Origin of the sequence: Paenibacillus cellulosilyticus (assembly GCF_003182255.1) — a bacterium.
Taxonomy (GTDB): Bacteria; Bacillota; Bacilli; order Paenibacillales; family Paenibacillaceae; genus Paenibacillus_T; species Paenibacillus_T cellulosilyticus.
This window is the reverse complement of the sequence record NZ_QGTQ01000010.1, coordinates 145,597-188,463: the sequence shown is the minus strand read 5'-3', so window position 1 is coordinate 188,463 and position 42,867 is coordinate 145,597. Positions and strand designations below refer to the sequence as shown.

Sequence of the window (42,867 nt, the reverse complement as noted above, 5' to 3'; positions counted from 1 at the left end):
CTGACGAAATTAATGTGGCAGCCTTATGCCGAGTGGCTTCAACGGATGAAGCAGAAACCAAGTCGGGTATCTCTAGGAAGACGACGAAAAACGACTGTCGACTGATCGACAAGTGCAACCGTCATTTTACTCATGTGAACATATTTACATAATTAAACCAAATGAATAGAGCTACCTCTAAGAGGCGCTCGACCTTTTGGGTTTCGGACCAAAAAGAAATCGTCATAATTTTCAGACAGAAAGTAAATCAGTTGTTTATGCAACGCTAGTGATTGAATATGTCTGATGCATCCTGTCTGCAGATCGGGATATTGGCTGATAATCCATATACAGGGATATGAGTACAGAAAGATACAATCAAATCTATCGAACTGAACTATTCTCTGATTCTGTAAAATAAAATTAAGGAAGCATCTGGCGTCCAAAAGAGCCTGTTTAAATATAGGAGAGTGCAATGTGTTAGAAACAACATCCGATAACTTTATCTCACTTGACTATTGGAAGGAGCAGATAGCAAAATTTCCTCTTAACAAATATGAATTTGTAGTTTATCACACCGAGTTAATGTTAGAACTACACGGAAGTTCCGCTTGGAAACTAAAAGCAATTCGAGCGCTTATTGATGCATCAAAATGATTTCCAAATTAGACACTCAATGAAAAGATTCCGCTGATCGCATGGCTTATCAAAGAAAAAAAACGCAATTGGACCAGGTCTTTTACGGAGATACCGTAATAGACCTGGTCCAATTGCATATACCTAGTGCGAGTGAAATCACCAACTATGATGAGATTTATTATAATCCATTGCAATAGTCCATAATGATGAAACAAAAAACAACCCGCAATTTCTATGGTTGCCGTGAACTCCAATCTTAACCGTTGCTTTCATATTCCCGCAGCTACTTGTTTCAACTGGTCCTACATTGCAAGGTCGCAGAATTCATCATCATTTTACTATTCCTCAATTGCTTTGCATTCCAGAATGCTGTGAGCTTATCCTTTGAAAATGTGTGAACTCCCCCCTATGATTCGCCTCGTCCGTCAGTTGTCGTGAATCATATCCTTAAATAGATATCGCAAGTGATATCGCGTAGTTCATTATGAAAGGGAGTGTTTCTTGATTATGGCAGCATTAACTATAAAAAGTTGCAGCAGGAAGCCTGCTCACAGAAAAGTGAAATGTCGGGCAAGAACAACTACCTCTAATACGATTGCATTGCAATTGCTTGCTCAATTACAATCCCAACAACAGTTTCAAGCACAATTGCAACAGCAGATAAATTCCCAACTACAAACGCAACAGCAATTCCAAGCACAATTGCAACAGCAGGTTAATTCCCAGGTTCAAGCTCAACAGCAATTCCAAACACAGTTAATGTCCCAAATGCAAGAAATAGATGATACACAGCAACAATTACAGCTACAATTGTTCACTCAACTACAGGCTCATATTCAAGCTCAGTTGCTAGCGCAACAGGAATTTCAAAAACAAATGCAAACACAGATAGAAAAAACGATCGTCAACATTAACGGATGGCAACCACCGCCACCGCCACCAGAGACCTGATTAAGCTGAAAGTAAAGGTGGGACTTATAGTTTTGGCGAATTGACTTCGGTTTTTCCTATGATATTGGTATCCGCTGGAGGAGAGGTTAAGGAAATCAATCTGTATGATACAACCTATTTACAAGCTTACTCCGTAAAGTTATTAGCACGGTACTTACAGCTACTAGGAGTGAGTAATCAACAGATGAGAAGTTCACATCCCTTTTCCTCTGCCGAGTTTATGCCATGATCAATACATCTTAATTACCTAAGCATCGGACGATCTGCAGTTTAGGAAACTGTAGATCTATCCTTGCTGGACAAAAAACTACAATTTTGCTACCTTCATTCGATTTATGTTCTTGACCTCCAAAGCTTATACATGAGGACTATATATCCATTTCTTCATTTCGAATTATCGTCTTTTAAAGAATCATCTTTGAATTCCTCCGCTCCTTCATCGTTACTGTTTCCTTTATCCTTGAGCACTTCAATCAACTGTTTGAGCCTGTAGGGTAGAGGTAGTCCTATCCTTCCACAATTCTCAGTAATTGAAATCAACTCATTCGCCAAATAAAAATAAATCGCACCGCACATCGTAACTCCATCCAACTGAAGCAACAAATCTATCTTATGGGCAAGAAACACAATCAACAACGTCAAACCTTTGCGAGTGAGACCCCAAGAACCGATTTGACTATTCAATCCTTGCTTCTCCTTCATCGCAGCTGTAATTCCTGTCAAATAATCGATTCCCATTGCTACAAGCAGCAGGGTAAGTGATTGCGGCAAAGCATCGAAGGCGTAATTAACGGATGTTCCGACTACAGCAACCATTGAGCAAAACCAAGTATTTGGCATATTTCCTCCCACCTTCTTAAGTCTACATTTATACTTGAACTGAATGTCGATGCATCGACAGATATATGCCATTATATTCGGCAAATACAAGGTTGTCCGAATCATCCGCCTAACTTGTTTCTAATGCTTACTTTAGGCATTAATGGATGGAGATGTAGATGGGGTGCGAATTGTTTGCGAAGAATCTCGGTATTAAAAAAGTCAAAAATATACTCTGTAAGTCTAATTAATATCACTAGCGTTGCAGCATTTTACTACCAACCGATTAAAAAAAGCGACTGCACTCCCGTTAAATTCAGGGAAGCAATCGCCGGTTTAAATTTATGCTTTATAAAAAATAAGCATCATTTTATTAGAACTGCTTGTTCATATGATTCGATTAGTATTTTCCTTTTACCAAGTTCAATGAACGAAAGTTATCTATAAATCTTCTAGTATTCAAAAAATGTAATAAGATCGTCACTCTTCTTCCTCTGTAATCTCAACCAATACTTCGTTCGAGTTTACAATACCTGGCAAACGATCACCATTAAGAAGTAGAAATTGAAAATTAATCGATGCTGCATTTACGGTAATCGGCGGATTAGGCTCATAATTGACCTGAACCACGAAACGAACGTTGAACGTAGATTCGGGTGGGATAGTGCCTATCGGAATACCGCTCAATGGTGATGCTTCTATAATTGATGTTCCATTTACCGTGACACTGTTCAAAACAAAAGACAATCCAGCAGGCAGTGGATCGTAAAGTATCGCCTGATCAAGTGGCACAAGGTTGGGATTCTCAATTTCCACTCCATACACAAACACGCCCCCAACTGGAACCTCTGTCACATCCGCTGTTTTCGTAACGGTTGGCGAAGTTAGAATCAATGATTGCACTGGGTTGCTAAGTATCGTCTCCCGATAATTACCTCCCCCCGGTATTTCAAAAGTTGCCGCGATCTTGCTCTGGTTAACCGCAATACCTCCTGGCGGGAAGAATACGACTCGAAGCATAAATGTGAGTTCGTACGTCACCTCCCTCTCGACCGTTCCTGTAAGGATACCATTCTGTAATGATTCACCTGGAATTGGATAACCATTAATTTTCAGGCTGTTTGGTACGTATTCTGTTCCAGGTGGTATTATGTCGCTCACGAAAGCCAGCACATTAAAACTTCCAATGTTTCGAATAATTAATCGATAATGCAACCAGTCCCCGATAAATACGTAGCTTTCTCTGACCTCCTTCACGATTTCCACAACTGGTTCTGTGACATATATAACGGCGGGATTAGATGCTGCGCGAGCCGGCGTTCCATTCTCCGTATAACTCAGCCATGCCGTATCCCTAATTGCTCCATTCGCAGGAATCGATACTACCGTTGCAACATACGTCACAACAACGGTCTGACCCGGTTGTATCGCCCCAAGTTGAAAACCGTCCTCCAAATTTCCGGATACAGGAATTCCTGCGGATACAGCTGAAACAGGCACATATTGTACCCCTGGATCGGAGAAATCGGTGAGTACAGCGTTCATAATGGCTGTATTGCCGTTATTCGTCACTACTATAATGAAAGTCACCTGCTGACCAACTCTCGCCATTGTCGGATTAACTGATTTTGTTACAGAGATTGCAAAGTTAATATACCGAACTTCCACTTTATTGGATTGTGAAATGCCGCTCCCGGTTTGACCTGAAGGAGATTGATAAGAATAGGCTGCCGTTGACTGATCGATATAAAATTGACCGCTGCTAGCTGGAGGAGCGACGAAATGAACATCAAAGCTAACAACTGCCTCGGAGTCCGCATTTATATCGCCAACCGGAATACCTGTCAGAGGACTGACTGCGGGATTCAGTACCCCGTTTACCCGTACGGTGCCCGGCACGAATACGGCATTTATATCGCCCAAATCTGTCAGAACCACAGTAGCAGCGACATTCCCCGTATTCGCTACCGTAATGGAATAGGTTACGTTATCACCAACTTCAGCTTCACTGACGCTGCATCTTTTGGTCAGCGTAATGACAGGCTGCAGCACATCCACTTGAACGGGATTAGTAGATTGGTTGTATGGCACTGTACGATAATTGAATGCTACGTTGGCTGTGTCGGTAATAACAGGCGGATTTGGCATGCTAATGACTATATATTGGAAGGTTATAATTGCCGATATACCTGGCCCAAGCGTCCCTAAGGTTATTCCCGTTTCAGGAGATGTACCAGGGGCGGATACTCCATTAATCGTAACACTATTCGGTACGAAAGAGACATCTTCAGATATCGTATCCGTCACAACGGTATTCAGAATGGCTTCCATACTATAATTGGATATTTGAACGGTGTACATAACCGTCTCACCGACGATCACTTGTTGCTTATCAGCTTCTTTATTCGCTATCACATGTGGGTTGATATCAGGATTGATCACCGGCAGTGTCACTTGATTAGACATATTTTGCCCCGGAATCGGATGTCCTGGCTCTAGAGAATACGTATATGATGCGGTCGCAATGTCAGTAATAGAGTGACCAGGAGGATCGGTAAGCACGAGTAGTTGGAACGTCACTTGTCTGGACGCCCCTTCCGTTAAAGAGCCGAGCGGAATGCCAGTTACAGGATCAACTCCTGGCACATTCGACCCGTCCACTGTCACACTGTTCGGAACAAAGCTGGTACCGGCAGGAATCGTATCGGTCAGAATGACTGAATCAACGGTGATATCACCGGCGTTAGAGACCACAACCATATAAGTTGCTACCCCTCCCACAAGGACCGGGCTAGGCGTTCCTGATTTCATTACGGATACACTAGGCTGAAACACCTCAACCTGCACGATGTTGGATGGAACCGAAGTCGAGATCACAGGACTTTGTGGATTAGGCTGAAAATCGTATGCAACTACGGCTTGATCCTTTACGAACCCGTCATCCGGCACTGCCGTTATCTGATATTGAAAAGTAATCGTTATCTGGCCACCAGGTGTGAGCGTCCCGAGAGGGATACCCGTGGTCGGGTCCACACCAAGAACTGTGCTGCCGTTCACCGTCACGCTATTTGGAACAAAAGTACCCTCTGCCTCAATCGAGTCAGTCAATACAACCGAGGTCGCATCAACGGCTCCTTCATTCTTCACAATCACTGTATAGGTAACGATCGTCCCCACAGTGACATTCGATTGATCGGCTGACTTCGTAATAGTTAGAAGCGGCGTCTGTATATTCAACTGGAGTCCTATGGTATTGACCAAGTACCCGTCACCATTCGTCGTTAGTTGAAGGTACGCGCTTGTCTGCAAGTATTCAAGTGTTGATGACACATCGATGTTGGTAATATCCCAGCCTTGTCTTCCGCCGATAATATTACTTCCAGGCTGTCCATTAATCTGGTTTCGAGTGCCGAACGTACCACTCGTATCGAGTTGACCGAGATCATTATTAATCTGAGAAGCGAAAAAATTACCTGGATAATTATTAGGTCCGGACAGTACAGTTAACGAAGAGGTAGTCGGTCCGAATAATGCCTGATCACCTGATTTGTTTGCATCGCCTTCTTGAGCACCAATTAGCGCACGGCCACCGAGAGTGCCCATCTGCGGTGTTGCAAACCCCGTAATCAGCTCAGTTACCGGACCAGACGTTGCGAGAATGACTTCAGCGCCAACTCTTATTGATAAGTTCCTTAGTTGCTGGGTAGGATCATGGTAAGCAACGGCCAATGTCCATCCGCAGTTGTTCGAGGTCGGGTCAGGTACGACAATAGTGCCAACAATCCCTCCGGCCGTATATGTGCCGGCTCCTGCAGCTTGCACTAGCGTAGTTACTTCTGCAGATCGAACATAAGCATACACATTCCCATATTGCGTCCCCGAAGACAAGAGCACCTCAAATCGTGTCCCCATTGAAGGCGAGATGGAGAAGCTGCCTAAGGGTGTCACAAACGTCACTGCATCGTTGATGAATGCACTGTTGTCTACACCGTTATTAATGTACGTTCCTCCCCAAATTAGCTCCGCATAGATAACCGAGCTGCCCAGTGGAAGCTGAAGAATGGCCGAGGAACTATTCAGGTGAAAATCACTTGTCGTACCCGGCGGATACGTACCGAGCTGCAATGCAGTGTTTGTGGTCACGTAAGCACCGATGCTGTCCACGGTCCCCGGCACGCCAACTGAATTAGAGCGACTCAGCCCCAATGTATTCCCCGTGTAAGTAAGCGCCCCGGTGTCATTAAGGAAAAAGCGATTGACGAAAGGCATACATTCCCTCCCCATTCAAGTTACGCTTCTTTATTAATATGAACGGCCGGAAAATCTAGACGTGATTCCTCCCTTCTTCCAGTCACTATATACTCACAGTCAATTTATTTACTTAGACCCTAATCTCTCATTCTAATACTTTGAAACAAACATTTTCTAAAATAAGGATGGAACGAAGGCAATATGCACATTATAAAGGCATCAATGTCGTAAGGAGTTGCTTCCATGGTTGCCGATAGAGGGAAAATAACCGTTTGGCTCTCGTACTCGATCCTTTTGTTAAGCGCAGGGCTCGTTTGTCATGTGCTTTCGATTCCAGCCATTCTAGATACGGCTGGCCGTGATGGTTGGTTATCCATTCTTGCTGCAGCTCCCTTGTTTCTATTGTTCATTCTCATGATGTATTACATCCTTAGAACACTTCAAGGGCAACGGATGCTTGACTGGTTGGAAAGCCAATTAGGCGCATTTCCCGCATGGGTCATACGTATTAGCGCTTCTATGCTGCTCTTCATACTAGGTGCCCACACCTTGTATGAAACCTCATTCTGGACCGTTTCAACCTATCTACAATTTACGCCCATTTTAGCAATCGTGTCGCTTGGAGCGTTTGTTCCAATGATCGCTGCCTGCAGAGGTATTCGTTCTATTGCGATTACTTCTTCCATTATCCTCCCCTTCGTTCTCATGTTCGGGTATTTTGTTATGGCCGCTAATTCTCGTTATAAGGATTACAGTCGATTAATGCCCATGATGGAGAATGGCATGGGACCGGTATTGCATGGCATGATCTATTCTCTGGCCGGATTGACGGAAATCTGGATACTCGTATTTATCCAACACCAAGTCAATACGCCTTTCAAGTTATGGCACCTGCTGGTTCTAGCCATCTTCATGATTTTCATGGCGCTTGGACCAACCATGTCTGCTATCACCGTGTTTGGACCAGAGGAAGCAATGAAACAAAATAGTCCTCCATTCGAGCAGTGGAGAATCGTCAACATTGGCAAGCTCCTGCAGCACGTCGATTTTTTGTCCATTTATCAATGGCTTTGCGGCTCCTTCGGGCGCATATCAATCAGCATGTATTTGATTGTCGAATTGCTTGAAATTAGAAAACCCCACGCCCGCTATACATCCCTTTTGATCATTGCCGTTTGTATGGCGACAATCGCGATGTATTGGTGGAGGAGCGATCTTGTTTACCAGTACATGATACATATTCAATTTCCAACTATGCTGATTTACGTATATAGCTTAATTTCAGGACTAGCCTTTTTGGCTTTTATAAAAAGGAATAACAAGGAGTGATTTCGTAATGACATCACAAACTAAAAAGGACAACATTCCCACAGCAGATGGGCAGCAACCAACAACTAATGAAAGGCAAAAAAGGAGCAAAGAGTCATTCGTTATTACCGAACAGTCTGTCCGTAACTATTTTGACAAGTGTGAGGATGTCATTGTAGACAAGCAATTGGTTGGTGAACCATCCATTCCGATAGTCATTGCCTATTGTACTGGCATGTGCGAAACGAAAATGATCAACGAAGTCATTCTTCCGGAAATTCATCGTATTCATCAAATGACAGAATTTAAAGATCACGAAGCAATTGACCAGGAAGCCGCCCTTCTCTGGTCTATTGTAGATGTCGATTCTTCTTCTTTCGGCCGGGATATTCTTGCGATTCGCGTTTTTGAAGGGCATATGCTCTTTTGCATACCATCATTGGAGGCCATATGGAGTATTGATATTTCAAAGCTTCCTGCTCGAACGCCTGAAGAGTCTACGACGGAGGTTTCTATTCGTGGCGCAAAAGATGGTTTTGTAGAGCATCTAGCGGTGAATATCGCCTTAGTACGAACCCGGATCCGAACAGCTGATCTGGCTTGTATACACGAACTCGTAGGGTCACAGTCATCTACGAAGGTTGCTCTCATGTATATGAAGAGCATCGCAAATCTAGATACAATTCAAGAGGTGTTAGTTACCTTAAGGAACTTAAAGACTGAAAGCATATTTACTTCCAATCAACTGGAGGAGCACCTTAATCCTTCCCGTTTCACGCTGTTCCCAATAACGGATTATACAGGAAGGCCCGATTTCGCCGCAGAATGCTTGATGGCAGGACGGTTCATTCTAATACTAGACGGCAATCCGAGCATTATCATCGCCCCTGTTAATTTGTTTCTCTTACTGAAATCTCCCGAGGATTCTAACTTCCCATTCTTGTCCGTTAATGTCGGAAGAATACTTCGTATTATCGGGCTTATAACCAGCATTTTCTTGCCTGGTTTCTATCTTGCTTTGACGTCTTATCATATGGATCAATTGCCTTATGCACTGGTTGCGACCATCTCAGTCGGGCGAATGGGATTACCAATGGAGTCTGCTGTGGAAATGTTTCTTATCATGGGGCTGATGGAACTGTTCCGTGAAGCTGGCGTTCGGCTTCCAAGCGCCATAGGCCAAACCTTAACGGTCGTAGGGGGCTTGATTATCGGAGAATCAGCAATCCGTGCTGGAATGGTTTCACCGCTTATGATCGTTGTCGTTGCTACAACTGTTGTAGCAGGAGCTACCGTTGTCAATCAAGTGATGACCAGCTCTATTATCCTCATTCGTTTCATATCCTTCTTGTTCAGTGCGATGTTCGGGATATATGGCTTTATCTTCTCTCTAATTCTGTTCATCGTCTATTTGTCAGGGTTAGAATCCTTCGGCGTTCCTTATCTGGCACCGATCAGTCCTCTTAATATTCGTCAAGCTTTGGCTGCATTGTTCAAGCTACCGCGTGGTATGAACAAACGGCGTCCTGCCAGTCTGTATACGCAGAAACCAAACAGGGAGGGCCAGAAGACATGATTGGACATACTCTCCGGATCATTGGTTCGATCACTTTATGCCTCGTACTTGCCGGTTGCTGGAGTTCATCGGAAATCCAAAGTGTGATGTATGTAAAGGCCATTGGCTTAGATTATAAAGGGGGGAACTTCCATATTTACGTGCAGACTTTCGATTTCTCAAGTGTTGCCAAGACAGATTCATCGGGTAAAGCTAATGAAAGTCCAGGTATTTGGGTAGGGCATGGCAAAGGAAAAACGATGAACTTAGCTATCAACAATCTTTATCAAACCGCTCAGATGCATATGGCATGGGGACATGTAACTGCAATGGTTTTGAGCGAGTCCCTTCTCAATAGCAATTATGTAGAAGGCGTACTCGACATGATAAATCGATATCCCGAAGCTCGCTATACGACATGGGTATTCGGTACCAGAATGCCGATCGATAAGTTATTTACAGTTACTTCAATATTCAACATGTCACCACTGGAGAGCATTCTGCATAATCCTCTACCGAGTTTTAGAGAAGACTCACTTCTGCGTCCTCTTCAAACTATGACATTCATGGCCGATCTACATGCGCGTTCGTCGAGGGCCTATCTGCCAAGCATCTCATACAACGATAAGAGCTGGAATCAGAATGAGAATTCGCATGACCTACTATTTCTAGAGGGGGTATTTTTTGAGCGTAATGACAGTACACCTGGTTATGTGAATAAGAATCGGCTATTCGGCTTTTCTTTAATGGATTCGAATATGAGGAAAGCACCTTTGATGATCGAGCAAAATGGAGTACCAATAGGGGTGATAAGTATTGGACTTCCAAAAATCAAGATTAAGCCAATTGTTCGCGGCAATGAAGTGCATTTTAAAATCAAAGCTTCCTACTATGGTTCGCTATACGAATATCTTGAGCCGATGTCTTATGAGGAAATGGCAAAACTGACTGCTGATACAGCGAAGAAATATATAATGAACACTTATATTGAAGCTTTAAAGAAAAACATAGATGTCTATAATCTGGAGAATCGGCTTTATCGAAAGCATCCGAAGCTGTGGCGAAAACTTAGTAACAACGGCAGCGTCCTCATCTTGAACGAGAATTCGATCGAAAGTCTGGATGTCAAAGTTCGGATTATATACAACGGCAAATACAAACGTGTCCCGGGAGAAAAATCAAAAGGAACACACTCGTCTACAAATCGATATTCAATACAGATGAATTGATACAGTTTAAATAAAGTGGATACGCTAGAATAACGAATCTATCGGAACGAATACACTCCTCCCTCTGCTGCAGTTCGACTCAATTAAAGTGCTATCCCAAAAGTCATTAGACTTGGGACGATCCCTTATGCTTCAATAAACTGCAAGGGTAGCTGCACAGAGCGAGTGTTCTTACGATCGCCGTTGGTGGTATTTGGATTTTAAATAACAAAGCGAAACAGCCCTTTTTGATAAAATGGATGTACCGACAACCATTTCAAAGGAGCTGTTTCTTTGGTAAATCGTAGTTATATATAAATATATTCCACTTCAAATATTAAATACATAGGTGTTAAAAATATCAATTTATTGCTCTAATCACCTCAAGTCGACCCCAAAAGTCGGATTGAGATTAATGCTTACAGCCAGCCTAAATATACACTTACCGAAACTTTTTCAATAAGTTACTCACACTTTTTTTGAAAGAGACCTACTCCTCCTTTCCTGTTTATTATGGAGGGAACCAATAGTAGCATTGTACTCAATGGAAACTAGTTCGCTTTTGGATATACCCACTCTTTGTGCTAGATAAATTCCTGTGTGACCAGAAAACAGAAAACTTACAATACAACCAACGAACATGTAGATAGCACCCTCTGCTCCAAAAAGTTCAACTCCCATAATGAAACAGGCAATAGGAGTGTTTGTAGCGCCACTAAAAACAGAGATAAACCCAATTGCAGCTAGGAACGGAGCAGATAGATGCAAATATTGTGCCAATGAACTACCTAATGTTGAGCCAATTACAAATAACGGTGTAACTTCGCCACCCTGAAACCCCGCTCCAAGTGTGAGGGACGTAAAAAGTGTTTTAAGCAAAAAGATCAATGGGGACACACTTTCATTAAATGCTTGCTGGATGAGAGGAATACCCAAACCCAGATAATCCTTTGTGCCAAAAAGATGCACCATACCAATAATAATGACCCCGCCGCAAAAACTTTTAATGATAGGATTCTTGAATAGCTTCGTAAAGTATGCTTTTAGGCGATGGGTCAGCTCACTAAAGAGCCACCCTGCTAAACCAAACAAGACGGACGCAAAAACAATCTTTATCAAGAGTACGATACTAAACTCAGGGACAGATCCCATGTGGTACTGCAGATGATGAATTCCCCAGAATTTCGTAATCCTATCTCCTACAAGGCTTGCGATAAGACATGGCATCAGAGCTTCATATCGCATAAGGCCAATAACAAGAACCTCAAGACCAAATACCGTACCTGCTAATGGAGTACCGAACACCGAGGAAAAGCCGCTACTTACTCCGCACATCAAAATGATTGTTCTATCGAATGGTTTAACCCTAAAAACTTTTCCGATCCATTCGGACAGTGTCCCCCCCATTTGTACTGCTGTCCCTTCTCGTCCTGCCGAGCCGCCTAACAGGTGTGTTACTAACGTCCCGAACAGAACGAGGGGTGCCATTCGGAACGGGATTGTTTCATTTCCTTCGTGAATCTGCTCTAAGATCAGATTATTTCCCTTCGAAGAAGTCTTTCCTACCTTCCAATAAAGGTAACTAACAACAGCGCCACCAACAGGTAAAAATAAGTATAACCAGGCATGGGAGGTTCTTGTGTTAGTTGCCCAATCTAAACTCGCTAAAAATAGAGCTGAAGCTGTACCAGTAAAAATACCCACAAGTCCACTTAATACTGTCCATTTGAGCAAAGATACCAATATTCCAACGTAAATCCATCTGCCTGCGTAACTTCGAACTGTTAATAGGTGATCTTCAATGTGCTTTTTCAAAATCTTATCTCTCCTCGACAGTTTAAATAAATGCAAAAAGACCCCTACCAGTCCATGTCAAATAAACATGAATTGGTAGGAGTCATTAGCACTAAGGCGGTCAATGGCGAACTCCATCGCCTATATAGTTAATTACCACTGCTACACAAACAGTATAGTAGTCCATATTGTTTGTGTCAATACACTGCCGTATAGCAAGAAGAAATCTCGGACTCACCCTGTCATTGTGTCAATTAAATGGAGCCCTTGACGAGTTCCCAGTTTAATGGTCATCTACTTGCTTGTATAATAAAAAGTTACGACCTGCAGTTTAGGAAACTGTCACTCTGTCCTTAGCTATGGGACTCTTCTGAAACCTTATTCTGTAAAACTTTTTCTGGAATATCAACTAACAAACCTCGTAGCTTCTAAGCAGCTTTAAGGTATGTGGGGTTATAACATATTAGGGCGAATCTTAATGACTATGAATTTCGGTTATCGATACAATTTCCTATCATTACTATCGCCACAATGTTTGCAACTTAATCTTCTTGACCTCCAAAGCTTATACATAAAGACTATAAATCCATTGCTTCGTAGGGTAGAGGCAAACTAATCCTTCCATAATTCTCGATAATTGAAATCAACTTATTAGCCAAAGATTTGTGCTGTTTACAAATGTTATCATCCACTAACCTCTCATATCAGAATGCTTCCTCCCAACGGCTTACGCCAGGCATCTGCGGATGAGGATCAGGACAATTCTCGGAAGTGAGTCTCGTTTTCTTCGATACAACGCAACCGCAAATACGACAGATCGGATCTTCGTTATTGCCCGACAACGCTTTGTACAATAGACTTTCCGGCTTGCCTGCCAGATTCGGACAGGTCATACAGGATTGCAACCGCTTATCGAGCATTGCTTCATCGACAGTCGAAAAGCCGGTTTTGGCCCATCTCCATACCGCCGAGGACAGCTTACCGATCAACTCCGTGGTCTTCTTCTCCTCAGTTTGAGGCTTATGCGCATGCATTGCCGGGGGATTAGCCAGCAGAAACATTAACATTTCAGAATCCCGGCGGCAAACAAGCAAATTATGCGCATATGATTCATCGTAGAATGCGGCCATCAGCACAGCCTCTTTGACTGGCCCGGTCAAGCCAAGCAGTTCACCCATTTGTGCGCATTTTCCCCCAATTGTGTTGTTATCGTCCCATATACGCTGGATAGCATTCATTCAAATGCGTTCCCCCTTTCCTTGTCCTGTACCTATTCCCACTTAAACGATACCGAGCTATGTTCCGGATCGAGCGTTGAACCATCTTCTGCTCTCACTAAATTTGAAACGGTAAGTACATACTCGATACCACGCTTCAGACCGGCTGTGACGGTTACCGAAGGGTCAACGGTGCTGACTCGAACAGCTAGCACGCATGCTTCAGGCACAAAAGAGTAATTAGCAGCATTCATTGCCGTCACAGCGTTTAGAGGGAGACTTACACGAATTTTCACACTCGCTCCAGCATGAAGAAGCACGTATCGCACTTGCTCCGTAAGCAATCGTTTGAAGCTGTTGCTCATATCCAAACTGGAGAATACGAACATGAGATCGGTATCTACTGTAAAGTCGGCTGCTACGCCCCCTTGGTCGTCCAACACTTTATTCGTTTGAAGGCATTCGAATAATTCGATAGACGTTTCATGCGATATATCTTCCGTTATGAAAGAATATGTGTTCAGCGTGTTGGGCAGAGCCAAGGCTGATTCAACCTGAAGGGCGAATTGCACCGGACCGCCGATGCCCTCTGGCGGATACTGCATGCCATCGCCCGCTGCGAATGCATCCAGCCGGGTGTCCGTCGTCGGAGCGAATGGGTCTTCTTCGTATTGATCCTGTGCAGACTCGATATGCGCAAAAATATCGTTTCTGATTTGCTCAAGCCCCTCGCCTAACGCTTGATTGTAAGCTTGTCCGAAGTAGACATTGCGAAGCACGTTCGTAGCGTAATAATCCGCCATGCCGACCGAAGTATACCCGTCATTGCCAAGCGGAGCAATCTTTTGCAGACGAGTGATCAGATGGGCGAGAATGACTGCTAATCCTTCTTGACTCAAGTCTTTGATACGAGTTAATCCGCCGGAAATAACGATAATTTTTTTGCCATATTGTTCGAACGCGTACCCATTCGTTTCTAGCCGACCGATGTCATGATAGAATACGATATCCGAATAGAAGCCGCGGAACAGCTTAAGCACATATTGAATCATCGCGTTGCCGATGCCAACATCGGTGAAATTTTGCTTATCGGCGTTATTGTCGAGATCCCGCTCCTGCTGCGTGCTGAGAAATTTAGCTGTGTTGTCGGGAATGGCAGTAACGCGCTGTCCATGGACATAGAACTTCTGGGGTTGTTGCGGAACTGTATTTTGAACGGGCTCCGCCGTTTTGAATGATCGGTAGACGCCGCCTTGCAAATGCGCATTGTTTGCTTCGTATTCGGGCGAACCGATCTTCGGCAAGCTGTCATGATCATCGACGAAATGAAGTTCCTTCAACCGCGGCGCGTACACTTGCAGCATAAAGTCTCCGGACACGACACCTTCGGCAATAAGCAGGTGACCGTCAATCGAACCGTCAAACGCCTTATCTGTGGAAATGTGGTGAACGCCCCCGTGGTATTCGCCGATGCTCACCTCATGAATCATGATCGGCATTCCGTCTGCGGATACGAGACGATCATTGCCAGGAACGAGGCGGTCGGCGCGTTTCAATTTACCGTTTGGCATCAGGAAGAGATGATCCGGCGTCACAATAATCATGCCCTCTTCGCCGTGGCGAATCCAAATCATAGCCGATTGATGTCCGTCCGGTCCGGTTCCGTTGCTGAACTTGACCGTAGCGGCAGACCAACTCAAATCCACACCCGTTCCTTGCACCGTCATATTTGCCGTTAACACTTTGTCTCCTGGAAGAAACTGTTCGATTGCTTTGTGTCCGTTTGGAATCCCGATTCTTGTACCGTTCGCGAAGCAAGAGCAGCAGCAATAGCATGTCAGCTGGTTCCAATCGCCATTGGGCTGGTTATAACAGGATTTCCCGGATTTCGCGTTGTATTGTTTCGGGTTCTGAATGTTCAAACAAACCGATGCTTTCTCCGGATAGAGCGCGCTTGGCGGAGTGCAGTCCGGAATCGGATTCCCATTAATGTCTTTGCATTGACACAGTGCATGATCAGCCGGCGTCGTGTTGACAAAGTCGACACAATGACGATCCGGACAGATCAGGAAAAACGGATCACCGTTTCTGAACGTATCGTTATAAATCGCATCCTGCGAAACCCCCGACCAATTCACGGTTGAAATTTCTTCTACGCGTTTGCCTGCATAGTTCCTCTTAATGTTCGCTACGCAATCTTCCCATGCCATCCGGCATCCTCCTTTTCAATGAAACAAGAACTTATATTTCGCTCTAGACGCCCCTGCTCTCCTTGCCGAATACGTTAGACTGATATGTGATGACCACTGCGATGCCAAGTAGCGCAAGGGGATCGAGCACGCCGTCCGCAAGAATGTCGGCAGGCGCAGCCTTCACATCTACATTCAATCGGCATGAGGCGCTGTCAGGACAACACTCCTTCAGGACTGCCGTTCCAACATTGTTTATGATCGGAACCGGTATAGACTGCCCCTTGCCGACATTCAACAATACGAACGGCGACCCCGCTGCAAGATCCGAAATGACCTTTCCCTTGGGTGTTAATAAAATGACAGAAATCGACAGAAGAGAGACATCTTTCAAATAGGGTAACACAATGCTGTCCGTGAGCGGAAACATAATTTGTCGAATGCCGTCCTGCGTCGGACCTGAGATGAAATTGTTCCATTCGCGCGGATACATCGCTTTCAGTTCGAACAGCTTGGTCGGCAAGTATGGATACGGCGGATTGTCTGCATGCAGCAGTCCCTTTACTTCATCCCTGAACGAACGGCCTCCGTCTTGCGCCGTGTACTGAATTTTGACAAGAATATCTGTAAGCGTGCTGAAATCAAATCGGTTGGTCTCCGGAGGCATGCTCAGCGTCCATTTGGATACCGCTCCAGTCCCTTCAAATGGCAAATACCGTTCATCACGGAAATCAAGCACGAACAAGCCAGCGTCACTTACACCTCTCGTTAAAACAATCTGCTGATCCGGAACCCAGTTCGTCCGAACGGATTGATCGTCAGGAACTCCCTTCGATGGGTCCAGCATATAAGCAACCGCTTTGCTTGTTGCACTAACCGCAGTCGCACTGCTCTCTTGCCGTAAGATCGCATTCATGTTCTGGTACGGCCCAATGACGGCAGGGATCGTCACCGAGATGGATTTGATCTGGCGACAGTAATGACCCGGAAAATCATAGTCAAACAACTGCTCGCTAAGTTCAAAAGACAACAAGCCCTTGGTTGCACCGGGAACCCCTCCTTTGAATCCGATGAACTTCACCGGGTCCAGATGAAGGAGAGAGACGGTCTTCTCGATTTCCAAGTAACGGGAATGGTTATCCACGTACGATTTTTCCATCTGATTCAGCGCCAGCATCAAGTTCTCCCCGGCTAGCAGTCCTCTGCGCATACCGTTCCAATAATCGAAACCAAGGAAGGTGTCGTCCCTATTCGTTTCGTACTGATACGCTGCTTGTGCTTGGAGCGCTGTATTGACAGCAAGTTGATAGGTTTGGAAATAGATCGTCGAGAGCCGTCCGACCATCCATTGATACAATTCCTCATTCGTGAATTTGCTCGCCAAAAAGCTTTCATAGTCGCTCTCCTGCTTAATGCTCTTGTCATGAATGGCAAGCTCCCTCTGCAATATTTCGGCGCGTGCTTGACTAGCTATCAATTGACTCTGGATTTGCTTGACTTCATAATCCGCAGTTTTGTGCTGCAGCTCCCACTCCTCGCTGCGGCGAATATATCCGGCTTTCGTATTGATCATGCCGGCCGTTTGATCTAGTGCCGCCGCTCCGCCGCTCGCCATTTCAGCCCCGGCCCTAATTGCGTCGCCGACCGAGAACCCGCCATCTGCCAAACCGAAAATATTAGGCGTCAGATAACCTCCGATCGTAATGCCATTCGTCGCGACTGCCGTCAACTGTAGACCCAACGCCAAATCCCTCAATACGAGATCCGAGATTTCCATTGCATTCATGTCCTCGTCCATGAGCGTTTTGTAATGATCGGATCTCTTCTTCGCGCTGTCGAGGCTTTGCTGGAGGGAATCGATCATCGCCTCGTTCTCTTCGATCTGCTTCTCCTTAAGCAGCGTCGTCATCGCCAGAATGTTTCTCTCATGTGTCGAGTGCAGCAACGCAAGTGCTTCCGCATCTCGTTTCTCCAGCGCTGACAATAACGCGTTCCCTAGCTGCGTCGCGGCGCCGGCAATATTTCTCGCCCTTTCCAGCATGAAGGCGAAACGATAATAAGGAATCGATTGTGTACCGTTTGCCAGCGCGGCAGCCACATCCCCTGTAGTTCCGACAGCTCGAACGAGCAGGCTCGGATCGATCTGCGGCTCGAACAGAGGCATGGGCTGAGGCAAACCGTTAATGTTGAGCGAATGGCGTATTTTGAACAATCGGTCCTCAACCTTGTCCCAGTACGAGATCAAGTTCGCATTCCCCGGTACGTTGAAATAAGTGTCGAGCGCGTTGACGGGACTGAACGTCATCGTTACAGCAGGCGTGTCGAGTGAATGCTCCAGTTCGATAAAGAACTGAGGGATGTTATTCTCGTATCGCCTATAGATATCGGAGAACTTCTCGACTTTGGGCTTCTCGCAGGAGCCACGATTGTCCGGTCTTGGACCAAGCAAGTTTTGTGCATGTACATAATGCATCGTAGCTGCGACATTCGATTCCCACGTATAATGCGTGAATAGCGAATCTCCCCATTTCAGCAGATTGTCGATGTACTGCATCAACACTGCCTTCTCATACGCACCAATTCGCAGCCGTGCTATCGCATGCGGATCGAACGGATCTTGATTGTAGGCCGCGATCTCCCGCGCATTTTGCAGCTGATCCTTAAGCGATTCCAGTGTATGGTTGCGGAACGGCTGGAACTGCCAGAAACGGGCGACCGCTGTGCTCAGCATGCTGTTCAGCAAAATATTGCGCACTGAATCTATCTGGCTTTCTGTTAGAAACCGCAGAAATCCGCTCAGGTCCGTCTGCGCGTTGAACGACGAACATACGGACCCTGCCGGCGTAATGATCTGCTTGTCCGAAAGCACCTTAAATATCCGGCTGGAATCCCTTGGCCCAAGCGTAGACGTTTGGAACGAGTCTGCTGTCAGTTGCGTCTTGGGAAGCGTCGGGTTAAAAATATATTGATACCATTTCTCTGCATCTTGATATTGTTGATTCGTCTTGAGCAGCCCTGCAATATACATCGGCGCATGGAAAAATAATTCCCAGTAATACTGTCCGTATGCGCCGGCAAAATCAACCTGCGCACCATCCTTTGCCTCCGGCGCAATTACACGGCTCTCCGACAATTGAAACCGTTGAAATGGCAGCTCAGACTCAATCGGGATTTGTTGGGATTGCAAGCTTAACAGCGCATCAACGCCCCCCGTAAACAAGGTCCGGCTCAACCTGTGCACTGCCGCGGATGTCAGCCGTATTGCTTCGTATTTGACTTTGCAATAGTCAGCGGCTTTATTCTGTTCGTCCAAATAACCGATCGCTGTCGGGAACGGATATTGATACATAAGATCCGCAACATATCGCACTTTCTGTTCCATGTTCGGTTGTTCTTTAAATAATGTGCGCAAGCTTTCCATGAGATCGTAGAAATCGATATTCGCCATCAGTCGCCCGTTCATGTCCAAATTGCCAAGCTGAATGAGTTGTTCGAAAATCTCCTCGGAACCTTTCGGCTTAATGTCGATCGGCGGCGGAGCCTGGAAGGATGATTTGCCAAACATCGTCGTATGCAGCAGAATGTTGATGACGGAATAACGCTGATCGTCGTTGCCTTGACCACTAAGCGCCTCGTCGATGGATTGACTGTTCGCCCAGGACACAAGCCTGCCGCTTGCATCAAGGCAGCCGGTAGACATAAGCACCTTGTAAATCGCTTCAGCGCCTTCTTTTGTAATGGGCGAGCCCTTTGGACTAAAATCGTCGGAAGGCTTTCTGGAAATAAAATCGTCCGATATAAAGATCGTATCTGCATTAAACAACGCACGACTAATCGGGGGAGTAGACAAGTTCGTGTCCAGCAGCAAAATGGCTTCCTTGTCCTCTTTGAACACGAACGCGTTCGAATGATTCTTGACCGTGCTCGTATTAAAGCTTTTATCCCGAATAGCGGTGGAAATCCAAGGGGTGCCGGACGCCCTAAACACGCTCTCCACAATAAAGGCCACTCTTGCTTCCACCTGGCCTTTGCCTTGTAAAAAGGCGTGCAAATCGGCATCCAATTGATTAAAATCGATATCCGTCTTCGGAACCCCGTTGCTTTGCACATAGCTGCCAATCGTAAGCCGCTCGTAAATCGAAGCCGAAAAGGCTGCATCCATGTTGACGATAGCATCCTTCGTGATGAACGAACTGGGCGATAGTCTGGTCGGCAGCACGACTGGATTCGGCCCTGATGATTGATCGAGCAAATAGTTTTCGAGGATGATTTGGTTCGATTCAATCAGATTCAGCCTGCCGGCCCCACGGTCAGCATTCGGAATAAGCTGGGGCTGACTCTTTGTGGAATCGCGCTCAAGAACGACAAACTCATCCGACTTCGTCAGAAACCCTGCTTCCAGGTCATCGTTGATGATCAGTGCGTCAAACACGGGCAGATGCCCGCTATTGCCATAGCTCTTGGCCTTCGTGAAATGAGCAAGCGCGCGATGCAACTGGCTTTCGAAAGCGAGGACCGTCGCATCCGTTGATGTCGGGGCGATCATCGTGCCGACATCGGGCTGCTCTTCCAGATCAAGCATTGGACCGTACAGCAGGACGATCTTCTCGAACGGGTTGTTTCCGATGCCGGGCGTCAAGTAGCTTCCCGACTCGATCTTCAAAGGATACACTTTGTTCCACCATAGCTGGTTCGATTCAAACATCGAGGCCGGGAATATCGTGTCGTAGCTGGCGCGATAAGCGTTGCCGTCCACAGCGTAGACAATATCATCTGCAAGCGACTGCGGCTGCACCCATTTCCCGCTAAAGTTGTAGAAACTGTAACGAATGCCGATCTTGGATACCTTCTGCGAATTGCCGTTTCCATGCTGGCCGTTTTGTTTATCGTTATAATTTTTCTGTTCAATCCAGAACAGAAACAACTTATTGAACGCGTAAACGGGAGTGACCGTCTCCGCATTGATCGAAATGCCGATTTCCTGCCATTCGGACCACGTACTTTCGCTTTCCCGCACGATGTAATAGTACTTATAGGGCTTTGTCTCCGTCCGGGCAACCAGAAATAATGTCGGTGCATCGTCACGATTCTCGTCGCTCACGTTACAGTAGTAGGCGTCCACATATTTCAACTTTGCGAGTTCCGCAAATCTGTCCAGATACTTTTTGAACGCCGCCTCCGTTGTATCCCGGGTAATCTCGTTCTGTTTGAGCGTGTTTTCCAGCTCATTGAAGAGCTGCGTTTTGGATTTACGGTAAGCAGGATCAATATAGTTTTCTGGATACAGAAATATTTTTCGGTTCGCTTCCCATAGCTGGTAGTTCATCATCCATTCCCACCAGACCACAGGAATGTCGAGATGGACAATCCCTGATTCGAGCCGCTCGCGACACCGAAGCAAGTATAGCTGTACAGCGTTAAGCGCTTCCTTGATCGATGATATTTGGGCAACTCCGCTCATCTCTACGTCGATCAGCAAATATTCATATAAATCGCGGGTGTTGCGTATCCAGGCCGTATCGGGACTCTTGCCAAGCTGTATAATTGCCGCATTGACCAACGCCGAGCGCTTCTGCTCCTGGACTTCGCCATCGATCTGCGAGAATAAGCGGTCCCAGTTGGTTGGAGCGGCTAACTTGGCACGAACGAACGATAATGTAACTTCGGCTATTTTCTGGTAGTCGTCCCAGTTGGGCTCGGTCTGGCAGCGCGCCATCGTTTGCAGGCTTCGTAAATATTCGAGGTCTGTTCCGGTTGCGGCGATCAAATCAACGATACGTTGTATAGTCGTCAGGCTTACGATTCGATTCTCTTGGGAGAATGCGCCAAGAAGCCAGCCTATTGTACTCGAATCACTCGCCATAAGATCGCTTAGAACGTCTGCCCTGTCGTTCGTGTTCTCCGCGCACATAAAAACGTTTATTTTGCCGGAAGCATCGCCGCTCTTATCCTTCCATTCCATAAGCGTGAACAGATCGAGCATGTTTTCCGGTGTCCAGCCGTTCGCCATATCGATTCCATAGGCCGCGGGATTTCTCCGTATGCTGTTCAGATCATCGTTCGTCAAATTCAGTTTGCGGACAAGCACAAGTAGACGGGCAATGGTTGTCATCTCGCGTGCTCCCGCAAGGGGCGACGTCAGAAACAGATTAACGAGGTTTAGCCCAAGCAAGCCCTGTATCGCTCTCATCAAATCCGTATGCACGCCTGAAAATCTGGCGAGCTGCACGAGCAATTGTTCCGTTAACTCGTTCGTGCGGGTTTCTGCATCTGCGGCGGTGCTTCTCACAAGCTTCGAAAGCGATGTCATCCATGGGGCGATATCCTGCGCTTGGTATGGGATCGCAACGAAAGGACTTTCTGCCCCCGATACGATATAGTCAAGCTCGAATACGTTCAGCCTTGAGCGACGCAGTTGACTAGCCTTGTCTATGAGATTTCCAACATCTGTCGTATCCAACGTACCGCTCGCGAATTGGAATAACTGTATAAATTTAGTATATTGCACTAAAGGCAATTTGCATTTGGCAGCGAGCACCACATGCCGATTCAAGCCGGATAACACCGATACGGTTACTGGAATGGGGGTTATGTTCGGGTAAATCGCAGCCGCTAATGCCCGAAGTCCTTCCGGTTTGATGCCAAGTCCCCCTGCGATCCAGCTTGTGAGTTGCTGATGCTTGCCGGTCGTTTCGCCTGGCTCCCATAACGCTGGCATGGTCGTATATAGCGGGTTCAGCTTGTAGTGAGCAGCGTCCATCTCATCTTTTGGATGATAGGTTGCGAGTCCTTTGCCATTGAAGATATGATCAAACGGAGTGTCAGCGAATGCCGAGTCGCGGCCGCCCCCGTATGTGCGAAGATCGAAGACAAGTGCGCATGCAATGTCCAACGACACATCATACCGCTCCTGAAACTGCTTCAGCATGGCAAGCCCAATTAATGTTTCCTCGTTCAAGTCGCCTTTGCCGCCGCTGACGCACTTCAGCGCCCAATCCAACTCCGCATAACTCCAACCCAATTTCGAGCTCAAACGCAAAAAACGATGAATGCGGTCCCAAGAACCGTTATCAGCATGGATAATCATACCGTCGCCTTCAGCATCGATCCGCAACGGTTGCGACGCTCCATGGTTAATAAACAATTGGGCGGACAAGCCGGCATCAAGCTCCGCCTGTGACAAGTTCTGCTGGAATAGCGAAAGCAAGTCCGTCAACTTCAATCCGGTCTGTGCACAAAATGTGCTGACATTCATCAATGTGTTCAGCTCGGTTACACCGAAGTACTTCTGCAGCGATTCCTCGGTCGTGTCTGATACAACCAGGAGGTTCCACTCTTCAGGTGAAATGTCGAGCTTCGCCGCTGCCCAATATCGGTCAAGCTCGTTGAAGGCTGAATATATATCGGCCCATTCGACGTTCAATCGCTTTAGATAGATTCGGATTTGCGCCAATGGCAGGTGGAAAGGGAGTTCAAATGGATACGCCTGCATGGCCATCGTCTTATACAAATCTGCCTTTTCAGCGTATCCGCCTTTCACCGTCGCCTCCAGTATTGCGTTGACGATATTCAAATAAGGTACGGTTTGATTCGTATTGTCGCAAGTCAGCTCGATCTCCGCGAGGTCAGGGCGACGCTCACAAAGCATCATCCCTTTCGGGACCGTATCCTCATTCGGTTTCGTAATGTATTGGCTAACGATTCTCATCAGATCGACGAAATAAGCTGCTGGCCCAAGGATGGACCGACATTCATCGCAATTGCAATAGCTCAAGCTCTCGAACAGTTGATCGTAGCTCGGCATTTCCCTTGTTGCTTGCACAATCTCATCCGCAAAGTGGTTAACCGCTAACGCCTGAGTATGCGGCGCCATCACCTGATGAAGGGAGGCCCATTGATGAATGGCCTGCGTTCGGACATGCAGAGCGTTCCTGTGAATTTGCTTGGCCTTTTGTTCTCCGCCATCGCCGAGCAGCGGAGCATAAGACCGAACGAAATGGTCCGGGCTTATGGCGGCGATTTTGTGGGCAGAGTCGAGTACGGCCGATGCAGCGACGTCCTTGTTATCGAATCGCATGCGAGCATCGCCCTTCAGCAACAAGCTCGCGGATTCCACATCCGGACAAATCTTCAGCAAACGCTGGTAGCCTTTCAGCCTGTCAATCGTCCGATTCCGTGTTGCTTCATCCGCTCCGTCCGGCCAATGCAACCCGGAAACGGCATCGGGATCGTTGAAAACGAACGTTCGTGTATCGAAATCCGGGTTAGCATAAAGAAATGCGCCAATTAACGGATCTGCTGTTTTCAAAGCGTCAGTTGTCTTCATATTTACCCTCCATGCTTCTAAATGTATTTTCCGCGATTCCTACCCCAAGCAGAATTGAAGCGATTTTGGACATCCTGAATTTGAGCGGCTGTCAAATGACTTGGGGTATCCAAGGCCGCATCTCGAAACTCACTCATCAGGTCATCCCTCTCCGCATCTGTCAGTTGATTCGTGCCGTATGTTTTTTTGAGTTTCGTTTGTCTAGCCTTCATAATGGCGCCCATTGAAAGATTTTTACCGCTTTTGCCAATAAACAAATTGTCCGGATTGTTGTATTCGTCGACGAGAACGGCACGGAAGGCCTCTTCTATATGTTTTCGCTTCATCTTCTTCTTCGCCAGCATCTTTACGAACCGGTCCTTATAGGCTTTATTGCTAAACGTGCTGACATCAATATCATGGCGGAGATAAGACTCCATCTGATTAAGCGTGAACCCTCTGGTAGCCGTCTCTTGTTCTTTTTTGATCGTAAGCCAGGGCTGAATATGATTGCGAGTATAACCTTGTTTCTTGAATACTCTTCCATTCGATCTTTTCTTGAAATATTTGCGATTTTCGCGACGTTTCGCAAGCAATCGCAGCGTAGCGGCCGTAAACTTCTTCGGTCGGCCCGTCACGCGAAGCTTCATGCCGCCTCCATTGCCAGATGAACGCGCAACGACTTCGACATTAAATTCGGCCCTCGCCCTGCTGGGCATTAAGCCGTGCGGGTCCGTGTAAGTGACCGGATTTCCTCCTACATAGGCATACAGATTAAGCCCGTCGATCGTACCTGCCGGGTCCGGGCTTAACCAGCGTGCAGATGACGGCGCATAATAACGCTGGCCGTAATCGTAGAAGCCTGACTCCCCATCCTTTTCCTTTCCTGCATAACGCAGTTTCTTATGCTTTATGGCGTCACCGGAAGAAGCAGACCAAGCCGTTCCCCCATATGGATAATAGGCCTCTCTGGCGAGGACGGCTCCTTCACTGTCCACCTCGGTTACGCATGATCCAACCTGATCATGAAGCGAATAGCGAACCTGCATCGCCTCCTCCCCAACCGGACTGCCTGTCGTCCAATACACGCGGGTCGCAACATTGCGATGATGAATCATCAGCCGCGCTGTTTCGCATCGCGCTTCAAGCTTTAACGGGTCGATAGCAGCACCGCGGTAACGACTGCTTATTTCCAAATGGCCGATATATCGCGTCTCCTCAATCGACACGACATTGCCATCCGCATTAAGCGACTCCGTCACTTTGCGTGCGCGATGACCATTCTGGTCGTAAACGTAATAGTCGCGCGAAGCGCCATTGCCCGCAATGAATGAACGCAGCCGCTGATCGTAATCCCACTGCAGATTGGAACAATGCTCGTCCTGCTTCAGACAGCCGGAAGCGTCAAACAAAGCGTCGACTTGCGCCGCATCCATCGTTTGACTGGATGGCACGGCACGGTTCGAACACGATGATACCGTCAATGACAGCGTACGTGTATCGTGATGATCGCGGTCCGAGCGGTGAACGGTTTCGTACAGATTGCCGGAATCATCGTACTTGTAATCGAGTTGATAGGACTGCAGCTTCGCATCTCCTCCAAGGGGAAAGACGGCATCCGGCTGATCGCCTTCCCAGCCTGTCGCTTGGATCAAGCGATAACACGCATCATAGGTATACCGGGACGCCATCTCCGCGCCCCTATCTTCATGAGTGAACGGAAGCGCTCGTTCTTTCGTCGTACAAACATGGCCAATAGGATCGTAGAACACCTGCAAATCTTGTATATCCGGGTGGTTGGCCCGCCTTGTTCTCACCCGGACCGGATCGAATGTTCTCGAATCGTATTCATAGGAAGTACTGCAATGTCCATCGTTACCGTATAATAATTGCAGCCATTGGCCCCTGGCATTGCAGCTTGCGATCTGAAAAGCGGTATGCGGCATATTTTCGCGCATTCCTTGCACCTCTGCCCGCAAGAGCCAGCCGGCCAGCCCATATTGCCAATTGGCCTTATTTCTCGCGGAGTCTGTATGCGCGACAAGCTGACCTAATGCATCGTAATCGAACGTTTCTGCGAAGCTTTGCTTTTCCAGCACCTCCTCGGCATTAGCAACAGATGCGCGGGACCAATTAAGCGTATCGCGGTAATTGTGAGCGAAGCGATGCGACACGCGCATCGGATGAGCATCCAGGCTGTAGGATTCATGCGTCGTTTGTCCGCTTTGGTCGTAGCGCTTGTACAACTCCCCGCGCAAATTGTTCTCCTGCGCTTGTTGCAGCTCCAGGCTTTCTCCGTACACCATCACCTCCACAATGCTCATCGAGTCGTCCGGCCCATGAACAAGAACGGATGTAAGGCGATGCAATTCGTCATAGAAAAATCGACGCGTGTGCAGGCCATGCCGACTAAGGATCGGTTGACCGTTCGCATTCCAGAGCGTCCATTGCGTGTTTCCCCCGTCTACGCTACTTGTCCGATAACATTGATTCGCATAGTTATAGGCATATCGGAAATTATGTAAGCCTGCTGCTCCGAGTCTAGGGTCTGCACTAGCCAGCAAGTTTCCGTTTGAGTCCCACTCATACCTGGTCGCAAGCAGTTGATCGGGCGCTTTGTACGTCGCAACTTGAACCGTATGACCTTGTGCGTCAAACAACTTGCGTTCTGGCGTGCCAGCCAGCTTAATTGATTTAGCCATCGTTAGCCGTTCCTCATCGGTCATATCCGGGTTGTAATACGACGACGCGGGATCAAAGCCGCCTATATTTGCCGCATAATAAGGGGATTCCAGCATCGTATCGATGCCATCCCAGTCGTTTTCCTCCCATGCGCCGCGATCAATCCGCCTTACGAAGCCTTTGGCGCTAATGATCCGCCGTACTCTTCCGAGCGGATCATATTCGAAAGTTGGACTGACACCACAACGGTGTAATGCTTCGCAGTTGACATATTCGGCCGTATTAACAAAATACGGCTCGTATTGTTTCACAGGCTGACCCTTGTTGTTGTAAACCGTGCCTCCCGTAGCAAGCCATCTAAGGCTCGCCTGCCCCATCTGAACGGCCCTTCCCTCTAGAAGAGCAGGATCGTCAACGACGAAAGCTTCGCCAGGCTCTACAAGATGCTTGTATTGGACTAAACGTCCCGATCCATCGCGAAATTCGACTCCGATACGGATCGGCGATTGCACCGAATGTCGATCATCACGCACATATTGCACCGCATCGAGACTAACTACGCAGGCAGGCCTGCTTTGCGCGGCTTGTGCAAGCGTATCGTAGATTCGACTGCGATATAGCTCGAACGCCTCGCTCAGCGGAAGCTTTTGCGCATCGGGAAACTCGCGGAATTGCTGCGTGACACCTCCGCAATAACCAATGCATCCGCTTGCCAGAAGCTCTTGCCACAGTGCGCGCACATCAATGCCTATGTCCGCAAAATCGGCTTGTCTCACGCTTCCCATCCACGATCGAAGATCGTATTCATAGAAATGCGAAGCGCCCTGCAAATAAAAGGACGGATCTTGAACGAGTTGATTGATCGCTGCTTTTTCCCTTAACTGATATTGCGCCAGCGGGATAAACCCGGTTCTCTCACCACTACTCTCAGCGTAACGGGAAGCGACGCGAACCCGTCCAAGTGCATCGTATATCACTTCGGAAACATTCCGATTACGGTCTATTATTCGCTGCGGGAGCAAACAAAGATAATCCCCTTGTTCCATTACCGCAGTATTATGCAAAGCATCCGTTACGCTAACCATCAGCAAGCTATAAGCATCATAATGATAGGTAGTTCGGTTTCCGAAAGCGTCGACATTCGCTTGCACCCTATAGTAAGAATCCTGGTCTCCGTATTCGCTCGCGAAATCAAACGCCCACCAGTTATTCGTATCGCGCCTATAACCACCTTCGGTTTCAAGAAGCTTCTTGATCTCATTGTCGGTCATGATTCCGTCGAATCCGCCTGCGAGCATGCCGGAGGAAAAGTACAGCGAATCCATCGCATAAAGTAGACATTGAGGGCTAACCAATCCTAAAGCTAACGCCTCGCGCTGCTCGGGCGACCAGTAGTAATGGCGTATTCCGCCTGCTAAAGAGGTTTCAGGATGACTCGCGGCGTCCGCCAGACGGAGTGCCGTTTCGACAAAAGAATACCTTTGTTTGCCTTCAGGCAATGGAAGCTGACGAATGTCAAATATCAGCGTTTCGATCGGGACTCCAATCAAGTAAGCTTGGTTATCCGCTTGATTGGCATAACGATGCTGCACCAAATGAATAACGGTCTTGCGCTGCTCCGGCAAACAGCCTGCGACTAGTGGATTGCGACCGTATGCAATCACACAGGAACGGAGCACATTCCCGTAGTTGTCAACCTCCAGCGTAAGCTCATGGGTGATCTGGGGGTCCGCCGGATTCCGTTCGTAATCACAGGTTAACGTTTCCCGTTGATGCACGACATAGATGCCAAACCGACAATGATGCGGAGGCTGAACCAGCTCGACCTCGAAGTTCAATTCCGTTACGCGATAAGGAGCATCCTGCTTTTGACCAGGGCCTGCCGGCGCTGTCGGCGCGAAAATTTCCTGCCTCAGCAGCATTCCTTTAAACGCGCGATTCGCCTCTCTTGCCGTTGCCGAATTCTCGATCCAGCCGGGATGATGTGAACGGTATGTCTCTACATCAAATACGCTGTCCGGAAGCCGGTCTGCACCGTCTGTTTCGCCGTAGTACGCCTTAACGTATTGCAGCGACAGTCCTTCGGTCATGTCCCAACTGCCCGTATGGTACCACGTTTTCGTCAAGACGGGAGGGACATCGGTCGGTTCGGCGCCAATCATGACGGACTCTGCATCCTGCCTTTCAACCATGCCGAAACCTCTGAACTCTCTCTCCAGCGAATCATAGTACCCGTGATGATAAGTGTAGAGGCTGACCTCCTTCGTGCCAGAAATGAAGTCAAACCTCTCCACCTTGTCAACAACCTGGACAGGAAAAGGCAACTTTGCTATCCACGGGAGGCCTTTGCCGACATCGGCCAAATAAAATTTGGTTGAAGTACAATAGGAAATGCGGGTTTCAGAACCCAGATTGTTCGAAAACCGTTGCAGCAGATAAGGTTTGTTGCCTCGATTGAAATCACAGCACCAATGTTTCGGGCTTCCGTTATCTTCGCTAAAGAGCAAACACGCTGTCCCGCTGCCGTATACGTCCACAAATCTTATTTGACTGAGCCGGTCCCAGCCGGCAGGCAATGGGATGTTTATCGGCTCTGCGAAACTATTACCGCTTTGATTCAAATAAATGTCGACGCTGTCCGGGTTGACATAGATTAGATCCGCTAGCCCCGTGCCGTTCACATCTGCTAGAAACAAGCGGGAAATATCAAGGTCATCTTCGAAATAAGGCGCGCCGGCGAGAGTCACTGGCTTGCCGAAGCGGCCGTAGCCAAGGTTGGGCCAACACTCCACACGACCATTCGTAATACGTACAAGCTGCTTTAATCCCAAGCCCGTTATTGCTGCAAAATCAAACCATTCGTTAAGAGCGCCGCGTCTAGGAGTCGGAAGCCCGTAAACCCGTTCTCTTACAATCGCCCGACCAAATCCATCGCTCCCAAGCGAAGGGTAAACGACGACGCGGTCTTCCTCGATCGCCAGCCAATCGCTAAGTCCGCTTCCTGTCACATCTACCGAGAATTGTGGCTGCTGCTCGCCATACACAGACGGAACCGAAGCCAGCGGCCGGTAGGCACTCCAGGTTCGATCAGGATTTGACTCGTAATACCCATATTGCCCCGACTCCCGAAGAATCAAATCCAACCGGCCGCTGCCGTTCAAATCGGTCATCCACAACTTCTGTTCGTTTGGATGAATAAGTTTAGGGAAAAGCGCGAGAGGTTCCGCAGGCGTAAACCTTAGCTGCTCGTCAGGGCGAGCGGACGTTTCCTCTTCGGTACGCAATTGGCGATACATCGTCGACACCCCGTCATGATAAAGCAACCCCGGCGCCCCGGTGCCATACAGGTCGGCCATCTGCCAGCCGCTTGAGAAACTGAGTCCCGGCACCGGTTTATCGAATTCATCAACGAGCAGTGCATACCCGCAATCCGGATTGAAATCAGAATAAAAAAATTCGAGTGGCGGCAAGCTCTCGCTCTCATACACGCCATTTGCGAAGCGATATCCAATCGTCTGGGCAGAAATGAGCAAAGAGACAGCGCTCGTCTCCCGATAGAGCAGTCGCGTAACATGCACGAGCACCGGATTCGCGCCAAGCTCTGCTTCGAAACGGTGGAACATCAAAATGTTGCGGCAAAGCCGGCGATGACGAATTTCAAATCCGGCATAATACGTGGAGAATGCGTCTTTTCGGCAGTAGGTTGCAGGTGGCACAGGAAGCTTGTTATACGGATTACAGTCGCGGTTTCCCTGTTCCGGCAGCACATAATCGCCATAATCAAACAACACTTCGAAATGCCATGTATCGGGAGCATCCTTATCTCATTTCGCTTCAGCGAGATAGGGAATAACATTGCCGTAACAGATCCGACGAATATATTTGTTGGCATTTGTAAGGCGATCCGTTTCGCTGACGGCGGCGAAGCAGGATGGCTGTTCCGAATCGTATTCGTAGACTGTGCGATTTCCTTTGGCGTCGAAGCGCTCGGCAAGCAGCCATCGAAATATACGACCCTCGTCTTCGGGATCACTGATTCGGGAGGTTGCCGCTATTCCGTATAATGAAGTAATGTTATTCCTGCACGTTACTCGCCAATGCGTATCTCCGGGTGTCCTGCCGCTCCATTGTTCGATACGTTCATAATGATGGTCCACACGCGGCCGATAAACGGTAACCGTGTAGGCAGCGCCTTCGAAATCCCGTTGAACCGCTTGGATGTCCTCAAAAAGCACTAAATCCTCCTCTCCCTCAATCTGAAAAGCATCCGATTCGTCATAGCGCGGGATGCCCGGTTTGTCTTGCGGGAAATATTAGGAACGGACAGCTCGAATCCTAAGCCAAAGCTGCCATTGCCTCCACCTGAACGGTAATTCAATTCCAGAATCGGTTCGAACCCCCGGCAGGGGCTGGTGAAGACAGGTACGTGGAATGAGGCTTCTCCGGCAAATTCGTTAACATGCTCCTCACCAGGCAAGCCATGGAACGATCCCCTTCCTTCGGGCAGATCCAGAAACCTCTCAGCATTTTCGCTCATAACGCTTTCACCCCCAGAGATTGGCATCAAGCCCAATACAGTCTTGATCCGGATATGATGCAGTATTCGATCTTGCTATCGCAGCCTTTAGATGCTTGCTATAGATGAACATAACATTTGTGATATAGCGAACAACATTAATGGTTTCTTAAAGACTCGATCTGCGAAGGCGTCCTTATCTGTTGTACGGCTCAGATTCCGCATGTTCATAGATTTGTAGAGGTTAAGAACGGCCAAGGTTTCATTGTCAGCGGACCTGCAGAAAACTGGCGATACTACAATAAAAAAGCTTGCCCTGAAGCCGATTGCTCACGGCTCTCAAAGCAAGCTCTTATCCCCTTCGAAACAACTACTCCCTGCGACTTAATTTGTTACAAAGACTAACTTTGTTGCGCCAACATCCTCATCAATGCGGTAACTGCCTCCGCCCTTGTTGTGCTGGCATCAGGATCGAATATATTTGAACTTTTACCCTGTATAAGACCAAGTGTCTTAATGGCTGATACCGCAGCTTTTGCCCATGCCGGAATATCCATGTCGTCCGCGAAACTAGTTGCGACGTTCGCCCCAAGTGACAAATGCAATGCATTTGCAAGCATCATAGCCATTTCGGCGCGTGTTATTTCCGCATCCGGGCGGAAGCTGCCATCCGCATAACCATTAATAATTCCCGCTTGCACAGCCTGTGCGACCGCCTTCTGTGCCCAAGAACCAATCTTCGCTGTATCGGTGAACGATAGCGCTGCTGCTTCAACCGGCAGCTTAAGCGCATTCATCAGCATTACCGTAAATTCAGCGCGAGTCACAGTGTGGTTTGGCTTGAATGTACCATCCGGGTAGCCCGTGACGATACCAATACCAGCAGCTTGCTTGATGTAGGTTTCGGCCCAATGTCCAACAATATCAGAGAATGCAAAGGTCGGACTCGTATCTGTTGGCGGCTCCTCTGTCGATGTGCCCGGCGCTTGTTCTTCGCTTGGTACCGTCGGCGGTACAATTGAACCGCCGCTGCCATTATTGGAAGCACGGTTCACTGTAATTGCATAGGTCTTCGTTGTACCATCCTCTGCTGTCACGACTAGGTTAATCAAATTGATGCCTACGTTCAGCGGAAACGACGGGGACACAGCACCACTTGTCAATGGGATTGGACCGCTAGTTATCGTCCCTGCGTTGTTATACGCCGTCGCCGTAACCGTAGCATCGACGGCGTCACGGACCGTCGCCGTTACAGTGATGCTGCTCATGCTGGTTGTCACGTTGACCGTATAGCTTGTTGTGGCTGCATCGAAAGTCGGATTCAGCGTATTGCCCGATAGCGTCAAATCGCTTAAATCTGCGATGTTGCTTATCCATTTCGCATAAAGCGTCACATTAGCGGTTCCTATAGTGACGGTCGCTCCCGCCGAATAATTCGTTCCGTTTCCATCTGCTTGCGTGTTCCAGCCTGCGAATGTGTAGCCCGTTTTACTCAAACTTCCCGGGTTACCGGACACCAATACCGAAACCCCTTGCTCATAAAATCCGCTGTCCGTTGGTACGCTTCCCCCCGTACTTCCGTTACCGCTATACGTCACTGTGTAGCTTGGCAACGTTGTGTCACTAATCGTAATCGTCAACGTCTGATCCGCTCCGCCGCTGAACGTGAACGTCAAGCTTGTGGTGCCTACTGATTGCGCAGCCAAATAGCTCTTCAGAATCGTCACCGTGTTGCCTGTTACGGTGTAATCAGTGCCAAGCACAAGTACCTCAGCTCCGTTACTGATGCCGATCAACGTGTTGCCGTTCAGCGTCAGCGTCGTATCGACATCTGCTTGCGCAGAAGTTTTCTTATCGAAACTGGCTGCGTTCGGGCTGATCGTACTATTCTGCGGCGTTGTGTCATTGACTGTGATCGTCAGTGTCTGATTCTCTCCGCCACTGAACGTGAACGTCAAGCTCTTTGTACCTACCGATTGTGCAGCCAAGTAGCTCTTCAGAATCGTCACCGTGTTGCCTGTCACGGTGTAGTCAGTGCCAAGCACAAGTGCCTCGGCTCCGTTGCTGATGCCAGTCAACGTGTTACCGTTCAGCGTCAGCGTCGTATCGACATCCGCTTGCGCAGAAACTTTCTTATCAAAGCTGGCTACATTCGGGCTGACCGTACTATTCTGCGGCGTTGTGTCGTTGACTGTAATCGTCAATGTCTGATCTGCTCCGCCACTGAACGTGAACGTCAAGCTCGTTGCGCCTACCGATTGTTCAGCCAAGTAGCTCTTCAGAATCGTCACCGTGTTGCCTGTCACGGTGTAGTCAGTGCCAAGCACAAGGGTCCCAGCCCCGTTGCTGATGCCAGTCAACGTGTTGCCGTTCAGCGTCAGCGTCGTATCGACATCCGCTTGCGCAGAAATTTTCTTATCGAAGCTGGCTACATTCGGGCTGACCGTACTATTCTGCGGCGTTGTGTCGTTGACTGTAATCGTCAATGTCTGATCTGCTCCACCACTGAACGTGAACGTCAAGCTCGTTGCGCCTACCGATTGTTCAGCCAAGTAGCTCTTCAGAATCGTCACCGTGTTGCCTGTCACGGTGTAGTCCGTGCCAAGCACAAGGGTCCCAGCCCCGTTGCTGATGCCAGTCAACGTGTTGCCGTTCAACGTCAGCGTCGTATCGACATCCGCTTGCGCAGAAATTTTCTTATCGAAGCTGGCTACATTCGGGCTGACCGTACTATTCTGCGGCGTTGTGTCGTTGACTGTAATCGTCAATGTCTGATCTGCTCCGCCACTGAACGTGAACGTCAAGCTCGTTGCGCCTACCGATTGTTCAGCCAAGTAGCTCTTCAGAATCGTCACCGTGTTGCCTGTCACGGTGTAGTCCGTGCCAAGCACAAGCGTCTCGGCTCCGTTGCTGATGCCAGTCAACGTGTTGCCGTTCAGCGTCAGCGTCGTATCGACATCTGCTTGCGCAGAAACTTTCTTATTGAAGCTGCCTGCGTTCGGGCTGATCGTACTGTTCTGCGGCGTTGTGTCGTTGACCGTGATCGCCAATGTCTGATCTGCTCCGCCGCTGAACGTGAACGTCAAGCTTGTGGTACCTACCGCTTGCGCAGCCAAGTAGCTCTTCAAGAGCGTCACCGTGTTACCTGTCACGGTGTAGTCCGTGCCAAGCACAAGCGTCTCGGCTCCGTTGCTGATGCCGATCAACGTATTGCCGCTTAAAGTCAGCGTCGTTGATACATCCGCTTGCACAGAAGTTTTCTTATCGAAACTGGCTGCGTTCGGGCTGATCGTACTGTTCTGCGGCGTTGTGTCGTTGACTGTGATCGTCAGTGTCTGATTCGCTCCGCCGCTGAACGTGAACGTCAAGCTTGTGGTACCTACCGCTTGCTCAGCCAAGTAGCTCTTCAGAATCGTCACCGTGTTGCCTGTCACGGTGTAGTCAGTGCCAAGCACAAGGGTCCCAGCCCCGTTGCTGATGCCGATCAACGTGTTGCCGTTTAGCGTCAGCGTCGCTGATACATCCGCTTGCGCAGAAACTTTCTTATTGAAGCTGCCTGCGTTCGGGCTGATCGTACTGTTCTGCGGCGTTGTGTCGTTGACCGTGATCGTCAGTGTCTGATTCGCTCCGCCGCTGAACGTGAACGTCAAGCTTGTGGTACCTACCGCTTGCACAGCCAAGTAGCTCTTCAAGAGCGTCACCGTGTTGCCTGTCACGGTGTAGTCCGTGCCAAGCACAAGCGTCTCGGCTCCGTTACTGATGCCAGTCAACGTGTTTCCGTTTAACGTCAGTGTCGTATCGATATCAGCTTGCGCAGAAGTTTTCTTATCGAAGCTGCCTGCGTTCGGGCTGATCGTACTGTTCGACGGCGTTGTGTCGCTAATCATAAAGATCAGCGTCTGAATCGCCCCCGAGCTGAATGTGAACGTCAAGCTTGTTACTCCTAGCGGTTGTGAAGCCAGATAATTTTTCAGAATTGTCACCACATCGCCCGATACTGAATAATCGGTGCCGGACACAAGAGCAATGCCATCGTTGCTGATGCCAGTCAATGTGTTGCCGTTCAGCGTCAACGTCGTATCGACATCGGCTTGCGCAGAAATTTTCTTATCGAAGCTGGCTATATCCGGGCTGATCGTGCTGTTCAACGGTGTTGTGTCGTCGATCGTGATCGTCAACGTCTGAACTGATCCGCCGCTGAATGTGAACGTCAGGCTAACAGCACCTTCCGGCTGCAAGATCAGATAGCTTTTCTGGATGACCACCGTGTTGCCCGTAATCACATAATCCATTCCGGGTAAGAGCTCGTCTGTCCCGTTGCTGATCCCCACCAACGTGTTGCCATTCAGCATCAGCATCGTATCGACATCGGCTTGCGCTGACTCCTTCTTATCGAAGCTGCCCGTATCCGGACTGAGTGTGCTGTTCAGAGCAGCGTTATCCAGCACGAAAGGGCTGGATACAGCGTTTATCTCATTGCCTGCCGCATCTTTCCCTCGAATATGCAAGTACCAATTCCCATCTACGCCCTCCTTCGTCAATGTACTGCCATTATTCAACGGCAACCAACCGTCTGTTGGTTCCCCTGTACTTTGCGTCCACACATATTCCAGTGCGGATTCTACCAACCCGCTGCCACCGCTGTCGGCAACCGTTGCCGTTACCGATGCCTCTCGCGCCAACGCTGCGTTGCCATTCGGACTGAAGGAAACCGTCGGCGCTGTCCTGTCGATATTAACTGCATATGGAGCGGTTAAACTATTCCCAAGAGAATCCTTAACTTTGAACTCGCCAGAGTTCATGCCGTCAGTGAAGAAAAAGATTTGTTGCCCAGAATATTTCCCCATATCTACTTCGTTCATATCCCAAGTGAAGGAGTCTGCGAGAATCGTCTCGCCTGCCTTGGTTTCAGCCGTAGCAGTTACCCGGACACTACTATTCGTCCAGTCCCCGCTCGAATAATCGTCACCGCCAGTTACCTTCACCTTTGTTATCGTCAGTTTTAAGTCACCCTCGGTGATTCTTATGGTGCGGCTTTCGGTTTGCACGTTGCCTATCGCATCGCTCGCCTGAATGATAACTGTATAAATTCCGGAATCAGGTATCGTGATCGGATCTGTATAACTCGTCCATGTCTTGCCTCCGTCGAGCGTATACTTAACTGTTACATTGGCGCTTTGTGCATCTATCGCTGCGGCGCTTATGACCACAGCCTGATTCGACCAAGAATCTTCCAAATACGCAGTATCGTCCGCCTTCTTCATCGTCAGACTTAGCACCGGAGCCGTGTTATCAATCAAAAATGGTTCTGAACTTACTTCCGCCAATTTCCCTGTATAATCCTTGGCCCGGATGTGCAAATACCAATTCCCATCCGCACCGGCGTGCGTAAATTGCGCGAGTTGAGTATATGGAATGAGAGAGAAGTTAGCCCATCCACTAGCAGGAGCGGAAGCCGCTTGTGACCAAGCATACTCCAGGGTTGACGGGTCGACACCGCTCGTCGTATCCGTGACCTTAACGGAAGTCGAAATCGTTCTTAATGGTGTCGTGCTGCTGCCATTAGGAGAGAAGGTCACCGAAGGCGGCTCCCGATCGCGCGATATCGTTAGTGTATAGGTTCTGGATTCCTTTAAATAAGGCTTCACTAAAATCTTGATAACTGCCCCGGTAGCCGGAACCGCGACGGCGACTGTCGATCCGCTTTTTTGCAACTGATCGTTGATATACAGTTCGGAAGAAGCAGTATCTTTCAACACTGCATCGATATGGACGCTTGTTTCATACGGACTGATGTCATACTGATACGAAGTAACGGAAGGATCAAACGCAATGTTCGACGTCCCCTCTGAAATCGTCAAACTGCTCAATTCGTTGTTGCCCGGCACCGATGTTTGCAAGCCCCAGCTAACGACGGTACCATCGCTCTTCAATGCCAGGGAATGATCGACGCCCGCCGAGATCGCAACAACATCTGTAAGTCCAACAGGCGGGGTTGCTTTGCCATATTTATTATCCCCCCAGCCGACCACCGTGCCGTCGCTCTTCAACGCCAATGCATGTGTACTATTAGCCGATATGGCTGTAATACCAGTCAGGCCTGACACATTTAGAATACCGTTCTCGTCATATTCCTTTCCCCAGGCTGCAACCGTACCATCCGACTTTAGTGCCAATGCATACATATATCCAGCATCAATAGCAACCACATTAGACAAATCTGCGGGCTTGAGCGTCGAACCGAGGCCATTTGTTCCCCAATCGACGACCGTACCATTAATTTTTAAAGCCATCGAATAATAAGAACCCGCGGCTACCTTGGTGACCGCAGCCTGCGCATCAACTGGCACATCCGATTGTCCATTCCCGTTGAGCCCCCATGCGACCGCCGTACCGGCACCGCTAATAACGCCTGATTTCGATACCATCAACGTGTGATGACCTGCGGAAGCCATGGAGATGACATTGTTCAGGCCGTTAGGTATCGTCGTCTCACTTGCTTCGTTGCTCCCCCATACGACCACCGTGCCGTTCGATTTGCGAGCCAGAAAGACAGTGTCTTTAGCGTAAATCTCGACCACGTCTGTTAGCCCTTCGGGCGGTTTGGCCCAACTGGTGACGTTGTTTCCCCAGGCGAAGACGGTGCCATCTGACTTCAAAGCGATGGAATTATTCTGGGCCGCAGCGATCTGAACCACTTTGACCATAGTCGTTGCCGCGCTTGCTTTCCCCGTAGTCGGAATTAATCCCAGTACAATGACGACGGATAAGATTGCTGCCAGAAATCGTCGAGTTCGTTTGTATAGATTCATATGTATTCCTCCCTTTTTCTATATTGCAGTGCGTTTCAATGATCAGCAAGCATCTTTTTCATTTCCCTTGTCCTGGCTTTGTCCAGAACCTGCCGCTTCATAACTCAGCCGTCTTGCAGTTCAAGCGATGAATCCGGAAAATGTATGCTCTCTCTACCAAAAAAAGAACGAGAGGATTAGTTCAATCTAAAACGTCTGATTCATGTGTCACTTGATGGCTTCTGTAAGCGGCTTCCTCTAATCTGGTCCTCTCCTAACAAAAAAATTATACTTAGCAGCGCCTATTAAAACTCTTAAAGAAATCTTAAAAGTATGAAAGAAATCACCAAGCTACTTAACTATAGCCACCCCCTCTAACTCAACAAACGAGATGTCGATAAAGAGACAACTATCATCCAAACGTGCTATTATCGAACTAATTAAACTCCCGAGATAGCGAGGAAGAGCTTTAGATGGAAAAAATTCTTGTGGTTGATGATGATCCCCAAATCCGCGAAATGATTCGTACCCAAATCGAACAGTCCGGTATGCATGCAATCGAAGCAGAATCTGGGCGCCAAGCGATCGAACAAATGGAATCAAATCCGATCGATGTGGTCGTTCTGGATCTCATGATGGAGGATAGCGACGGCTTCGAGGTTCTCAGTTATTTGCGCAATCGTCGGATGAACACATTAACGATCGTGGTCAGTGCAAGAAGACAGGAGCAGGATAAGATCACCACGCTTGGACTCGGCGCCGATGATTACATGACGAAGCCCTTTAGTCCCATGGAGTTGATTGCCCGCATTCAAGCTGTTCTACGCAGGCGATATCCGGTGTCTACTCACACTTCTGTTATCGTTCGTTTAAACAATCTAATTCTCGACGTCGATAATTATTCAATGCTCATTCATAACGAAAAGATATCGTTGACTTCGGTAGAACGCGACTTAATGCAGCTCCTGATGAAAAATCCCGACCGGGTGATGACGAAACTGGAAATCTATCAACAAGTATGGCAGCATGAACGATATGACGATAACAATTTAAGCGTATATATGAGCCGGCTGCGCAAGCAGCTGGAGCGAGCGGGATCTCCCTGGGCCATTCAAGCGATCCGCGGAGTAGGTTACCGTCTGACGGGAGTAGACCTATGATCTTAAAGACCAAACTATGGCTATTGCTCGTTGTTAGTGCTGCCTTAAGTATGGTACTGTTCGGCTGCTCGTCTGTTTGGATCGGCAAAATTGCAAATAAGGGCTATGCTCTGTTGGAGTTGAACCCGCTTGCACACTCCATTGTGGATTCGATTGACGAACAACCCGAGTTAGGGAAGGATACATTGAAGTCGATTTTAGATGGCGCACATGAGGAACATCCATCCATCCGATTTTTGTGGATGGATAGCAACGGACAAGCCATCTATGATACCACAGGACTTAATCCGAATTTTACGTTTCGCGATCTGGCGCTTCTTATGCAGAATATGCCAGAGGGATATTTAAAAAACGATGAAGTAAATATCCTCACTCCGGTATCCAGGGAAGGGGAAACGTATTTCATGCTGCTCAGCCTTCCTGCCTCCGCGATGAAGCAAGGTGAGATGTATTTTCTTATTCGCTCGCATAAATCTCTGTTGACTTTAGTAGCTCCGCTCATTTTGTCGTTCTCAATTCCATTCCTGCTTGGTTTATGGATTTTCTCCAGAATCAATAAAAGAATTCGCAAGCTAAACAACGCGGTCAATCAACTGAATCTTCAAAGCAATTCTCCTGTTGCAGAACTGGCAGACAGCTCCAAAGACGAACTTGGTCAGCTTGCGAGGCATTATAATTCGATGGCTCAGCGAATTCATTCTCAATTCGGAGAAATCCAGCAGTTCGAGAACAAACGCAAACTGCTTCTATCTAACCTGTCACATGATTTGCGAACACCTTTGACGACAATGCTTGGCTGCGCCGAGCTGATTCGCACAGGCAATTATAAGGACCAACAAGAACTCCATACTAGAGCCAAAATCATCCTCCAGCGCTGCCGATATATGGACAAGCTGCTGGATCAAATGCTTGAAGTCTCCCGACAGGATGAGGAAGATATTACCATTCATTTGCAAAATCATAATTTATCAGAAATCATTCGTAAAATTGCGGTGGAATACATCATGATACTCGATGGCGAACAAGTGGAGCTGGACGTCGAAATGCCAGATGAAGATGTTCAGCTCCTGATCGATGCTTCGCTTATTGAGCGAGCATTACGCAATCTTCTGGACAATGCGGTCAGATACGGGAAAGATGGACACTATCTCGGCATTGAGCTAACTGCCGACGACCAAGCTGTTAACATTATCGTTAAGGATAAGGGCAAAGGAATTCCCCCTGCGCACCAGAAGCATATCTTCGAACGCTTCTACCGAGTGGACGGCGGGCGAAAGGGAGAAGGCTTGGGGATCGGCTTATCTATCGTCAAGGATATCTCGCTGGCTCACCGCGGTACGCTGGAAATGAACAGCAGACCGTTTGTTGAAACGAGGTTTCAGATCAGGCTGCCTGTCTCTACCCCGGTTTAGACCTGCGCTCTTGTCGTCAAGCGGCGAGCAATTATTTGCATTAGTTGAAATCCGCTGTCAAAAAATCCGCATGGGTTGGAAACTTCCAACTCATGCGGATTTTATTTAAATTCATTTAATTGTCTAACCATCCAAGCGCTTGCAGTGTTCTAATGAGTACGGCCGCCGCTTGTTCGCGTGTCGTTGTCGCTTTCGGGCTGAACGTATCCGCGCTCGTTCCTGTCATGATGTTAAGTTGTATCATTGTGCGTACACTTTCCAGGTATGCTGCTGTTACGCTTCCCACATCTTTGTAATCTTCCAAGCTGACATACTTGCCTGGAATCGACAAATGCTCCATCGTCACTGCAGCCGTCAACATGCTCGCCATCTCCTCGCGAGTCAGCGGTTGATTCGGCAGGAATCTCTGACCGTTTGTAAAATCCAGCAGTCCAAGCGACTTCGCATTTGCTACCGCTTCATAATACCATGCGGTGGGCTTCACATCGTTATAAGGTGACGAGCCAGCCTCGGAACTATGGCGTCCTAGTGCCCGAACAAGCATTGTAGCGAACTCCACCCGTGTTACCGTTCGAGTTGGTTCGAACTTGCCGTCCCCTGTGCCTTCAACAATCCCCTTCGATGCGGCCAACTCGATGAATGGCTTCGCCCATCCTCGATTAACATCCGCAAAACTTATTGCATGGTCCGCGACGACGTATACACTATTCGAGTAAGAGTAGATCCACACGTACGGCAGTCCATCGATCAATACGGTTTTAGCAGGGACAAACTCGTATGTCTTCGTCGCTCCGTTGTAGCAGAATGCGCCCCATTGCTCCGGCATTTCACTAACACTCTTGGACAATGGGATGATTCGAATCAGAGCCTGCGAGAATTGCTCCACCGCACCAAGCGATTGGCCCGTCTTCATATTCATAATCTCCATATGAAAATCAACCATATCGCTTATCACTTTACTGCCTGGCAGGTCATCTTCAACCGCGGAGCGAAAGGTTTGATCCTCAGATCTATTGGTCAAAACGACCTTGAAGCTGAGATTGTCAGCCTGCAAATTATACTTTGCAATCAATTTCGGCAATTCGGGAATTATCAATGCCAAATCAACGGGGACTTGGTAGATCCCATATGGCGTCTTAATTTCAAGGTAGAAATTAGGATTCTTGATGGCCAACTCTGTCAGAACACTCGCTGGAATATTAACAAAGACTACATCGTCTTTCGGCGTTGCTTCAAGCGTGGCATACGGCTGCTTGGTGTCAACGTCTTCTAAATCGATCTCCTGCCCATTCAAATCGATATACAGCTGATCATTGACCGTTGAGCTGTTCACTGGCGACACCACTCCCCCACCAGTGACAGGAGCTGCAGCCCGAGTCATCTTGACTTTATACGTATTTCTTACATTGTCATTCGTCCTTACGATGATAGAAATCTCATTGCTCCCCACAACGAGCGGAAGTGAAAAGGCCGCAGTACCACCCGACATGTCGAATGGCCCGCTTAGGAGCGTTCCAGATATATGGTGAACACTTACCGTCACCGCATTCCTGTCTACATCGGGCACCTCCATCGTAACGGTCACGCTATCTACACTATTGCCCACGCTTGATGTATAGTCGGCTGTGAGCGGTTCAAACTCTGGGCTTAACGTACCGCTCGATAGGACTAATCCACTTAAATGTGCAGTACCGCCTGCGCTCCGCGTTACCGTTATCGTGTACGTCTTGGTCGTTCCATCCTCGGCTGTGACCTTCACCCTTATCGTGTTGTTCCCTACCATAAGCGGAAGCATGTCAGAGGCTTCGCCGCTGTTCACCGGAACCTCATTCACGCTCACAGTTGAACGGCTATCCGCTACCGTTGGTGTTAGCGTAATGCCGCTTACACCATTACCCACGCTTGCCGTATAGCTGATTGTTCCTGCCCCGAACACCGGGCTAAGCGTTCCATTCGATAACACTAATCCGCTTAAATCTGCATTGTTGCTTTGTACTGCTCGCGTTACCATTACCGTGTACGTTCTGGACGTACCGTCTTGGGCCGTCACGATAATGGAAATCTCATTGCTTCCTACGCTCAGCGGAAGCG

At 48.0% G+C, this 42,867-nt stretch carries 16 protein-coding genes, 1 pseudogene and 1 riboswitch; of the genes and pseudogenes, 7 read left to right on the top strand and 10 right to left on the bottom strand.

Annotated elements, in window-relative coordinates; all coding sequences use genetic code 11:
* Nucleotides 1–456 precede the first annotated feature (456 nt).
* Together DFQ01_RS15225 and DFQ01_RS15220 are read left to right on the top strand one after the other, a co-directional pair.
* Nucleotides 457–636 (top strand): hypothetical protein, encoded by a 180-nt coding sequence (locus DFQ01_RS15225; protein ID WP_110044746.1) that lies wholly within the window; start codon nucleotides 457–459, stop codon nucleotides 634–636.
* A 489-nt stretch (nucleotides 637–1,125) separates the two neighbouring features.
* Nucleotides 1,126–1,569 (top strand): hypothetical protein, encoded by a 444-nt coding sequence (locus DFQ01_RS15220; RefSeq protein WP_110044745.1) that lies wholly within the window; start codon nucleotides 1,126–1,128, stop codon nucleotides 1,567–1,569.
* A 384-nt stretch (nucleotides 1,570–1,953) separates the two neighbouring features.
* Here DFQ01_RS15220 and DFQ01_RS15215 read toward each other — a convergent pair whose 3' ends face one another.
* Both DFQ01_RS15215 and DFQ01_RS15210 read right to left on the bottom strand, forming a co-directional pair.
* Nucleotides 1,954–2,409: a phage holin family protein gene (locus tag DFQ01_RS15215; RefSeq protein ID WP_110044744.1), complete on the bottom strand. Its 456-nt coding sequence runs from the start codon at nucleotides 2,407–2,409 to the stop codon at nucleotides 1,954–1,956.
* Between the two features lie 459 nt (nucleotides 2,410–2,868).
* A complete protein-coding gene (locus DFQ01_RS15210; protein ID WP_174812774.1) occupies nucleotides 2,869–6,657 on the bottom strand; it encodes a DUF7507 domain-containing protein in 3,789 nt (1,262 codons plus the stop codon).
* Between the two features lie 225 nt (nucleotides 6,658–6,882).
* Between DFQ01_RS15210 and DFQ01_RS15205 the strand changes: the two genes are divergently transcribed.
* From DFQ01_RS15205 to DFQ01_RS15195, 3 genes are read left to right on the top strand one after another with little or no spacing between them, the layout of a single operon-like run.
* Nucleotides 6,883–7,968 (top strand): GerAB/ArcD/ProY family transporter, encoded by a 1,086-nt coding sequence (locus tag DFQ01_RS15205; RefSeq protein ID WP_110044742.1) that lies wholly within the window; start codon nucleotides 6,883–6,885, stop codon nucleotides 7,966–7,968.
* Nucleotides 7,969–7,975: 7 nt separating this feature from the next.
* The gene (locus DFQ01_RS15200) at nucleotides 7,976–9,523 is read left to right on the top strand and encodes a spore germination protein (protein WP_110044741.1); all 1,548 of its coding nucleotides are present in this window, start codon (nucleotides 7,976–7,978) and stop codon (nucleotides 9,521–9,523) included.
* Complete coding sequence (locus DFQ01_RS15195; RefSeq protein ID WP_110044740.1) at nucleotides 9,520–10,731, top strand: Ger(x)C family spore germination protein; 1,212 nt, start codon at nucleotides 9,520–9,522, stop codon at nucleotides 10,729–10,731. The genes DFQ01_RS15200 and DFQ01_RS15195 overlap by 4 nt, the downstream gene beginning before the upstream one ends.
* A 447-nt stretch (nucleotides 10,732–11,178) precedes the next feature.
* Here DFQ01_RS15195 and DFQ01_RS15190 read toward each other — a convergent pair whose 3' ends face one another.
* The 7 genes and pseudogenes from DFQ01_RS15190 to DFQ01_RS31655 form a co-directional block, all read right to left on the bottom strand.
* Nucleotides 11,179–12,525 carry a voltage-gated chloride channel family protein gene (locus tag DFQ01_RS15190; protein WP_425452402.1) on the bottom strand — a complete coding sequence of 449 codons (1,347 nt, stop codon included), beginning with the start codon at nucleotides 12,523–12,525 and terminating at the stop codon, nucleotides 11,179–11,181.
* 69 nt (nucleotides 12,526–12,594) lie between these two features.
* Nucleotides 12,595–12,655: riboswitch (Fluoride riboswitch) on the bottom strand.
* Nucleotides 12,656–13,208: 553 nt separating this feature from the next.
* Nucleotides 13,209–13,742 (bottom strand): hypothetical protein, encoded by a 534-nt coding sequence (locus tag DFQ01_RS31390; protein WP_219993701.1) that lies wholly within the window; start codon nucleotides 13,740–13,742, stop codon nucleotides 13,209–13,211.
* A 32-nt stretch (nucleotides 13,743–13,774) separates the two neighbouring features.
* Nucleotides 13,775–15,931, bottom strand: a complete 2,157-nt coding sequence (locus tag DFQ01_RS15180) for a Hint domain-containing protein (RefSeq protein WP_110044739.1) — start codon at nucleotides 15,929–15,931, stop codon at nucleotides 13,775–13,777.
* Between the two features lie 43 nt (nucleotides 15,932–15,974).
* Entirely contained in the window at nucleotides 15,975–24,236 is an 8,262-nt protein-coding gene (locus DFQ01_RS15175) for a Tc toxin subunit A-related protein (RefSeq protein WP_110044738.1), read from the bottom strand.
* A gap of 17 nt (nucleotides 24,237–24,253) precedes the next feature.
* Nucleotides 24,254–25,906, bottom strand: a complete 1,653-nt coding sequence (locus DFQ01_RS32025) for an RHS repeat-associated core domain-containing protein (RefSeq protein WP_342769994.1) — start codon at nucleotides 25,904–25,906, stop codon at nucleotides 24,254–24,256.
* A gap of 2,607 nt (nucleotides 25,907–28,513) precedes the next feature.
* Nucleotides 28,514–31,434: pseudogene (locus DFQ01_RS32020) on the bottom strand (SpvB/TcaC N-terminal domain-containing protein); the annotation flags it as partial.
* Between the two features lie 380 nt (nucleotides 31,435–31,814).
* Nucleotides 31,815–38,225 carry a X2-like carbohydrate binding domain-containing protein gene (locus DFQ01_RS31655; RefSeq protein WP_245946694.1) on the bottom strand — a complete coding sequence of 2,137 codons (6,411 nt, stop codon included), beginning with the start codon at nucleotides 38,223–38,225 and terminating at the stop codon, nucleotides 31,815–31,817.
* Between the two features lie 452 nt (nucleotides 38,226–38,677).
* Here DFQ01_RS31655 and DFQ01_RS15125 point away from each other — a divergent pair, with 452 nt between their 5' ends.
* Both DFQ01_RS15125 and DFQ01_RS15120 read left to right on the top strand, forming a co-directional pair.
* The gene (locus DFQ01_RS15125) at nucleotides 38,678–39,364 is read left to right on the top strand and encodes a response regulator transcription factor (protein WP_110044734.1); all 687 of its coding nucleotides are present in this window, start codon (nucleotides 38,678–38,680) and stop codon (nucleotides 39,362–39,364) included.
* On the top strand, nucleotides 39,361–40,776 hold the full coding sequence (locus DFQ01_RS15120; protein ID WP_110044733.1) for a sensor histidine kinase: 1,416 nt from the start codon (nucleotides 39,361–39,363) through the stop codon (nucleotides 40,774–40,776). Before DFQ01_RS15125 ends, DFQ01_RS15120 begins: the two co-directional genes overlap by 4 nt.
* Nucleotides 40,777–40,891: 115 nt before the next feature.
* Here DFQ01_RS15120 and DFQ01_RS31130 read toward each other — a convergent pair.
* A partial coding sequence (locus DFQ01_RS31130) for a cadherin-like beta sandwich domain-containing protein (RefSeq protein ID WP_181394743.1) occupies nucleotides 40,892–42,867 on the bottom strand: 1,976 nt, incomplete at its 5' end.

Bases quoted from the DNA above. Each gene is read 5' to 3' on its own strand.
- DFQ01_RS15220 (WP_110044745.1), top strand. From the start codon at position 1,126: ATGGCAGCATTAACTATAAAAAGTTGCAGCAGGAAGCCTGCTCACAGA.
- DFQ01_RS15215 (WP_110044744.1), bottom strand. From the start codon at position 2,409: ATGCCAAATACTTGGTTTTGCTCAATGGTTGCTGTAGTCGGAACATCC.
- DFQ01_RS15210 (WP_174812774.1), bottom strand. From the start codon at position 6,657: ATGCCTTTCGTCAATCGCTTTTTCCTTAATGACACCGGGGCGCTTACT.
- DFQ01_RS15205 (WP_110044742.1), top strand. From the start codon at position 6,883: ATGGTTGCCGATAGAGGGAAAATAACCGTTTGGCTCTCGTACTCGATC.
- DFQ01_RS15200 (WP_110044741.1), top strand. From the start codon at position 7,976: ATGACATCACAAACTAAAAAGGACAACATTCCCACAGCAGATGGGCAG.
- DFQ01_RS15195 (WP_110044740.1), top strand. From the start codon at position 9,520: ATGATTGGACATACTCTCCGGATCATTGGTTCGATCACTTTATGCCTC.
- DFQ01_RS31390 (WP_219993701.1), bottom strand. From the start codon at position 13,742: ATGAATGCTATCCAGCGTATATGGGACGATAACAACACAATTGGGGGA.
- DFQ01_RS15180 (WP_110044739.1), bottom strand. From the start codon at position 15,931: ATGGCATGGGAAGATTGCGTAGCGAACATTAAGAGGAACTATGCAGGC.
- DFQ01_RS15175 (WP_110044738.1), bottom strand. From the start codon at position 24,236: ATGAAGACAACTGACGCTTTGAAAACAGCAGATCCGTTAATTGGCGCA.
- DFQ01_RS32025 (WP_342769994.1), bottom strand. From the start codon at position 25,906: ATGGCGTCCCGGTATACCTATGATGCGTGTTATCGCTTGATCCAAGCG.
- DFQ01_RS31655 (WP_245946694.1), bottom strand. From the start codon at position 38,225: ATGAATCTATACAAACGAACTCGACGATTTCTGGCAGCAATCTTATCC.
- DFQ01_RS15125 (WP_110044734.1), top strand. From the start codon at position 38,678: ATGGAAAAAATTCTTGTGGTTGATGATGATCCCCAAATCCGCGAAATG.
- DFQ01_RS15120 (WP_110044733.1), top strand. From the start codon at position 39,361: ATGATCTTAAAGACCAAACTATGGCTATTGCTCGTTGTTAGTGCTGCC.